The following is a 54,682-nucleotide window of genomic DNA, read 5'->3' on the forward strand; positions in this document are numbered from 1 at the left end:
AAATGCGGACTGATGGGTAAATTGAAGCCGACAGGCTGCGAAGGCGCAGGATTGTAGCGCAGTGGGGCGAGCGCGCCCAAACAATGGGCAATAGGCTAGCCATTCGTAACCGAATTTTTTAGAAGTGCCCCGAATCGGTTCGCGGCTCTATAATGCTCGGCAGTTTTTCGTCCTCCGTACAGGTATCCCCTATGAAACGTCCAAGTGGTCGCGCTGCCGATCAGCTCCGCTCGATCCGCATCACCCGCAACTACACCAAACACGCCGAGGGATCTGTACTGGTCGAGTTTGGCGATACCAAGGTTATCTGCACCGTCAGCGTCGAAAACGGCGTGCCGCGTTTCCTCAAGGGCCAGGGCCAGGGTTGGTTGACTGCCGAGTACGGCATGCTGCCGCGCGCCACCGGCGAGCGTAACCAGCGTGAAGCCAGCCGCGGCAAGCAAGGCGGCCGTACTCTGGAAATCCAGCGTCTGATCGGTCGCTCCCTGCGTGCCGCCCTGGACATGTCCAAGCTGGGCGACGTCACCCTGTACGTCGATTGCGACGTGATCCAGGCTGACGGTGGCACCCGTACCGCGTCCATCACCGGCGCCATGGTGGCCCTGGTCGATGCACTGAAAGTGATCAAGAAGCGCGGCGGCCTTAAGGGCGGCGACCCACTCAAGCAGATGATTGCTGCGGTGTCGGTCGGCATGTACCAGGGCGAGCCTGTGCTGGACCTGGACTACCTGGAAGACTCGGCTGCCGAGACCGACCTGAACGTGGTGATGACCAGCACCGGTGGTTTCATCGAAGTGCAGGGCACCGCCGAAGGCGCGCCATTCCAGCCGGCCGACCTGAACGCCATGCTGGCCCTGGCCCAGAAAGGCATGACCGAAATTTTCGAGCTGCAGAACGCCGCACTGGCTGACTGAGTCGGCTTCAAGGAGAAACGCCATGAATGACAGCCAACTACCCGTGCCTACGCCTTCCTACGAAGTCCGTCAGGGAGCCATGTTGTGTCATTTGGCGGCGTTTCTGGGGTTTGTGTTCCCCTTCGGCAGCGTCGTAGGGCCGCTGATCCTGTGGCAGATGAAAAAGGAAGTGGACCCGTTCATTGATGATCAGGGCAAGGAAGCCTTGAATTTCCAGATCACTGTGGCCATCGCCTGGATGGCTTGCATCGTGCTGGCTTTCGCGGTCATCGGTTTTTTCCTGATGTTTGCGCTGGCAATCGCCACCATCGTGCTGACGATCATCGGTGCGATCAAAGCCAACAAAGGGATCGCCTATCGCTATCCCTTGACCTGGCGCGTGGTCAAATAACGCGGGTTCAGCCGACAGGCATCCACAAAAAAACCGACAGCGATGTCGGTTTTTTTGTGCCTGGGAAAAGACCTCAGATGGTCAGTGTCCAGTCGTAGTCCACGATCAGTGGTGCGTGCTGCGAAAAGCGTGGCTGGCGCGGCAGACGTGCGCTGCGAACAAACCGGCGCAGACCTGGGGTCAGCAACTGGTAGTCGAAACGCCAACCCAGGTTGAGCATCTCAGCCTGTTCGTTATCTGGCCACCAGCTGTACTGGTCGCCTTCACGGCTGACTTCGCGCAGGGCATCAACATAGCCCATGTTGCCGACAATCTCGTCCATCCAGGCACGTTCTGGTGCCAGGAAACCCGGGGATTGCTGGCTGTCGCGCCAATTCTTGATATCCAGCTTCTGTTGCGCCACGTACAGCGAGCCACAGTAAATGTACTCGCGACGTTTGCGTCGCTGTTTATCCAGATAACGGGCGAAATCGTCCATTAGCTTGAACTTCTGGTTCAAGTCTTCATCGCCGTTCTGCCCCGAAGGGAGCAGCAAGGTCGCGATGCTGACCTTGTCGAAATCGGCTTGCAGGTAGCGCCCGTAGCGGTCGGCTGTCTCGAAGCCGAGGCCGCTGATGACCGCCTTGGGTTGCAACCGCGAGTACAAAGCCACACCACCTTGGGTGGGCACTTCGGCATCGCAGGCATAAAGGAAGTAGCCATCCAGTTGGAAGGCTGGGTCGTCCAGTTCAAAGGCGGAGGCGCGGGTGTCCTGCAGGCAGATGACGTCGGCATTCTGTGCTTGCAGCCAACTGAGCAAACCACGCTCGACTGCAGCCTGAATACCATTGACGTTCACACTGATGATCCGCATAAATGGCCCCAAAAATCGCGTGCGTGTATGATACACGCCGTCTACCTAATTAGCTAAATCCGTGGTATCTGAGGCTTTTTTCATGCAGGCGTATCAACGCGATTTCATTCGTTTTGCCATCGATCGCGGCGTTTTGCGCTTCGGTGAGTTCACTCTGAAGTCCGGGCGCACCAGCCCCTACTTCTTCAATGCCGGCTTGTTCAACTCGGGTTCGGCCCTGGCTCAGCTGGGTCGTTTCTACGCGGCGGCCATCGTTGAAAGCGGTATTTCCTTCGACGTATTGTTTGGTCCGGCCTACAAGGGCATCCCGCTGGCGGCCGCGACTGCCGTGGCGTTGGCTGAACATCATGGGCTTGATCTGCCGTGGTGCTTCAACCGCAAAGAGGCCAAGGCCCATGGCGAAGGCGGCAGCCTGGTGGGTGCTCCGCTTAAAGGCGACGTGCTGATTATCGACGACGTGATCACTGCCGGCACCGCGATCCGTGAAGTGATGCAGATCATCGCTTCCCAGGAGGGCGCCAAGGCGGCTGGCGTGCTGATCGCCCTGAATCGCCAGGAGCGCGGCAACGGTGAGTTGTCGGCAATCCAGGAAGTGGAGCGTGATTTCGGCATTCCGGTGGTGAGCATCGTATCGTTGAACCAGGTGTTGCAGTTCCTGGAAGATGACCCGCAGCTCAAGCAGCATTTGCCGGCGGTCAAGGCGTACCGCGAGCAGTTCGGCGTCTGAGACGGCGGCCCATGCAGGCTAGTGTGGGAGCTGGCTTGCCTGCGATAGCATCACCTCGGTACTACTGAATCACCGAGGTGCCTGCATCGCAGGCAAGCCAGCTCCCACAAAAAAGGCCCCGCTCAATCTGATTGAGCGGGGCCTTTTCGTTTGCAGCGTTTAAGGGCGCTTGCGATTGCTGATCAGCGTACCCACACCGGTATCTGTGAAGATTTCCAGCAGGATCGCATTCGGCACCCGGCCATCCAGGATCAGCGAGCTGCCGACGCCGCCTTGCACTGCTTCCAGCGCGCAACGGATCTTCGGCAGCATGCCGCCGTAGATCGTGCCGTCGGCGATCAGCTCGTCCACCTGTTGGGTTGTCAGGCCGGTCAACACCTTGCCTTCCTTGTCCATCAGGCCGGCGATGTTGGTCAGCAGCATCAGCTTTTCAGCTTTCAGCGCCTCGGCCACCTTGCCGGCCACCAGGTCGGCGTTGATGTTGTAGGACTCACCGTTGGCACCCACGCCGATCGGCGCGATCACCGGGATGAAGTCGCCTCTGACCAGCAGGTTCAGCAGGTCGGTGTTGATCCCGATGACTTCGCCTACCTGGCCGATGTCGATGATTTCCGGCTGGGTCATTTCCGGCGTCTGACGGGTAACGGTCAGTTTTTTCGCGCGAATCAGCTCCGCGTCCTTGCCGGTCAGGCCGATGGCGCTGCCGCCATGACGGTTGATCAGGTTGACGATGTCCTTGTTCACCTGGCCGCCGAGGACCATCTCCACCACGTCCATGGTCTGCGCGTCCGTGACGCGCATGCCATCAATGAAGTGACTCTCGATCGACAAGCGCTTGAGCAAATCGCCGATTTGCGGGCCGCCGCCGTGCACAACTACCGGGTTGATCCCGACAGCTTTCATCAACACGATGTCGCGGGCAAAGCCGGTTTTCAGCTCCTCGCTTTCCATGGCATTGCCGCCGTACTTGATCACCAGCGTCTTGCCGACGTAGCGTCGAATGTAAGGCAACGCTTCGGACAGGACCTTGGCAGTATTGGCAGCGGCTTCGCGTTCGAGGGTCATTCAGGGCTCCGGTAAAAAATCAGAACGGTAATTGGAGATCAGGGGCAACACGTTTCAACTGGGCGTGGAACACGTCCTTGATGCGCTGCAACTCAGCCTCGGTATCCGCCTCGAAGCGCAGGACCAGCACCGGTGTGGTGTTGGACGCGCGAACCAGGCCCCAGCCTTTGGCGTAATCGACTCGCACACCATCAATGGTGGTCAGGTTGGCGCCTTCACCCCATTGCGCATCGTGCAGTGCGTCAATGATGCTGAATTTGCTCTCCTCGGTCACATGGATATTGATCTCTGGCGTAGAAATATCATTCGGGAAGGTCTGAAACAGCTCCTGCGCCGTGGATTTTTCCTTGCTGAGGATCTCCAGCAGACGGGCGGCGCTGTAAATGCCGTCGTCAAACCCGAACCAGCGCTCCTTGAAGAACACGTGGCCGCTCATTTCGCCGGCCAATAGCGCACCGGTTTCCTTCATTTTCTTTTTGATCAACGAGTGACCGGTCTTCCACATTAGTGGGCGGCCCCCGTATTTCTTGATCAGCGGGGTGAGGCGGCGGGTGCATTTCACGTCGAAGATGATTTCGGCATTCGGATTGCGCGCCACCACGTCACGGGCGAACAGCATCAGCAGGCGGTCTGCGAAGACGTTCTCGCCGGTGTTGGTCACCACCCCGACGCGATCGCCGTCACCGTCGAAGGCCAGGCCTACGTCGGCACCGGTTTCCTTGACCTTGGCGATCAGGTCCACCAGGTTTTCAGGTTTGCCCGGGTCCGGGTGGTGGTTGGGGAAGTTGCCGTCAACGTCGCAGAACAGCGGGATGATTTCGCAGTTCAGGGCTTCGAGCAGCTGCGGGGCGATCACGCCGGCTGCGCCGTTGCCACAGTCCACTACCACTTTCAGGCGGCGTGCGAGTTTGACGTCGCCGGTGATTTGGTCGGAGTAGCGTTGAAGGATGTCGACTTGGGTAATGCTGCCTTTACCGCTGGTCAGGTCGTTGTTCTTCAGGCGGTTGTGCAGGGCCTGGATCTGTTCGTTGGCCAGGGTGTCGCCGGCGATGACGATCTTGAAGCCGTTGTAGTCCGACGGGTTATGGCTGCCGGTGAGCATCACCCCGGATTTGCCGGCCAGTACGTTGGCGGCGTAGTACAGCGCAGGCGTTGGCACCAGGCCGACGTCGCTGACGTGGCAGCCGCTGTCCGCCAGGCCCTGGATCAGCTGTTCCACCAGCTCCGGGCCGGACAAGCGGCCGTCACGGCCTACCGAAACATTGGGCTCGCCCTGGGCCAGGCTCTGGGAGCCAATGGCGCGACCGATCCAGTAGGCGGTTTCGGCGGTCAGGGTCTTGGGCACCACGCCACGAATGTCGTAGGCGCGAAAGATGCTGTCGGGGAATGTCGGGGCTACTCGGGCTGCGGTACTCATCGCGGGGGGAAACTCCATCTGAAGGGGGCAAGGCTGGCCTTAAAGTGGCTGACCGGCAGGCTCAAACTGAAGGGTAAGACGGCGTTTTCGGCAGAGAGTTCGTGGTGTAAAAGTGCCATCGGAGTGCTGGCTCCGTTTGGTCTGTCGCGTAAACTTTTGATTTTGTTGTAGAAATCTCGCTGAATAAATCCGCGCATTCTTCATCCTGAATAGCCATGCGGTGGCGTCTTGCCGGACAACTGCGTCCGGCAAGATTCAGCTTAGTCAGTGGCTGCCGGAATGCCCAAAACCACCTGCGCCGCGTTGAGTCTCGTCGAACTCCTGTACCAGTTCGAAGTGCGCCTGTACCACCGGCACCAGCACCAATTGGGCGATGCGCTCGCCGACGGCGATGTTGAACGAGGTGTTGCCACGGTTCCAGCACGACACCATCAGTTCGCCCTGGTAATCCGAGTCGATCAGGCCCACAAGGTTGCCCAGCACGATGCCGTGTTTGTGGCCCAGGCCGGAGCGCGGCAGGATCAACGCCGCCAGGCCAGGGTCGCCGACGTAGATCGACAGGCCGGTAGGGATGAGGAGGGTCTGGCCCGGCTCAAGGACCGTGTCCTGCTTGAGCATGGCGCGCAGGTCCAGGCCGGCGGAGCCCGGTGTGGCGTAGGCCGGCAGCGGGAATTCGTTGCCGATGCGTGGGTCGAGGATCTTGGCTTGCAAAGCGTGCATGTAAATTAAACCTGGTTCAGCCGTTGGGCGATAAATGAGATCAGTTGGCGGGCAATCTTGCCTTTGCTGGTCTGGGCGAAAACGGTGGCGTGCAACTCGCGGTCGATCACGCTGATAGCATTTTCCTCACTGTTGAAGCCGATGCTCGGGTTTGCGACATCATTGGCAACGATCAGGTCGAGGTTTTTGTCTTTCAATTTGCGTGCGGCATAGTCGAGCAGGTGCTCGGTCTCGGCCGCGAAGCCGACACTGAATGGCCGGTCCGGGCGGGTGGCGATGGTCGCCAGAATGTCCGGGTTGCGCACCATTTGCAGGAGCAGGCCGTCGCCGCTTGTAGGGTCTTTCTTAAGCTTTTGCGGGGCGACGACTTCCGGGCGGTAGTCTGCAACCGCTGCCGAGGCGATAAACAGGTCGCAGGGAATGGCTGCTTCACAGGCCGCCAACATGTCCCTGGCGCTGACTACGTCGATTCGCGTGACGCGATCGGGGGTTGGCAAGTGCACCGGACCGGTGATGAGGGTGACGCGTGCGCCTGCCTCAACCGCGGCTTCGGCCAAGGCAAAGCCCATTTTTCCTGAGCTATGGTTGGTGATGTAACGCACCGGGTCGATGTTTTCCTGGGTCGGGCCAGCGGTGATCAGTACATGTTTGCCGGTGAGTGCCAGGTGCTGGAAGCACTCTGCGGCGCACTGCGCCAGGTCGGTGGCTTCGAGCATGCGGCCCATGCCCACATCGCCGCAGGCCTGGCTGCCGGAGGCCGGGCCGAACACTTTGAGGCCACGGCTTTGCAGGAGCTGGGTGTTGGCCTGGGTGGCCGGGTCGCGCCACATGGCCTGGTTCATGGCCGGAGCGATGGCGACGGTAGCGTCGGTGGCCAGTACCAGTGTGGTCAGCAGGTCATCGGCAATGCCTTGGGCCAGGCGCGCGATCAGGTCGGCAGTGGCTGGGGCGATCAGCACCAGGTCAGCCCATTTGGCCAGCTCGATATGGCCCATGGCGGCTTCGGCCGCCGGGTCCAGCAGGTCCAGGTGAACCGGGTGGCCGGACAGGGCTTGCATGGTCAGTGGGGTGATGAACTCACTGCCACCGCGTGTCATGACCACGCGCACTTCGGCGCCTTGGTCCAGGAGCCTGCGAACCAGCTCTGCGCTCTTGTAGGCGGCAATGCCGCCGCCGACGCCGAGAACGATGCGTTTCCGATACAGACGCTGCATTGGTTTGCCTTTCCAGTTCAGTGATGCCAGTTCAGTGACGCCTGCGATGCCCCCTCCCCAGGTGAAATCGCACGCAAAAAAGAGGGCTTAAGATAACACAGCGACCGTCGGGCAACAGCGGCGCACATGCACACGGAGGTGGGATGAGTATTCGCGATTGGCCTGTGGCTGAACGTCCACGGGAGAAACTTTTGGAGTGGGGCGCGGCGAGTCTGTCCGATGCCGAGTTGTTGGCAATCTTCCTGCGCACTGGGGTTTCGGGCAGAAGTGCGGTGGATCTGGCGCGCCATCTATTGGCGCAATTCGGTGGCCTTCGACCGTTGTTGGAGGCCAGCCAGACGCTGTTCATCCAGCATTTGGGGTTGGGGCCGGCGAAGTTTGCACAGTTGCAGGCGGTGCTGGAGATGTCCCGGCGCCACCTGGCCGAGCGCCTGCGTAGCGATTCGGTATTGGAGAGTCCGCTGGCCGTGCGTGACTACCTCAAGGCGCTGTTACGTCATGAGCCCCACGAGATCTTCGGCTGCCTGTTTCTCGACTCAAAACATCGTGTGCTGGGCTTCGAGGCGTTGTTTGAGGGCACCATCGACACCGCCATCGTTTACCCCCGCCAGGTGGTCAAGCGTGCGCTTGCATACAACGCGGCAGCGTTGATCCTGTGCCATAACCATCCATCAGGGAGTGTCGAGCCGAGTGCGGCTGATCGAAAATTAACCAAGTTGCTGCAAAAGGCGTTGGAAGTCGTGGATGTGCGGGTGCTGGATCACATCATTGTGGGCGACGGTGACCCGCTGTCGATGGCGGAATATGGGTGGATGTAGCCCCGCCCCATTAGGGCGGGGCAGGTTTTCAAGGCTTGACGCTGACCTTGGAGAAGTCCTGGCGTCCAAACGGGCTCACCTGGTATCCCTCGACATTCTTGCGCGCCAGAGCGAACGCCGTAGGGTGCGCAAGCGGTAGCCATAAAGCCTGCTGCTGGATCTGTGCCTGGGCCTGTTGATACAGCTTGCTGCGCACACCTTGCTCGCTGGTGGTCTTGCCGGCGCTGATCAGTTTGTCCAGGGTTGGGTCGCAGTAGCGGGCGAAGTTGGTGCCGGATTTCACTGCCGCGCAGGAGAATTGCGGGGTCAGGAAGTTATCCGGGTCGCCGTTATCGCCGGCCCAACCCATGAACAGCAGGTCATGCTCACCGGCTTTGGCGCGGCGAATCAGCTCGCCCCACTCGATCACACGGATCTCTGCCTGGATGCCGATTTTGGCGAGGTCCGCCTGCAACAGCTGTGCGCCCAGGTTAGGGTTGGGGTTCAGCAGGCTTCCGGTGGGTCGAGTCCAGAGGGTGGTCTTGAAACCATTCTTGAGGCCGGCCCGGTCCAACAGCGCCTTGGCTTTGGCGATGTCCTGTGGATAACCCGGCAAGTCCTTGGCATAGCTCCAGGTATTTGGTGGGTAAATGCCATTGGCTGCTTCGGCGGTGCCTTCAAATACGGCTTTCAGGTAGCTGTTCTTGTCGAAGGCCAGGTTGATCGCCTGCCGCACTTCGGGCTTGTCCAGCGGCGGGTGCTGGCTATTGATCGCAACGAATGCGGTCATGAAGGCTGGTGTTTTTTCTACTTTGAGCGCGGGATCTTTCTCTGCTTCACCCACATCCAGCGGCTTGGGCGACAGCGCGATCTGGCACTCATCACGGTGCAGTTTCTGCAGGCGCACGTTGGCATCCGGCGTAATGGCGAAGAGCAAGTTATCCACAGCCGGTTTGCCGGCGAAGTAATCCGGGTTGGCTTTGTAACGCACGACAGCATCTTTCTGGAAACGCACAAAAACGAACGGTCCGGTGCCGATCGGTTGGCTGTTGAGCTTTTCGGGCGTACCGGCCTTGAGCAGTTTATCGGCGTACTCGGCCGGGTAGATCGAGGCAAAGCCCATGCTGAGAGCGGCGAGGAAGGTCGAGTCGGCGTGATCGAGGGTGAAGCGCACGGTCAGCGGGTCGAGGGCGTCGATCTTCTTGACCAGCGTCGGCAGTTGCAGAGACTGCGCATGCGGGAAGCCGCTCTGGGCGATCTTGTGCCACGGGTTGGCGGGGTCGAGCATGCGTTCAAAGCTGAAGCGCACGTCTTCGGCGGTCAGGGTGCGGCTCGGGGTGAAATAGTCGGTACGGTGGAATTTAACCCCCGGGTGCAGCTTGAAGGTATAGGTCAGGCCATCCGGCGACACTTCCCAGCTGTCTGCGAGGCTCGGCACCAGCTTGCCGCTGACGGCGTCGTAGTCCACCAGGCGATTCATCAGTACATCGGCCGAGGCATTGGTGGTGGTCAGGGAGTTGTACTGCACCACATCGAACCCTTCGGGGCTGGCCTCGGTGCAAACGCTCAAACTGGTGGCGGCTTGGGCCAGCGGCGCGATAAATAGAGGGGCTAGCAATAGCGGTAGGGCAGCGAGGCGCATATTCGGTTTCCTTTGCAGATCGAAGGCCCATCTGCGAGTGCAGTCTGGAAAAAGCCTACCGTAGTGGTCTGTTTGATAAATGACTAGCCCATTTTTGCCTGTGCTTTTGGCGCAAATGCTGTTTTGATGGCGCCTCAGCGCGTTTCGCCGTGCACTTCATTGTGCCTGCGGGGCGCTGTAAATCATTCTGTGCGACGAGCGGTCGGCTGTTACAGCGGCCCCTCCTGGCAACGGTTCAGGCGTCTGTCGCCAAGATTTATGCCGGTAAAAACACACGGGCTGTTGTTGCACTAGGGTCTTTCTGGTATAAAGCAGCGCTCTTTTCTAGGGGCCCGGTTCCTTCGCTAGTAGGTGTAGCCGGTAAGACCCTAAAGAAACGCGGCGCCTGGCGCCAAATGACTGAGAGATTAAGCGGCCAACCCATGCCGGGTTGGGCATGTGGTTTTAGAGGGCTGAGGCATGTCGAGAGTCTGTCAAGTTACCGGTAAGGGTCCGGTGACTGGGAATAACATTTCCCACGCAAATAACAAAACCCGTCGTCGTTTCCTGCCGAACCTGCAGCATCACCGCTTCTGGGTTGAAGAAGAGAAACGTTTTGTTCGCCTGCGTGTATCTGCCAAAGGCATGCGTATCATCGACAAGCGTGGCATCACTGTCGTGCTGGCCGAAATCCGCGCCGCTGGCAAGATCTAAGGAGCTTTATCATGCGTGAATTGATTCGAATGATCTCTAGCGCCGGTACTGGTCACTTCTACACTACCGACAAGAACAAGCGTACTACCCCGGACAAGCTCGAAAAGAAAATGTTCGACCCGCGCGTTCGCAAGCACGTGATCTACAAAGAAGGCAAAATCAAGTAATTGATTTTCTTCCTTGTGAAAAAAAGCCCGTATCTCACGATGCGGGCTTTTTTTTGCCTGTGATTTCTTGATCAGGCTTTCTGTTCGAACACCACGTAGATCTTGCGGCACGGCTCCAGCACTTCCCAGGTGCCGCTGAACCCGGCGGGGATCACGAAGCGGTCGCCGGCGCGCAAAGTCTTGGCGTTGCCGTCGGCATCCCGCAACACGGAAACACCCTGCACAATCTCGCAGTACTCATGCTCCGTGTAATTGACCTTCCACTGCCCGACTTCACCTTCCCACACGCCCGCGCTCATCTGGCCGCACGGACTGTTGTAGTGGTTGTAGATGGTTTGTTCGGGATCGCCCTTGAGGATTTTCTCGGCGGCCGGACGGTAGCGGTCTGGGGCGGTGTTGGCTTGGCTGAAGTCGACGATGTCCTGGATGCTCATGTGTGTGTCCCGTCTGGCCTGGGGTTGGTGAGCCCAAAGTCTATGTTTATTAAAATGAACATCGCAAGGGCGTTTACCGCCGTTATGTCAAATATATTGAAACATCCCCAGCCGCTGGTTTAGGGTGGCAGCTGCCTTGAGCCGAACAGCAGGCTGGCCGGGCAAGAATTCTTTGAGGCTGCCGGGGGACATCACCTGGCCCTTGTATTCAATAAGAGGAGGACACTCGCATGACCACCCTGACCCGTGCCGACTGGGAACAACGCGCCAAGGACCTGAAAATCGAAGGCCGCGCCTATATCAATGGCGAGTACACCGCCGCTGTTTCCGGTGACACGTTCGAATGCATCAGCCCGGTCGATGGCCGCCTGCTGGCCACCGTTGCGAGCTGTGACGTCGCCGACGCCCAGCGTGCCGTCGAGAATGCCCGCGCCACGTTCAACTCCGGTGTCTGGTCGCGCCTGGCGCCAGCCAAACGCAAATCCACCATGATCCGTTTCGCCGCGTTGCTCAAGGCCAATGCCGAAGAGCTTGCGCTGCTTGAAACCCTGGACATGGGCAAGCCGATCACCGACTCCCTGGAAATTGACGTGCCTGGCGCAGCCAATGCGCTGAGCTGGAGCGGCGAGGCTATCGACAAGATCTACGACGAAGTTGCCGCCACCCCGCATGATCAACTGGGTCTGGTGACCCGCGAGCCGGTCGGTGTTGTCGGCGCGATCGTGCCGTGGAACTTCCCGTTGATGATGGCCTGCTGGAAACTCGGCCCGGCGCTGTCCACCGGTAACTCGGTGATCCTCAAGCCGTCTGAAAAATCCCCGCTGACCGCCATCCGAATCGCGGCTTTGGCCGTTGAGGCCGGTATTCCAAAAGGCGTGCTCAACGTGCTGCCGGGTTACGGCCACACCGTGGGCAACGCGTTGGCGCTGCACATGGACGTCGACACCCTGGTGTTCACCGGTTCCACCAAGATTGCCAAGCAACTGTTGATTCGCTCCGGCGAGTCGAACATGAAGCGCGTGTGGCTGGAAGCCGGCGGCAAGAGCCCGAACATCGTGTTTGCCGATGCGCCGGATTTGCAAGCCGCTGCCGAATCCGCCGCTGGCGCCATCGCCTTCAACCAGGGCGAAGTGTGCACCGCCGGTTCGCGCCTGCTGGTGGAGCGTTCGATCAAGGACACCTTCCTGCCGCTGGTGATTGAGGCCCTCAAGGGCTGGAAGCCGGGCAACCCGCTGGACCCGGCGACCAACGTCGGCGCACTGGTGGACACCCAGCAGATGAACACCGTGCTGTCGTACATCGAAGCCGGCCACGCCGACGGCGCCAAACTGGTCGCGGGCGGCAAGCGCACGCTGGAAGAAACCGGCGGTACCTACGTGGAACCGACGATTTTTGACGGTGTGACCAACGCCATGAAGATCGCTCAGGAAGAGATTTTTGGCCCTGTCCTGTCGGTAATCACCTTCGACAGTGCCGAAGAAGCCATCGCCATCGCCAACGACACCCAATACGGCCTGGCCGCAGCGGTGTGGACGGCGGACATCTCCAAGGCGCACCTGACCGCCAAGGCCCTGCGCGCCGGTAGCGTGTGGGTCAACCAATACGATGGTGGTGACATGACCGCGCCGTTTGGTGGCTTCAAGCAGTCGGGGAACGGTCGCGACAAGTCGCTGCATGCGTTCGACAAGTACACCGAGTTGAAGTCGACCTGGATCAAGCTGTAAGCAACACCGCTGATCCCCTGTAGGAGCAAGCTTTTGAGTGAGCTGGCTGCCTGCGATAGCAGCGCCAAGGTGTGACGGACACACCGAAGCATCGGCTATCGCGGGCAAGCCCGGCTCCCACATAAGCTCGCTCCTACAGTTCGTTTGCAACCTCGGAAATTATCCACAGGAGCGTGGAAATGCGTTGGGCGACTTATTTCGCCGTCCTGGCTTCGGTACTCAGCGTCGGCCTGGCCCTGGGCGTCAGCATGCCGCTGGTGTCCCTGCGCCTCGAAGGCTGGGGCTACGGCAGTTTCGCCATTGGTGTGATGGCAGCCATGCCGGCCTTCGGCGTGCTGCTGGGGGCGAAGGTCTCCAGCCGCATGGCTTCCTGGCTCGGCACCGCCAACCTGATGCGTCTGTGCCTGTGGGCCGGCGCGGTGTCCATCGGGTTGCTGGCGGTCCTGCCCAGCTATTCGGTGTGGCTGGTGCTGCGACTGATGATCGGGGTGATCCTGACCATCGTGTTTATCCTCGGCGAAAGCTGGATCAACCAGTTGGTGGTGGAGCAGTGGCGTGGCCGATTGGTGGCGCTGTATGGCTGCAGCTATGCCTTGAGTCAACTGTCAGGCCCGCTGCTGTTGGGCGTGCTGGGCACCGACCATGACTACGGTTTCTGGGTGGGCGTGGGCCTGCTGATGGTCGCGCCGCTGCTGTTGCTGGGGCGTTCCGGCGCGCCAACGGCTGATTCCTTCAGTGTCACCTTCGGCGATCTATGGCGTTTTTGCCTGAGCCTGCCCGCGATTGCCTGGGCGGTGGCGTTATTCGCTGCGTTCGAGGCGATGATTCTGACGCTGCTGCCGGTGTATTGCCTGCAACAAGGCTTTACCGCCGAGATCGCCTTGGCCATGGTCAGTACGGTGGTGGTTGGCGATGCGCTGCTGCAATTGCCCATCGGCGCGTTGGCTGACTACCTGCCGAGACGCACGCTGTTCTTGAGTTGTGCGGTGCTGTTGCTGGTCTCGAGCCTGGCGATTCCGCTGCTGTTGCACACGCCGCTGATCTGGCCGGTGTGGGTGATCTTCGGCGCCAGCGCCGGCGGGTTGTTCACGTTGTCGCTGATCCTGATTGGCGAGCGCTATCGCGACGACGCGCTGGTGCGCGCCAACGCTCACGTGGCGCAGTTGTGGGGCATCGGTTGCCTGATCGGGCCGCTGGTGGCCGGTGCGGGCAGCCAGTGGATCAGTGGGCATGCATTGCCGTTGTTGATGGCTGCCGGCGCGCTGGGGCTGGTGGTTTTGTTGCTGCGTCAGGGCGCATTTGGCGTTGCGCAGCCCGCCTGATTTTAAACGGGATCAAATGTGTACGGGCTTGCTCGCGAATACGGTGTGTCAGTTAACGGAAATATTGACTGACCCACCGCATTCGCGAGCAAGCCCGCTCCCACACGGGATCTTCATTGTTCCTAGAGCATGCGTTCCAATCCGACTGAGGTGGCGAACCAGGCATTAAACCTCCGCCACCAGCTGCCGGGTTCACGGCTCAGCGTGTGTAATTGGCCATTGTCCTCGGTCACCCATACCACCTGGCCGTCCTGCAATTTCGCCTGGTAGCTCAAGGCTGGCGACATGCCTTGCAGCGCTAGGTTGCGTACGTGCTCCGCCAGCTCGGGGCTGTCCACCAGCACGCCGACCTCGGTGTTCCACAGCACCGAGCGCGGGTCGAAGTTGAACGAGCCAATAAACGACTTCTCCCGATCAAAGATCATCGCCTTGCTGTGCAGGCTCGAGTCCGAGCCGTGGAAGGCGCCCCGGCGAAACAGGTGCGGGCCGCTGCCGCCGCTTGGGTCGCCGGGCTGGCGGCGCAGCTCGTAGAGTTTCACGCCGTGTTCCAGCAAAGCCTTGCGATAAGGCGCGTAGCCGCCATGCACGGCCGGCACGTCCGTGGCCTCCAGAGAATTGGTCAGCAGGCTTACCGACACGCCTGCATCGGCACGGCCGGTGAGGTACACCAGCCCGGGCTGCCCGGGTACGAAATACGCCGAGATCATTATCAGCTCACGGCTGACGCCGTTCAGCTCCGGCGCCAGTTGGGTAGTGAGCAGCAAGCGGGGGTCTGGGTCAGCTTCGGCCAACACCTTGCTCGGCGCATCCCACAATGCCTGGTTCCACGCCCAGATCAGCTCGCGGCGCCAGATGTCCATGCGCGGCTGGGTCTGGTAGGTGCGCAAGCGGTTGTACAGCGCGTGGTTCTGCTGACGAGATTCGGCCAGCGAGTCTTGCAGGCGCACGCGTGCGGCGGCCAGGTCGCCTTTGGACGGGCTGTTTGAAACAAAGTCATCAATCGGTTTGCTCAGCGCGCTGTTCCAGTACTGATCAAAACTGTGTCCGAGCTGCTCAGCCACCGGGCCGACGCTGAGCATGTCGATATCGGTGAAGTTCAGGTTCGGCTCGGCGTCGAAATACTCGTCACCCAGGTTGCGCCCGCCAACAATGGCCACACTGTTATCCGCCAGCCACAGCTTGTTGTGCATGCGCCGGTGTTGGAGCGACAGGTTGAACAACCGCCCCATGGCCCGCGTCACGCCGGTACTGCGGCCAAGGTGCAATGGGTTGAACAGGCGAACCTGGATCTGTGGGTGGGCGGCGAGGGTCGCGATGACGTGGTCGAGGCCGTCGCTGGTGGTGTCGTCCAGCAGGATGCGGATGCGCACGCCACGGTCGGCGGCTTTGAGCAGTTCATCCACCAGCATGCGGGTGCTGATGCCGTCGTGCACGATGTAGTACTGCAGGTCGAGGCTGCTTTGGGCATTGCGGATCAATTCGGCGCGGGCCATGAAGGCTTCGCTGCTATTGGGCAGCAGGCGAAAGCCTGAGCGTCCCTGATATGGCGCGGCCTGGGCCTGGATCGAGCGGCCGAATGACGATTGCGCAGCGGGCAGCGCATCGCTGGGCGTGCGCGGTGCATTGACCGTCGCGCAGCCGCTCAGGGCCACGGCGCCCAGCAGGAAAAACGGTAAAAGCCGTCGAATCATCAAGGGCGCTGCTTCCACGTCAGGGCAATTGTCGGCATATGACGGCTAATTCCTGCGAAAGGTCAGTCTGCAGTCTCGGCGAGCATTTTTATCGCCGCAGCGCCGACCTTGCGCACCGCTTCTTCGATCTGCGGGGTTGGCTTGGCAGCGTAATTCATGCGCAGGCAGTTCCGGTACTTGCCGGAAGCGGAGAAGATACTTCCCACGGCCACCTGTACGCCTTGTTCCACCAGCATGCGATTGAGCTTGAGGGTATCGAAACCTTCAGGCAGCTCGACCCACAGCATGAAACTGCCCTGTGGCCGGCTCGCCCGTGTACCCGCCGGGAAATAGCGACTGACCCAATCGAACATTAAGTCGCGATTGCGCTGGTATTGCGCGCGCATCCGCCGCAAATGCGGTTCGAAGTGGCCGTTTTTGAGGAATTCGGCAATGGCGATCTGCGGCTGTGTCGCCGTGGAGCCAGTGCTGATGTATTTCATGTGCAGCACCCGCTCCAGGTAACGGCCCGGTGCAACCCAACCGATGCGCAAACCGGGCGCCAGGGTTTTCGAGAACGAGCTGCAAAGGAGTACGCGGCCATCTTCGTCAAAGGACTTGATCGTGCGCGGGCGCGGGTAGCTGTAGGCCAGTTCGCCATACACGTCGTCTTCGATGATCGCCACATCAAAGCGTTGGGCCAGGGTCAGCAGCGCGCGTTTGCGGGCTTCCGGCATGATGTAGCCCAAGGGGTTGTTGCAGTTTGGTGTCAGCTGGATGACCTTGATCGGCCACTGTTCCAGGGCCAATTCCAGTGCTTCGAGGCTGATGCCGGTGAGCGGGTCTGTTGGTATTTCCAGGGCCTTCATACCCAGGCCCTTAAGGGTTTGCATGGCACCGTGGAAGCTTGGCGAGTCGACTGCGACGATATCCCCAGGTTCGCAAATGGCATGAATACTGGCGGACAGCGCTTCATGGCAGCCCGTAGTGATGACGATATCTTCGGCGTTGAGTTGGCAGCCGGAATCCAGAGACAGACGGGCAATCTGCTCGCGCAATTCCATACAGCCCAAGATGTTGTCGTAATACAGTCCGGGCATATCCTGGCGACGACTGATCCTTGCAAGGCTGCGCAGCAGGGGTTTCAGGGTAGGCGACAATACATCCGGCATGCCTCTGCCCATCTGTATGACATCTTTGCGGGGGACTGCGCGAATCAGTTCCAGTACCTGGTCCCACTGGGAGATTTCTACCGGTCGCTGCGCCGGGCGACCGACTTCGGGCAGGGCCGGCAGCTCGCGCCCGGCGGGCACAAAGTAGCCGGATTTGGGCTTGGGCATCGCCAGGCCGTTATCTTCCAGCAGGCGATAGGCCTGTTGAACGGTACTCAGGCTGACCCCGTGTTCCACACTCAAGGCCCTTACGGAAGGCAAGCGATCGCCGGGGCGATAGAAGCCCTGCTCTATGCGAGTGCCCAGCACTTCGGCGAGATTGACGTAGAGAGTCATGGCGGTCGCTCCCGTGGGACCATTACAGATACACAGAAAATACAGGATTCAGCCACCTGAAGGCAGCATCTGTATTGATTTAATAAGAGTGGGTTGAATCTGTAATGGTTTTGCTCGCGCGCTCAAGCTAGTCACTCATGGCAACAGGCAAATGAGGGGCAGCAAAATGAGCGGCATGAGCGATGTGCGGTTGGCATTACACGGTCAGGAGTTGGAGGCGGGGCAGGAGCGGGCGATGTCGACGCCCACCTGCGGCCGCTGGAGTCTTTTCTGGCACCGCCGCCACACGCGCAAGGCCTTGCTGAGCCTGACGCACGAGCAACTGCTCGACATAGGGCTCAGCGCCGAGCAGGCGCGCCATGAAGGTTTGAAGCCGTTCTGGCGTGACTGATTACACCCATTCTTTGAATCGGTGCCAAAGCATCCCCAGTGCCAGCAGCGGCGAGCGCAGATGCTTGCCGCCGGGGAAGGTGATGTGCGGCACCTGGGCGAACAAATCGAAACGTCCCTGCTGCTGGCCACTGATGGCTTCAGCCAGCAGCTTGCCGGCCAGGTGCGTGGCGTTGAGGCCGTGCCCCGCGTAGGCCTGGGCGTAATACACGTTGGGTTGATCGGCCAATCGGCCGATCTGCGGCAGACGGTTGGCGCCGATGCCGATCATGCCGCCCCACTGGTAGTCGATCTTTACGTCAGCCAGTTGTGGGAACACCTTGAGCATCTTTGGGCGCATATAGGCGCCGATATCCTGAGGATCGCGTCCGGAATAGTGGCAGGCGCCGCCGAACAACAGGCGGTTGTCGGCACTGAGCCGGAAGTAATCCACCGTCACCCGTTGATCACAGACGGCCATGTTCTGCGGCAGCAGGCTGGCGGCCTGGGCTGCGCTCAACGGTTCGGTGGCAATGATGTAGCTGCCGGCGGGCAGCACTTTGCCGCTTAACTGTGGATTCAGGCCATTGAGGTAGGCATTGCAGGCCAGCACCAGGGTCTTGGCGCGGACGTTGCCAAGGGCTGTGTGCACGTTGACCTGGGGGCCGTAGTCGATGCGTGTCACTTCGGACTGCTCAAACAGCTTCACGCCCAGCTGCTGCGCGGCGGCCGCTTCGCCGAGCGCCAGGTTCAGCGGGTGCAAATGGCCGGAGCCCATGTCGATCATCCCGCCGACATAGCGGTCGGAACCGATCACGCTGCTCATTTCGTTGGCTTGCAGCAGGCGCACCTCATGGCGATAGCCCAGGCTGCGCAGTTCTTCAGCGTCTTCGGCGAAGCCTTGAAGATGGTCAGGTTGGTTGGCCAGGTCGCAGTAACCCCAGGTCAGGTCGCAGGGGATTTGATAGCGCTCGACGCGCTCGCGCACGATCTCCACGGCTTCCAGGCCCATCAGCTTCATCTGGCGCACGCCGTCGGTGCCAATCACGTTGGCGAACTGCTCCAGGCCATGGCCGACGCCGCGAATCAACTGGCCGCCATTGCGGCCGCTGGCGCCCCAGCCGATCTTGCGCGCCTCCAGTAACACCACGCTATACCCGCGCTCGGCCAGCTCCAGCGCCGTGTTAAGCCCTGAATAGCCCCCGCCGATCACGCAGACATCGGCGCACACTTCGCCCGCCAGCGCCGGGTAATCGGGTTGCGGCACGCTGCTGGCTGCGTAGTAGGAAGTGGTGTGCCGGGCGCTGGCAGTCATGGGGAGCATCCCTGTTTGGAAAATTTGACGCAGGATACAGCGGTCGGACGAAGCTGTCTCATCAGGGCTTTTTGCGGCAGAATCCACGCCTATTCGCCGTTCGGTACGTGTTTCGATGAGTTGCAACAGTCAGAAAATCAGCGCGCTGCGCCGACAGATTCCTTCGTTCGAGTGTGTCCCCGGTTGCCACGACTGCTGTGGGCCGGTGACGACCTCCCCCGAGGAAATGTCGCGCCTGCCACGTAAGACTGCTGCCGAGCAGGACGCGGCCATGGACGAGCTGAACTGTGTGCACCTTGGGCCGAATGGCTGCACGGTGTATGACGAGCGTCCGCTGATCTGCCGCCTGTTCGGTACCACAAAGACCTTGCCGTGCCCCAACGGGCGCGGGCCGGTGGAACTGATTCATCCACGGGTCGAAAAGCAGATCCACGACTACATGGCCAGCACCCGGCAAGTGCTGGTCTAGCGGATGTACTCGGTCAAAAATGACTGAGTCGGGTCCGTTAATCCGGGATCGGCAAGTTAAGGCTCTCTTTCACTTCTTCCATCACGATATAGCTCTTGGATTCGCGCACGTGGGGCAGTTTGAGCAGGATATCGCCAAGCAGTTTGCGGTACGACGCCATCTCGGAAATCCGTGCCTTCACCAGGTAGTCAAAGTCGCCTGAGACCAGGTGGCACTCCAGCACATGGGGCAGTTTCAGAACGGCGCGGCGGAACTCTTCAAAGGTGTCGCCGGACTTGTAATCGAGGCTGATCTCGACAAATACCAGCAAACTTCCCTTCAAATGCTGCGGGTTCAGCCGCGCGTTGTACCCCATGATGATTCCTTCACGCTCCAGGCGGCGAACCCGCTCAGTGCACGGCGTGGTCGACAGCCCGACCTTTTCCCCCAGCTCGGTGAACGAAATGCGCCCGTCGGTTTGCAGGATGCGCAGGATATTGCGGTCGATCTTGTCCAGCTCCCGTTTGGTCTGGGTGTTGGTACGCATAGGGGATACGCCTCTGTGAAAAGGGTTTTTGCCGAGAATTGTCGCCAAATATAGGCATTTATATAGTGAAATGCACTGGTGATTGCTTTTTATACTGCGCCCATCATTGCTCGAATAACACACGTCAGCGGCTAAGCCCGTGATGAGGATATAAAAATGCGCGTTCTGGTCTTGGGTAGCGGCGTCATTGGTGTGACCAGTGCGTACTATTTGGCGCGGGCCGGCTTCGAAGTCGTTGTGGTCGACCGTCAGCCCGCCGCTGCCATGGAAACCAGTTTCGCCAACGCCGGCCAGGTATCCCCGGGTTATGCCTCGCCATGGGCCGCACCGGGCGTGCCGCTCAAGGCGATCAAATGGCTGCTGCAACGCCACGCACCGTTGGCGATCAAAGCCACTGCCGATATCGATCAATACCTGTGGATGGCGCAGATGCTGCGCAACTGCACCACCAGCCGCTATGCCGTGAACAAGGAGCGCATGGTTCGCCTGTCCGAGTACAGCCGCGACTGCCTCGACGAGCTGCGCGCCGAGACCGGCATCGCCTATGAAGGCCGCAGCCTCGGTACGACCCAGCTGTTCCGCACCCAGCCCCAACTCGATGGTGCGGCCAAGGACATCGCCGTATTGAAAGAGTCCGGTGTGCCGTTCGAACTGCTTGACCGCGCCGGTATCGCCCGCGTTGAGCCGGCCCTGGCCAGCGTTACCGACATCCTCGCCGGTGCCCTGCGCCTGCCGAACGACCAGACTGGCGACTGCCAGATGTTCACCACGCGCCTGGTGGACATGTGCAAGCAGTTGGGCGTGGAGTTTCGCTTTGAACAGGACATCCAGCGCCTGGACTACGCGGGTGACCGCGTCAACGGCGTGTGGATCGACGGCAAGCTTGAAACCGCCGACCGCTACGTACTGGCCCTCGGCAGTTATTCGCCGAAGTTACTCAAGCCGCTGGGGATCAAGGCACCGGTGTACCCGCTCAAGGGTTACTCGCTGACCGTGCCGATCACCAACCCGGCGATGGCGCCGACGTCGACCATTCTCGACGAGACCTACAAGGTCGCGATCACCCGTTTCGACAACCGCATCCGCGTCGGCGGCATGGCTGAGATAGCCGGTTTTGACCTGTCGCTGAACCCACGTCGACGCGAAACCCTGGAGATGATCGTCAACGACCTTTATCCTCAGGGCGGTGATTTGACCGAAGCCACTTTCTGGACCGGCCTGCGCCCGACCACACCCGATGGCACGCCGATTGTCGGTGCAACCCCGTTCAAGAACCTGTTCCTGAATACCGGCCACGGCACCCTCGGCTGGACCATGGCCTGTGGCTCTGGTCGTTTGCTGGCCGATCTGATGGCAAAGAAAACGCCGCAGATCAGCGCCGAAGGCCTCGATATTTCCCGTTACGGCAACCATCAGGAGTCCGCAAAACATGTCCATCCAGCGCCAGCTCACCAATGAGCGCATGAGCCACATCGTTGTTCACAGCGGTACCGTGTATCTGGCAGGGCAAGTCGGCGACGACATGAGTGCCGGGATTGAACAGCAGACCCGTGAAACCCTGGCCAATATCGAGCGGTTGCTGGACTTGGCCGGCACCGACAAAACCAAGCTGCTGTCGGTGACGATTTACCTGAAAGACATCGACGCCGACTTCGCCGGCATGAACGCGGTGTGGGACAAATGGCTGCCCAAAGGCGTCGCCCCAGCCCGTGCCACGGTTGAAGCCAAGCTGTGTGAACCGGAAATTTTGGTAGAGCTGTCTGTCGTCGCTGCGCTGCCTTAAACCAACATCCCTCTCCCGGCACCGACGCTGTTGGTCGGTGCCGGTTTTTTCTTCACTCTGCCGCCTAGAAGCCTGCCGCCATGCGTCCTGCCCGTGCCCTGATTGACCTCCAAGCCCTGCGCCATAACTATCAACTGGCCCGTGAAGTCACGGGGGCCAAAGCCCTCGCCGTGGTCAAGGCCGATGCCTATGGCCATGGTGCCGTGCGCGTGGCCCAGGCGCTGGAGGCCGAGGCCGACGGTTTCGCTGTGGCGTGTATCGAGGAAGGGCTGGAGCTGCGTGCCGCTGGCATTCGTGCGCCGGTATTGCTGCTGGAAGGTTTTTTCGAGGCTGACGAGCTGCCGTTGATCATTGAGCACGATTTTTGGTGCGTGGTGCATTCGCTGTGGCAGTTGGAAGCGATCGAGCAAGCCCGGTTGAGCAAGCCGCTGACCATCTGGCTCAAGCTGGATTCGGGCATGCACCGTGTTGGCCTGCATCCCAAGGATTATCACGAGGCCTACCAACGCCTGCTGGCCAGCGGCAAAGTGGCGAAAATCGTACTGATGAGCCATTTCGCCCGTGCCGATGAACTCGATTGTGTACGCAGCGATGAACAGGTGGAGGTGTTTGAAGCGGCACGCCAAGGCCTGTCGGCCGAAGTCAGCCTGCGCAATTCGCCGTCGGTGATGGGGTGGGCGAACGTGGCCAGCGACTGGGTACGCCCAGGCATCATGCTCTACGGCGCCACGCCGTTTGGTGAAGAGCAGGCCATCGCCGCGCGCTTGCAGCCGGTAATGACCCTGGAATCGAAAGTCATCTGCGTGCGCGAACTGCCGGCTGGCGAACCGGTGGGCTACGGCGCCAAGTTCATCACGTCGAAGCCGATGCGCATTGGCGTGGTTGCCATGGGTTATGCCGACGGCTACCCGCGTCACGCGCCGACCGGCACGCCGGTGCTGGTGGCGGGGCAACGCAGCCAATTGCTGGGCCGCGTGTCCATGGACATGCTGTGTGTCGACCTTACCGACGTGCCTCAGGCCGGCCTCGGCTCCACCGTAGAGCTGTGGGGTAAGAATATCCTCGCCAGCGACGTTGCGGGCGCCGCCGAGACCATCCCCTACCAGATCTTCTGCAACCTGCGCCGCGTGCCAAGGCTCTATTCCGGGGCTTGAACGCCGCCTACGAGTAGAGCTGGCCGGGATTTAGGCCCAAGTGTTGTAAATACTGAACGCTGTCGCCATGATAACGCTCAATTACAACAAAGCCTGAATCCTAGGAGGCTCCTGCATTGGACGTCGGCGAACGACTGCAATCCATCCGTAAACTGAAGGGTCTTTCCCAGCGCGAGCTCGCCAAGCGCGCGGGTGTCACCAACAGCACCATTTCGATGATCGAAAAAAACAGTGTCAGCCCTTCGATCAGCTCCTTGCGCAAGGTGCTGGGCGGCATCCCCATGTCCATGGTCGAGTTCTTTTCCGAGGAGATCCTCCAGGAAATACCGACCCAGATCGTCTATAAAGCCAATGAGCTGATCGACATCTCTGACGGCGCCGTCACCATGAAACTCGTCGGCCGTGCGCACCCGAGCCGAGCGATTGCGTTTCTCAACGAAATCTACCCCCCGGGTGCCGATACAGGCGAAGAAATGCTCACCCACGAAGGTGAGGAAACCGGGATTCTGGTGGAAGGCCGCCTGGAATTGGTGGTCGGTCTTGAAACTTTTGTGCTCGAAGCTGGCGATAGCTACTACTTTGAAAGCACCAAGCCTCATCGTTTTCGCAACCCGTTCGATGTGCCGGCGCGACTAATCAGCGCAGCCACACCCGCGAACTTCTGACAGAAGAGGCGTCCTGCCAGCGTTGCAGAGACACCCGTAGCTGTATCCGCGAAGCTGAATCTCCCTTTATTTAATAGGGTTGTTTCAGCCAGGCGGGCTAACCGTTATACTTTCGCCGCCTGCGAAACCGTGGCCGCAGGCGTGAATAGCCACCATTGAGGGTGAACGCGTGAACCTAATTATGAAAATGCTGGCTGCACCAGCAACCGTACTGGCCCTATGGGCTGTCAGCGCTCAAGCTGCGACCAATGATGAAATTGCCAAGCGCCTGGAGCCTGTCGGCCAAGTCTGTGTTCAGGGCCAGGAATGCAAAGGGATGGAAGTGGCGGTGGCAGTGGGCGGCGGTGGCGGTGCGAAAACGCCGGACGACGTGATCGCCAAGCATTGCAATGCGTGCCATGGCACCGGGTTGCTGGGCGCGCCGAAAATCGGTGACACCGCAGCCTGGAAAGACCGCGCCGACCACCAGGGCGGCCTCGACGGCCTGCTGGCCAAGGCGATCACCGGTTTGAACGCCATGCCGCCAAAAGGCACATGCGCCGATTGCTCGGATGACGAGCTTAAAGGTGCAATCGAGAAGATGTCTGGATTGAAGTAAAAAGTTAAGCATTTACAAAAGGTTAGCCCGCAAAGTGGGCTAACCTTTGGATAACAAGAGCGCTGTCGCATATTTTAAAGTACCAGGGTCGCCAGTAGCCCTACGGCTCCAAGAATGAATCCGATGAGTGCCCCGCGCCCCGGTAGTTCCTTTAGCATCGTATAAATGACGATGGGTTCTAATATAAGCAGCAGTGTGAGTGACGCCACTGTCACGATCCATATATTCCCTGTGCCTTGGTAACCTAACCAATAAGCGAATATCAGGCTTATGCCGGCAATGCATATGAGTAAAATAGGTTTTATAAAAAGTTCAGGGTTTTCTATAACTCGTCCAGAAAGTTTTGAGGCATACACTTCACTATAGATAGTTAGGATTTCGCCAAACACCATGAGCACCATGGAGGCTATTAAATAGTGACTGTTTTTCATTTTTTATCTCTAGTTAGGATGTCTAGTATTTCACTCGCGGCAGCGTCCGCATAATCACTATTGCCTAGAAGAAAGTGTGGCCCGTCATGATCGAGCAAGAAGGTATTTCTGTAAGGGGTACTTTCAAGTTGAATAATACGGTTTAAGGTTTTTTCAATCAGCTCTAGACAAGATGAGTGGTTGTTTCTTAATAATTTTATAGCGTTTGCGAAATGGGTTGCTTCGTCGGCGATTAAGTTACCAATCCATGTGTCGAAGCCCGAGTGCCCAAACTGATTATAGAACGTATCTTTCTTGTATGTTTTAACTGAAATGTATTCATCGTACGCAAACACAGTAAGTAAGCTTAATTCGTTTGATAAAATTTCTTCAAAGGGTTTAAAGTCGCTGTTTCTTGATTTTAAATTGTCCAAGAGAGTTTCTTCGTCTGTATTAAATATCAAACGATTCAGTTCTATAAAGCCGTCGGCATGATTTTTTTCATCTAAAAACCATAAGTCTAAATATTGCACGAAGTAGGGGGAAAACTCAGAGCGTCTCGGATAAAGGTAGTGGTACAGGTTTATCGCGTCGTACTCAGAGACTAAGTCGGCCAAAAAGAAATCCTCGTATTTTGGGTCAATACCGGGATTGACCCAATCGCTATTGGCGATTTCTTTGAATAGCGCTCTAGAGCTCCAATGACGCTTATTGAGGAAGGGAGGTTTCATTTTTTTGCTCCGTTTGATGTGTGAGTGTCATGGCTCAATTTTTTGATGATGGTTGGGATTATTGATTCTTGTATTTCTTTTTTAGTGATTGGATAATCAAGCGTGTTGTGGTCTAACACGAAGGTTCCTGTATATTCTGTTTTTTCAAAATCTAATGTGAAAAGCTCTTTAAGTATGGACGGGGCTTCTTGAAGCCTATTCGGGAATAGCTGTTTAGCTTGTTCTATGAAAAAGAAAAAATGCTTAGCTTCATCTCTTTTGATTTTTCTGATCCAGACTGACAATTGCGAGGAACTAAAGGTGTCGTAATTTTTTATGCTGCGCTGATAGACGTGTGTCGTGATTATCTCGTCATACGCAAGCAAGATGAGAAGTTTAAGTGGGTCCTGCATAAAGGGGGTTAGGCTGTTGAAGTCGGATTGTCTTGTTTCAACTTCCATTGCTACAACGTCAAGCGGAATTCCTGTATAGGATGAATAAATCAGAGAGAAGCCATACGCGTGATCGATTTCATCTCTAAGCCAAGGCTTTAAGATATTTGCCGATTCAGAGATGCAAGCTGGATTCTGATCAGCGATATGCCAATAAAGCCTCCTTGCATCGTATTCGGTAATTATTGAGTCGAAGAAAATTTCTTTCCAGGTAGCCTTCTCTGCCTTGCTAAGCGTTACCGGAGGAAAGCAAAAATCCTTGAGAATTGAAGACGCATTGCTTGATTTTTTCGGCGTATTAGAGGTGCTCTGCATGTTATTCATGATAGCGGCCTTTTGGTAAAGTTATTTTTCAGGTAGACGGCTTCATACTAAAAAGTTACTGAAAGACAGCGTGTGGTCGACATCCGATGGTTTCCAGTCAGTCTGTTGACTGACGATGGGTTCCCAATAGTTAACAGTGATATCGTATACGTAACGCCAATCCAAGTTTTCGGATTCTATGACGCCAGCGTTTGGAAAGTATTCTGCCCATTTCATGCCGCCAATTATGCTGGAGGCAACTTGTAAGCTTGTCGCACTGTTGTAGTTGGCCATTTTCCTGGCTTTACCAATTGATAGATTTGACCCTAACCAGAAGGCGCGGAACTTTTTGCTGATTAGGAAAACGCCAAGCTCATCTATTCCCGAAATAATTTCGTCTTTCAAAATCGTTTTTTTGATTTTTTCTGATTGCTCACTCTGACCCAAAAGTTGCATTGAATCGAGTGTCTGATCACAAGGTTCATACGCATAGTAAACAGTTGGGCGGTAGGTAGGATTCTCGGGGTCGCCTAAAGTCAAATATTCAGCAATTGACAGTGCTTCGTTGTGGGTTAGTAAATAGGCAGAAAATTCCAAATAGTTAGGTGACCAGCTTTTAACTCTAACGTTACACCCTTGCTCTAGCATTTCTAGTGCATATCCATTTTTTCTTGCGCCGTAAGGAATTTCTGTTTCGTGTGTGCCCCAGCCCAATTCTGCTGCTTGCAGGCATTCGGTAATAAGACCGTCCACAGACCATGTGGAGACGAAGTTTAGGGGGGCGCGGGCTGATGCACTGACTTGCGAGTCATGCTCGGAGATTTGTATAACTTGTATTTCAAGGATGTTGGCAAGCGCTGCCCATTCAATCTGGTTTTTCGGTTCTGCTACTATGTTGTTTGCTGCGGCCATTTCTACTAAAGCTTTCTTTAATAAAATTGAGATGAAGCCAGGATTTGCGCCATGGGCGACAACAGCGGTTGGGCCAGTCGTTTTCTGTTGATACGTTTTCATTACCTCGCGAAGCTGATAGTTTGTGGTTAGCGTCTGGTATTTTTCGTCTTTGTAGGCCCACGGCTCTATACAGGTGTCTAGATAAAGTGAGTCATACTTTTGAGCCAGCTCTAAAAGCTCCAGGCTTGAGACAGATACTGCGAGGTTCACTAAAAAAGTATTTCCGTTTAAGTACGGTGAGAGTATAGGTTTGAAGTTTTCAGCGGTTATGACTTTTTCTTTCAGGGTGGCTGAAAATTCGGTGGTGATTTCGATAAGGCTCTCGTTTAGGTGTTTCTCAAAAATTGTCACGTTCACTCCATTGTAATGCCTTGATAATAGTGGGAGCAGGCCTTGTGCGACGCTTCCGAAACCGATAATTATTATATGGTTAATGTTTTTCATTGCGCTTCCTTGGGTATTTGTATTCGTTAGGTGTATAGCCTTTTGAAGATGGCTTCATACTGAAATCGATATTAGTGCGTGGATATAATTTGTGTTTTGATCTTGTCCTAAATGAACGTAGGGCTTTTATTCAATGAGTCGTAAGGCTTTTCTTTGGTCGTGATCTCGGGTTAAACCTTTATGATATGTTTCTGTTTTAATTAGGCTTTTATTTGGCAGTTTCTTCATGCGCACAGGGATGGGCTTATCAAATTGATTGCTGTTCATTGCAGCAAAGACCCGGCAAGCTCGGTCCAACCCCTAATCATGGAATGTCAGGAGGGTCGGATGGTGCAGTTGTGTTCAATCGAGCAAGCAGTTGACGACGTACTGGCGCGTTTGCCGGCGCATATCCACATGGGCATGCCCTTGGGCCTGGGCAAGCCGAATCTGTTCGTCAATGCGCTGTACCGGCGCGTCGCCAAGTTGCCGGAGCGGGCGCTGACCATCTACACCGCGCTGGCCTTGGGTCGACCAACGATGGGCGATGGCTTGCAAAAACGCTTTCTCGAGCCTTTTATCGAGCGGGTGTTCGGCGATTACCCCGAGCTGGATTTCCTCGCCGACCTGCACAAGGACAGCTTGCCGGCCAATATCCGCGTGCAGCAGTTCTTCATGCAGCCCGGCAGCCTGCTCCACAGTGCATCGGCGCAGCAGGATTATGTCAGCAGCAATTACAGCCACGCGGCACGAGATATCAACGCTGCCGGCCTGAATCTGGTGGCGCAGCTGGTGGCCAGCAGCACCGAGCATCCGGATCGCCTGAGTTTGAGCTGCAACCCCGATATCACGCTCGACCTGTTGCCCATGATCGAGAAGCGCCGCGAGGCAGGGGAAACCATTCTGATCGTTGGCCAAGTGCACAGCGACTTACCCTACATGCCCGGCGACGCCGAATGGGGCATGGGCGAATTCGACTACCTGATCGACGAAAAGGACAGCACTACGCTGTTCTCCACTCCGAATATGCCTGTGGGCTTCCAGGACCATTTTATCGGCCTGCACGCCAGCACTCTGGTGCGCGATGGCGGCACCTTGCAGATCGGTATCGGCTCCATGGGTGATGCGCTGACCGCCGCCTTGCTGGCGCGCCAAGCCGATAACGAAGCCTATCGGCTGCTGCTGACCGACCTCGATGTGTACCAGTGGGCGCCCTTGATCAGCCACGAAGGCGGCGTTGCGCCCTTTGCCCGTGGCCTTTATGGCTGCAGCGAAATGTTCGTCAACGGCCTGCTGGTACTGGCCGATGCCGGCATTATCCGGCGCAAGGTCTACCCGGATGTGGCGACGCAGCAGCAAGCCAACGCCGGCACCCTGGATGACGCAGCCCAACCTGACGGCATTTCGATCCATGGCGGCTTCTTCCTCGGGCCGCGCAGTTTTTACCAGCGCTTGCAGGAAATGACTCACGCCAAGCGCCTCGAATTCAACATGACCCGTATCAGTTACATCAACGAGCTCTACGGCCAGGAAGAACTCAAGCGCCTGCAGCGCCTGGATGCGCGGTTTATCAACAGCGCAATCATGGTGACGTTGCTTGGGGCAGGTGTAGCGGACCAGTTGGAGGACGGCCGTGTACTCAGCGGCGTCGGCGGGCAGTACAACTTTGTTGCCCAGGGCCATGCGTTGGAAGGTGCACGTTCGATATTGATCCTGCGCAGCTGGCGCGAGTCGGCGGGGGAGGTCAGTTCCAACATTGTTTGGGAGTACGGCCACTGCACCATTCCTCGACACCTGCGCGATATCGTCATCACCGAGTACGGGATTGCCGATTTGCGTGGGCAGACAGATGCCAAAGTGATCGAGGCGCTGCTGAATATCACCGACTCGCGCTTTCAGGATGACTTGATCGAACAGGCGCAGAAGGCCGGCAAGTTACCCAAGGACTTCCAGCTGGACCCGCGCTTTGCCGACAATACACCGGAGCGCCTCAAGGGCATTCAGGCACGGCATCGCCGGTTGTTTCCGGAGTACCCGCTGGGCACTGACTTCACGGATGAGGAAAAGGATCTGTTGCGGGCGTTGAACTGGCTCAAGAGCAAATTCAAGCTGACGGAGATTCTGGAGTTGGGCAAAGCGGCGCTGGATGCACCGGAGCCGGAGGCATTTCCCAAGCATCTGGAGCGGATGCAGTTGGATAAGCCGGTAGGGCTGAAAGAGGACCTCTATCAGCGTTTATTGCTCGCCGGCCTACAGGCCACCGCGCACTGACAGCCCAACGCAAAACCCAATGTGGGAGCGGGCTTGCTCGCGAAAGCGGTGTATCAGTCGACTTATACATTGACTGTCACACCGCATTCGCGAGCAAGCCCGCTCCCACATGTTTAACCGCGTTCAGGCAGCGATTATTCGATAAAGGTCACAACGCCACCCGCCAGCGACTTCACACGCGCCAGCGACTCAACTCGATAACCCTGCGCATCCAGTTCCGCACGGCCACCCTGGAACGACTTCTCGATCACAATCCCCAAGCCCGCAACGGTTGCGCCCGCTTGCTTGATGATCGAAATCAGCGCCTGGGATGCCTTGCCATTGGCCAGGAAATCATCGATGACCAGCACGCGGTCGCTGCTGGTCAGGTGGCGCGGGGAGATCGCGACAGTGCTTTCCACCTTCTTGGTGAAGGAGTACACGGTCGCCGACAGCAGGTTTTCCGTCAGGGTCAGGGATTGCTGCTTGCGGGCGAAAATCACCGGCACACCGAGGTTCAGGCCAGTCATGATCGCCGGTGCGATGCCCGAGGCTTCGATGGTGACAATCTTGGTGATGCCCGAATCCTTGAAGCGCGCGGCGAATTCGTCGCCGATGAGCTTCATCAGCGCCGGGTCGATCTGGTGGTTCAGAAAGGCGTCGACCTTGAGTACCTGATCGGAAAGCACGATGCCTTCTTCGCGAATTTTCTTGTGCAGTGCTTCCACGGAAAGCTTCCTCTAATGGCGCGGTGTGCGCCGAAAGTAGATTAAAAAGTAGTCGATTTTAGCGCTTTAACATCGCGCGTATATCCGCCAAGGCGGTGTTGCCGCGAACGGCCTTCACCTCGGTCGGGGTGTCGTCATTGCCTTCCCAGGCCAGGTCATCCGGCGGTAGCTCGTCAAGGAACCGGCTGGGGGCACAATCGATGATTTCGCCGTACTGCTTGCGCTTGGCGGCAAACGTGAAGGCCAGGGTCTGACGCGCGCGGGTAATGCCCACGTAGGCCAGGCGCCGTTCTTCTTCGATAGTGTCGGCTTCGATACTGGAGCGGTGCGGGAGGATTTCCTCTTCCATGCCCATGATGAACACGTAGGGGAATTCCAGGCCCTTGGACGCATGCAAGGTCATCATCTGCACGCCTTCGGCACCGTCTTCCTCTTCTTGCTGGCGTTCGAGCATGTCGCGCAACACCAGTTTGCCGATGGCGTCTTCGACGGTCATCTCGCCGTCTTCGTCTTTTTCCAGGGTGTTCTTCAGCGCTTCGATCAGGAACCAGACGTTGCCCATGCGGTAATCCGCAGCCTTGTCGCTGGAACTGTTGGTGCGCAGCCAGTTTTCATAGTCGATGTCCATGACCATGCTGCGCAAGGCACTGATCGGGTCTTCGCCGGCGCACTGTTCGCGCACCTTGTCCATGAAGCGCTTGAAGCGTGACAGGCGATCGGTGAAGCGCGTATCCAGGTGCTCGCCCAGGCCGATTTCGTCGGTAGCGGCGTACATCGAGATCTTGCGTTCGGTGGCGTAGTTGCCGAGCTTTTCCAGGGTGGTGGAGCCGATTTCACGGCGCGGCACGTTGATCACCCGCAGGAAGGCGTTGTCGTCATCCGGGTTCACGATCAAGCGGAAGTAGGCCATCAGGTCTTTTACTTCCTGGCGTCCGAAAAAGCTGTTGCCACCAGAAAGCCGATAGGGAATCTGGTGATGCTGCAGCTTCAGCTCGATCAGCTTGGCCTGGTAGTTGCCGCGATACAGGATCGCAAAGTCGCTGTAGGGCCGATCGGTACGCAGGTGCAGTGTCAGCAATTCGACCGCTACGCGCTCGGCTTCGGCGTCTTCGTTGCGGCAACGGATCACGCGAATCTCGTCGCCATGGCCCATCTCGCTCCACAGTTGCTTTTCAAACTCGTGGGGGTTGTTGGAGATGAGTACGTTGGCGCAACGCAGGATGCGGCTGGTGGAGCGATAGTTCTGCTCCAGCATCACCACTTTCAGGGACGGGTAGTCGTCCTTGAGCAACATCAGGTTTTCCGGCCGCGCGCCGCGCCAGGCGTAGATCGACTGGTCATCGTCGCCTACCACGGTGAATTGGTTGCGCTTGCCGATCAGCATTTTCACCAGCAGGTACTGGCTGGCGTTGGTGTCCTGGTATTCGTCCACCAGCAGGTAGCGAACTTTGTTCTGCCATTTTTCGAGGATGTCGGCGTGTTCCTCGAACAGCTTTACCGGCAGCAGGATCAGGTCGTCAAAGTCCACCGCGTTGAACGCCTTGAGCGTGCGCTGGTAGTGGGTGTAGACGATGGCGGCGGTCTGTTCCTTGGGGTTGCGCGCGTTTTCCAGGGCCTGGGGCGGCAGGATCAGGTCGTTTTTCCAGGCGCCGATCATGTTCTTGATCTCATCCACGCCGTCGTCGCCTGCATATTCCTTTTGCATGATATCGGTCATCAGCGACTTCACATCGGTTTCGTCGAAGATCGAGAAACCTGGCTTGTAGCCCAGCCGCGCATGCTCCTTGCGGATGATGTTCAGCCCCAGGTTGTGGAAGGTACACACCGTGAGGCCGCGGCCTTCGCCGCCCTTGAGCAGCGTGCCGACACGCTCCTTCATTTCGCGCGCCGCCTTGTTGGTAAAGGTCATGGCGACGATGTACTGGGCACGGATGCCGCAGTTCTGGATCAGGTGCGCGATCTTGCGGGTGATCACGCTGGTCTTGCCGGAACCGGCACCGGCGAGCACCAATAGAGGGCCGCCGACGTAGTTCACGGCTTCTTGCTGCCGGGGATTGAGTCGGGACATACAGAATTCAGGGAGTCGTTGTTCAAAAGGGCGGGCATTTTAACAGGCTCGCAGGATTCTGCTCTGACAGAACGACAGTGTGACGTACCACTCGATCTAAATTTGCCGGTTTTGATACTTTGCCGCAGGATGTGGAGGCTTTTACGGCTAAGGTTGCGGCTTAACCTTACAGCCAGCGCATTTGATAACCCTTATCATTGGTGATTATCAGGCAGCGCGTCATAATGCCCGCCGCCAACACACTTTTGCAGAGTCTAGGGAGCTAGCTTGTCTACGCCTGTCGAACCCTTGCGTTTGCTGCTACTGGCCGATGAGCCAGCGTGGGCAGCGTTGTTGCGCGAGTGCCTGGTGCCGATGGGCGATGGGGCTGTGCTGATCAGTGCGCCCAACTGGGACTCGGTGAGCCGTCTATTCGATGACGACCACACCGCCGTGCTGTTGACCACGCCCCACTTGCAACCCGGTGCCGGGCGCTGCAACTTGCCGTGCGTGTTGTTGTTGGAGCAGGAGCCGCTGGTTGCGCCGCTGGGTGTCAGCGATTGGCTGATCCGTAGTGTCCTGGATTCCGATACATTGCGCCGGTGCTTGCGCCACGTGCGTGAGCGGGGCGTGCTGGAAAACACCTTGCAGCGCCTAGCCGAGCAGGACCCGCTCACCGGCATCGCCAATCGACAGGGTTTCCAGACCTTGCTGGCGGCGCGATTGGTTGAGAACGAAGGCCGCGGTTTGGCCCTTGGCCACCTCGACCTCGACAACTTCCGTCACGCCAACGACGCCTTGGGCCATCAGGCGGGCGATCGGTTGATCCTGCAGGTGGTCTCGCGGCTCAAGAGCCAACTCGAAGCCGGTGACCAACTGGCGCGGCTGGGCAGCGACGAATTTGCCCTGCTGATTGATACTCGCCGCGCGCCTCAGCGCGCCGAATGGATGGCCGAACGTATTACCGAAGCCATGGCCGAGCCCTACTGGGTAGACGGCGAAAGCCTGTTGATCGGTTGCAGCCTGGGTGTGGCACATGCCCGCGCGCGCGCCGGTGCCGACCCGTTGATGTGGCACGCGCACATCGCCATGCAGCAAGCCAAAAGCACTCAAGGCTGCACCTTTCATATCTTCAACGAACGCATCAACCGCAATGCACGCAGCCTGGCTGACCTGGAAAGTGAACTGCGCCGCGCGCTGCGCCGTGACGAACTGGAACTGCACTACCAGCCGCGCCTGGACCTGGACGACGGGCACATCGTCGGCCTTGAAGCGCTGGTGCGCTGGCGCCACGGCGAACGAGGCCTGTTGCCGCCCAGCGAATTTGTCCCCTTGGCTGAACAGAGCGGTCTGATCGTACCGCTGGGTTACTGGGTCATCTCCCGAGCCTTGCGCGACATGCAAGACCTGCGCGAGCGCGGCCTGCCGCCGCTGCACATGGCGGTCAACCTGTCGTTTCGTCAATTCCAGGACAGCCAATTGCTCTCGACCCTTAGCCGGCTCATTGCCGAGCGTGGTGTGGAAGCGCAGTGGCTGGAGTTTGAGCTCACCGAAACCGCCGTGATGCGCCGCAGTGATCTGGTCAAGCAGACCATGGATGCCCTCGGCCGCCTTGGCGTGAGGTTTTCCCTGGATGACTTCGGCACCGGTTTTTCGTCGTTCGTGCACCTCAACAGCCTGCCGATTGCCTTGTTGAAGATCGACAAGAGCTTTGTCGGCGGTATGGAAGAGCGTGAAGAAAACCGCAAGCTGGTGCACGCCATGATTAACCTGGCCCACAACCTCAACCTGGAAGTGGTGGCCGAAGGCGTGGAAACGCCCGAGCAGCTTGCGCTGTTGAGGTTGTTCGGCTGCGACCAGGCCCAGGGTTACCTGATCAGCAAGCCGTTACCGTTGCCGAAGTTGGTGGAATACCTGACGTTCGGCAAGGGTGAGCAGGCGCTTTTGGGCTGAGTATTCGAGTGTTGTAAACCCAATCAAATGTGGGAGCTGGCTTGCCTGCGGTGGCATCATCTGGTTATGCCTGACACACCGAGGTGCCTGTATCGCAGGCAAGCCTGCTCCCACATTGACCGAGCACATCCTCTAGTCGGGTTGCATAGCCTGGAATTGCGTATCTATTTGCGGCTCCCGACGAATCATCCTCTCCATCTTCGCTTCAAACGCCCAAGTCAGGCTGATGGCCGCGCAGGCAAGGCCCAGTGCCAGGCCCCACCACACGCCAGTCGGCCCCCAGCCCAGGGTGAACGCCATCAGCCATGCCGATGGAGCGCCGATCAGCCAATAGCAGCCCAAGCCCACCAGGAAGGTGGTCTTGGCGTCTTTCAGCCCACGGATGCAGCCCATGGCGATGGTCTGCACGCCGTCGAACAATTCGAACCAGGCCGCTACGGCCAGCAGGCTGACAGCGAGGACGATCACGTCGTGGAAGGCCGGGTCGTTATGGTCGAGGAATAGCCCGATAAGCGGATCGGAAAACAGCCACAGTACCGCCGCAAATCCCAACATCACCGCCGCGCCAAATCCGATGCCGACCCTCCCGGCCATGCGCGCATTCAGCAACTGCCCGGCGCCGTAATGCTGGCCGATACGCATGGTGATCGCGTACGACATGCCCGCCGGCACCATGAACGCTACCGAGACAATTTGGAGGGCAATCTGATGCGCCGCCAATTGCGTACTGCCCATGGTGCCCATGCACAGTGCCGCGAACGCAAACAGCCCGACTTCCACCGCATAGGTGCCGCCAATCGGCAATCCCAGGCGCCACAGCTCGCGCAAATACTGGGTGTTGAGGCGCAGCAGGCCGGTGCCGAGCGGGTAGGCCGCGTACGTCCGATTGCTGCGGATGTACCACATCAGCGCCAGGGCCATGCTGTTGGCAACGATGGCCGTGACCAAGCCGATGCCCATCAAGCCCAATTTTGGCAGGCCGAACATGCCTTCTATCAGCGCGTGGTTGAGGAAGTAGTTAAGCACCGTGCCGCACAGGCTGATCACCATCACCGGGGTGGCCTTGCCGATGGCGCTGGTGAAACCACGCAAGGCCATGAAGCTCAGGTAGCCGGGCAGGGCGAACGGCAGGATGGTCAGGAATTGCCCCGCCGCGTGCACGTTGGTTTCGGTCTGGCCAAACATCAACAATACGGGCTTGAGGTTCCACAGGAGTAAGCCAGCTACCAAGGCCATCAGCCAGGCCAGCCATAGCCCGGCCTGGGTCAGGCGAGTAGCGCCTTCGATGTCGCCCGCACCATGACGAATAGCGACAAGGGTGCCCACGGCGGCGATAACGCCGATGCAAAAAATCGCCACGAACGAATAGCTCGCGGCGCCGAGGCCACCACCGGCCAAGGCTTCGGGGCTAAGGCGGGCCATCATCAGGGTGTCGGTCAGCACCATCAGCATGTGTGCCAACTGTGAGGCAATCAACGGCCCCGACAGCCGCAGAATGGCCCAGAGTTCGGTACGTACCGGATGCTGCATGATCATCACGCTCAAAAAGTCGGAGGGTTGAGGAAGGGTTGATTCTCGGCGCTTTGAGCGCATTGCACAAAACGATAAATGCGATCGTTTGCATGATTAAAACTCATGCTTGAGTGATTCTGGTAGGGTTTCGATATTGCGCTGTCGGAGCTTTCCCAATGTCTCGTCGCCTTCCTCCGCTTTATGCCCTGCGGGCCTTTGAAGCCGCGTCCCGGCATAACTCGTTCACCCGTGCGGCGCAGGAGCTGTCGATCACGCAAAGTGCCGTCAGCCGACATATCCGCACGCTCGAAGAGCATTTCGCCTGCCGCCTGTTCCAGCGCAGCGGCCGAAACCTGCAACTCACCGAAGCGGCGCGCCTGCTGCTGCCCGGAGTACGTGAGGGCTTCGCTGCGCTGGAGCGGGCTTGCCATACCCTGAATGCCGAAGACGACATCCTGCGCATGAAAGCGCCGTCCACCTTGACCATGCGCTGGCTGCTGGCGCGGCTCAGCCGCTTTCGTGCGTTGCAGCCCGGCAACGAAGTGCAGCTCACGAGTGCGTGGATGAGCGTGGATGAAGTGGACTTCAACCAAGAGCCTTTCGATTGCGCGGTCCTGTTGAGCTACGGGCATTTCCCGGCAGACTGGGATGCCTGTTACCTGTTCCCTGAACTGCTGATCCCGGTGGGCGCACCCAACCTGCTGGCCGATGGGCCTTGGGATGTTAATCGCTTGGCGTCCGCTGAGCTGCTGCACCCTACGCCCGACCGCCGCGACTGGCGCAACTGGCTGGAGCGCATGGGGCTGTCGTCGCAGGTGTCGCTCAAGGGTGGGCAAGTGTTCGACACCCTCGAACTGGGCATGATTGCAGCGGCGCGAGGGTACGGGGTGTCGATGGGCGATCTGCTGATGGTGGCTGAAGACGTCGCCCAAGGGCGATTGAGCCTGCCGTGGCCGACCGCCGTGGCCAGTGGGGAAAATTACTACCTGGTGTGGCCGAAAACCCGTCCCGGTGGTGAGCGCTTGCGCCGTTTGGCGGAGTTTCTACAAGGGGAAGTCAACGCCATGGAGTTGCCCCGGGTTGAACGTCTGGATTGACGCGCTATCGAGCGTCCGTGCAATCGTTTGCGCGTTACCCCGGTGAATCGCTCAAGTATTACCCGCGCCCGCCGAAGTAGGGGTGTTGGAACCTTCGTGCACCAACGTTTCCCACCAGATAATTTGCCGAGCAGCGCTATGAGATCAGGATGATCCTGGCCTCGGCCAGGAGCTGTCATGTCTCAACCTCGCGCTCGGATCGCCTCTCAGTTAGGCCTCGCCTTGGCCGTAATTTTGGCTGTCGTTATTAGCGGCAGTACTGTTTTCGCCTTGCGTTCCCTCGACTCCGCCAACCTTGACACGCGCGAGGAACACCTGGCCAGCGAGGCGCGCCTGCTCGCTGACCAACTCAACACCTTCCACAGCACCTTGCGCGAGAGTACCCAGCGTTTGAGCGGGCTGTTTGAAAAGCGCTTTGGCGCGGGGTTGAGTGTGCGTGGCGAACAGCCGGTAGCAGTGGCCGGTGTGCAGACCCCGAGCCTGTTCCTGGGCAGCGACCTGTTGAACAACGATTTCGATGAGGTCGATGAGTTCAAGGACACTTCCGGCGGCGTGGCCACGGTGTTTGTGCGCAGCGGCGAAGACTTTATCCGCGTCAGCACCTCCCTGACCAAACAGGATGGCAGCCGCGCCATCGGTACGGCCCTTGACCACCAGCATCCGGCCTATCAACGCCTGCTGGCCGGGCAGAGTTATGTCGGCCGGGCTGTGTTGTTCGACCGCTCCTACATGACCCAGTACACGCCGGTGCGGGATGCGGCTGGCAAGGTGATCGCCGTGCTGTTTGTCGGCTTCGACTACACCGACGCCCAGAACGCCCAGTTCGACAACCTCAAGCGCTTCCGTATCGGCCAGACGGGTTCCCTGGCCTTATTGGACGAACAGAAACACTGGCTGGTGCCGCCGGCAGGTGTGCAGGCGCTGGACCAGGCGATCCCGGTGATGCTCGACCTGGCCAAAAAGCCAGGCAAAGGCCTCTTCTGGAGTGACAAAAACGAAGACTTCTACAGCGTCTCGGTGCCGTTTGAAGGCGGCCCGTGGGCGGTGGTGGCGAGCATGCCGAAGTCCGAAATCCGCGCGGTGACCTGGGCGGTGGGCATTCGGCTAGTGATTGGCAGTGTGCTGGCAATGTTGTTTGCAGTGGGCGCTGCGGTCTGGCTGCTGCGCAGTAAATTGCAGCCCCTGAGCGACCTGGTGCGCCAAGCCGAAGCCCTCGGTGCGGGTGATTTGAGCGCGCGCCTCAATGTGTCCAGCCATGACGAAATCGGCCAACTGGCCCGCAGCTTCAACCAGATGGGCGAAGCGCTGTCGACCATGGTTTCGCATATTCGCAAGGCGGCCGAGGAGGTCAACAGCCGAGCCCAGGCGTTGTCTGGCCTGTCTGGCGGTGCCTATGAAGGCATGGAGCAGCAGTCTGGCGAGATCACCAGTATGGCCGGCGCAGTGGAGGAGTTCAGCGCGACCTCGCTGAACATCGCAGACAACATGGGCAACACCGAGCGACTGGCCCAGGAAAACGCCCAACAGACGCGTATCGGCCGCACCTCGATGCAAGAGGCGTCGTCGTCCCTGGAGCATATCGCTGCGGCGCTGAACAGCACGGCCACCGTAATCAATACCCTTGGCCAGCGCTCCCAGGAAATTGGCGGGATCGTCGGCGTCATCACCTCGATCGCCGAGCAAACCAACCTGCTGGCGCTCAACGCCGCCATCGAAGCCGCGCGTGCCGGTGAGCAAGGCCGAGGTTTTGCCGTGGTTGCCGACGAAGTGCGCAACCTGGCTTCGCGCACCCGTCAGGCCACCGACGAAATTTCCGGCATGATCCAAAGCATCCAGCAGGAAACCGGTAACGCCATCAGTACCATGGAGCACGGCAACGTGTTGATGCAGGAAGGCCTGTCGCGCAATGCTGACGTGGCGTCGGCCCTGGCGCGGATCGACGAGCAAAGCCGCTCGGCGGGCCAGCAGTTTGCCGCGATCACCACCGCGACCCAGGAGCAGAGCAGCACGGCAAACGTGCTCAGCAGCAACCTGCAAAGCATTGCGCTGGCCAACAGCGAGCAGCGTGAAGTGGTGTCGAACCTGGCCATTACCGCCAGGGAACTGGAAACCCTGGCGGCTGGCTTGCGGCATGAGGTGGATCGGTTTCGTTGAGGCCTAGCGGTCGCCGAGGCCCGGGTCCACACGCTTGCCGATATCCTTGAGGCGCGCGAGCTGATCGACCATCCCCGGCGCCTCGTCCAGGCTGCTGACGAAGGTCCACAGGTAAGTCATGACCGCGTACACGTGGCCGGCCTTGACCGCAGGCGACAGGGCCAGCTGGCTGATCGCGACGACAAATAGCAGGGCGGCCAGCGTACCGATAAACAGGAACGCGGCCGCCTCGCGGTCTGACAGCCAGATCCGCAGGCGCGACAGCACGTGATAGTGGCGCTGCAAGGTTTGCACGCCGACCTTTTCCACCAAACCGATTTCCTTCTCCAGGCGGTCATTCAAGCGCTCATGCAGCTGCTGATTGCGCCGGGCGAAGCGTGGCAGCAAGGTGGTGCACAACAGCAGTGCGCCCAGACACGCCAGGCCGATCCACGGTTCGATCACCAGCAACATCACTGCCGCACCGACGATGGACACCAGCGCCGTCGCGATGATCGGCACGTGTTTTTCGAAGAAGTCGACAAAGTCCCGTGCCAACACCACCCGCGCCGCTGCCCTTGAAGTGCTGTGGTTTTGCAGGCGCTGGTTGAGAATGACCGGCACCGCGAGGTCAGCGTAGATCCGCGTGAAGGTGCGGGTGTCCAACGCGCGCCGCGCCGCCCCGACCACCCAAAACATCAAGACCACGGCGGCGTAAAACAACGCACTGCCGGCATCGCCGCGGATGATCGAGTCCACTGCAAACCCGGCAAACAGCGGGTAGGCCAGCAGTAGCGCGTTCTCAAGTGCAACCAGCGATAGCGTGCAAAACAACTTGCCAGGGTAGGCCCGGGCAATAGCTTTGAGGGTCTGGCTGGCGGACTGTTGGCCAATTTTCTTGCTTTCTTCGATCAGAATTTGCGGAGTGACGGATGACATAGGTGCACCAATGGGGTGATAGACGCTATTATTGAGCGACTGCTCAAGTATCCTTGAGCGATCGCTCAAAAAGCAAGCGCCACTCATCTACCGGCGCCCGAAGGAATTGCCCATGTCGCGTATCGACCGTAAAGACCAGATCATCGCCGCCGCCCTGGAGCTGTTTCGCAGCAAGGGGTTTGCCGATGTGTCCACCCGCGACCTGGCCGAGCATGCCGGCCTGTCCCGCAGCCACGTCTACCACTACTTCAGCGACTGGAATGAGCTGCGCCGCGAAGCCTTTGTGCGTTTTGCCAATGAACAATTGGATGAGGTCCGCGCCCCGCTGGCGGGCGTGCCGCCGCTTGAGGCGCTGGTCGGGTTCTTGCGCGATTGCCTGCCGTGCACCGCCGACGCTGGCTGGGCGCTGTGGCTGGATGCGTGGGACGAGGCGATGCATGACCCGCAGATGGCTCAGGCCTATCTGGTGATCAATGCTCAATGGCAAGGCATGCTTGCCGAAGTGATCGAGCAAGGTGTCGCTGAAGGCGTTTTTCGCTGTGATTCGCCCCAACGCGCTGCCCGGCAGATCTTTGCCTTGGCGATGGGCTATGCCGATGACCTGATGCTTAAGCCGTCTACCGAGTCGGCCGAAGCGGTGCTGGATGAGGTGATGGAAGTGGCGAGGCTGCTATTGGATTTCCCCAAGGCGCATTAGCCAACTGCCGCAGGGCGGTACTGCAGCGCCTCCGCCAAATGATGGCGGGCGATGTGCTCTACCTGTTCAAGGTCGGCCAGGGTCCGCGCCACCTTAAGCAACCGATGAGCTGCGCGCAGGGACAATGTCAGCCGTTCGCAGGCGCTTTCCAGCCAGCTCTCATCGGCTTTCGCCAGTCGACAGTGCTTGCGTAACCCTGGCAGGTCCAGAAAAGCATTGGCGCAGCCTTGACGTCGTTGCTGGCGCTCGCGGGCCTCGGCAACCTCTGCTGACGCCTTCGCCGTGTTATCGCCGTCCTGTTGGGTGGGGTTCAGCGCGGTCGTTTCCCGGGCGACGGTTACGTGCAAGTCGATGCGGTCCAGCAATGGCCCGGAGAGTTTGTTGCGATAGCGCTGGATCTGCTCCGGCGTACAGCGGCAACGCCCGCTGGGGTCGCCCAGATAGCCGCAAGGGCAGGGGTTCATGGCGGCCACCAATTGAAAACGCGCGGGGAAACTCACCCGGTCACGGGCGCGGGAAATCACAATATGCCCCGACTCCAGTGGCTCGCGCAGCACCTCCAGCACTTTGCGATCAAACTCCGGCAACTCATCCAGAAACAGCACGCCATGGTGGGCGAGGGTGATTTCCCCGGGTTGTGGTTTTGAACCCCCGCCGACCAGCGCCGGCCCGGAAGCGGAGTGGTGCGGCTGGCGAAACGGGCGGTGCGGCCAATGGCTCAGCGGCGCCGGGCTGACCACTGACTGAATTGCGGCGACTTCCAGGGCTTCCTGCTCACTCAGTGGCGGCAGCAGCCCAGGCAGCCGACTGGCGAGCAATGTCTTGCCGGTGCCGGGTGGCCCGCTGAATAGCAGGTTATGCGCGCCCGCCGCCGCGATCAGCAAAGCGCGCTTGGCTGCCAGTTGCCCCTGCACTTCGCTCAGGTCCGGATAGGGTTTGTTCAGGTACAGCAGCCCGTCGGACTTATAGGGCTCAATCGGCACATGCCCGTTCAGGTGCGCCACCACCTGCAGCAGGTGGTCTACCGCAATCACCTTCAACCCCGACGCCAGGCACGCTTCCTCGGCATTGGCCCGAGGCACTATCACGGTGCGCCCGGCCTTGCGCGCCGCCAGCGCGGCGGGCAGCACGCCTTTGACCGCGCGCACCTCACCGGACAGCGCCAACTCACCCAGGCACTCCACGTCGTCCAGCATCAACGCCGGCACTTGCATGCTGGCCGCCAGAATCCCCAGGGCAATCGCCAAATCAAAACGCCCGCCGTCCTTGGGCAGGTCGGCAGGCGCGAGGTTGAGGGTGATGCGGCGGGCCGGGTATTGCAGCGCTGAGTTAAGGATGGCGCTGCGCACGCGGTCCTTGCTTTCCTTGACGGCAGTTTCCGGCAGGCCTACCAGCGTCAGGGAGGGCAGGCCGTTGGCCATATGCACTTCAACGCTGACGGCAGGGGCTTCGACGCCAATCTGGGCGCGGCTGTGGACGATGGCGAGGGACATGCTCGTTCCTTGAAGAGAGGGCCGCTTCCTGCGGTTTTTCAAGGGTAGACGAGGGGGTGGAGAGCGAGGCGGGAGAGGTTTTACAGAACGTATCCAGCGTCGGTCGCAGCGCTTTATGTGGGAGCTGGCTTGCCTGCGATAGCATCACCTCAGTGCAACTGATACACCGAGGCGCCTGCATCGCAGGCAAGCCAGCTCCCACACTGACCGCGTTTACTCAGTGGGCGGCGTCAACCTGGCTTCCAACTCCGCCACCTTCGCCTCCAGGCTCTCCAACCGCGCACGTGTGCGGGCCAGTACGACCATCTGGCTGTCAAACTCTTCCCGGCTCACCAGGTCGAGCTTGCTGAAGCCGCTTTGCAGCAACGCTTTGAACTGGCTTTCGATTTCGTTGCGGGGCAGCGGGGTGTCGCCGCTGAACAGGCGAGAGGCGTGGCCGCTCAGGGCGTCGAGGAGGTCTTTGGGCGCGAGCATGGGAAATATTCCGGAAAACTGTTGGCGGGCAGTGTATCACGCAGCGTCTATAGTCCTTTCACGGCCACAGACGCACGCTTTTCGCGCAGGGGGCCGGGCGGCTACGCACTGTTTTTGTGCGCATTGGCGTCGCCATACAGCCCCGCAGGTGGGCATAAGTGGGCAACGGACTGATTTCAGTGGTTTTTACGGAGCTGGCAAGCTTTCTGCTTAGACGATCATGACCCATGCACTGATGCAGTCGCTGTGACGAATGCAGTGCGCCGACGGATCAGGGGTACAGGTTTCGTCACCAGTGGTTCGCTGGCGTCGCAACGGCAAATGCCGAGGCGACGACGCGTTACAAAGCCAGGCACTGCGCTTAGACTTGAGACGGGTTTGTTTTCCTGGGGCAAGTCCACCAATTCGGGAGAGAGTTTTCATGAAGCTAGTCACTGCCATCATCAAGCCGTTCAAGTTGGACGATGTACGCGAGTCGTTGTCCGAGATCGGCGTGCAGGGCATTACCGTTACTGAGGTCAAGGGCTTCGGTCGGCAGAAGGGTCATACCGAGCTGTATCGTGGCGCGGAATACGTGGTCGATTTTCTGCCGAAGGTGAAGATTGATGTCGCCATTGACGACAAGGATCTTGACCGTGTTATCGAGGCGATAACCAAGGCGGCCAACACCGGCAAGATCGGTGACGGCAAGATCTTCGTGGTCAATCTGGAACAGGCTATTCGCATCCGTACCGGCGAAACCGATACCGACGCAATCTAAGCCGCCAAACCCCCAACGCCCCAGGAGAAAACAATATGACTCTGCGTAAATTCGCAGGGCTAGGAGCCCTGTTGTCCCTCGTAATGCCGGCCTTGGCATTGGCGGCGGACCCAGTCCCTGCTCCAGTCCTCAATTCCGGCGACACGGCGTGGATGCTTACGTCCACCGCGCTGGTGCTGTTCATGACCATTCCAGGCCTGGCGCTGTTCTACGGCGGCATGGTTCGCTCCAAAAACATTCTTTCCGTGATGATGCAGTGCTTCGCCATCACCGGTTTGATCACTATCTTGTGGTTCGTTTACGGCTACAGCATGGCGTTCGACACCACCGGTATGGAAGCAGGCGTCGTCAACCTCAACTCGTTCGTGGGCGGCCTGTCCAAACTGTTCCTGTCGGGTGTGACTCCGGCGAGCATTACCGGCCCTGCGGCGCTGTTCCCTGAGGCGGTGTTCGTCACCTTCCAGATGACGTTCGCCATCATTACGCCTGCGCTGATCGTCGGTGCTTTCGCTGAGCGTATGAAGTTCTCCGCGATGCTGATTTTCATGGGTGTCTGGTTCACCCTGGTCTACGCACCGATCGCCCACATGGTGTGGGGCGGTCCGGGTTCGTTGCTGGGCGACTGGGGCGTGCTGGACTTCGCGGGCGGCACCGTGGTGCACATCAACGCCGGTGTGGCTGGCTTGGTGGCGTGCCTGGTACTCGGCAAGCGTAAAGGCTTCCCGACCACGCCAATGGCACCTCACAACCTCGGTTACACCCTGGTCGGTGCAGCCATGTTGTGGGTTGGCTGGTTCGGCTTCAACGCAGGTTCTGCCGCTGCGGCCAACGGCACTGCCGGTATGGCGATGCTGGTCACCCAGATTGCTACCGCGGCTGCGGCGCTGGGCTGGATGTTCGCCGAGTGGGTCACCCACGGTAAGCCAAGTGCACTGGGCATCGCCTCGGGTGTAGTGGCCGGCCTGGTTGCAATCACCCCGGCTGCCGGCACCGTGGGCCCGATGGGCGCCCTGGTCATCGGCCTGGCGGCAGGCGTGGTGTGCTTCTTCTGCGCCACTACCCTGAAACGCAAACTGGGCTACGACGACTCCCTGGACGCCTTCGGCGTGCACGGTATCGGCGGTATCCTCGGCGCGATCCTGACCGGCGTATTCGCTGCCCCTTCGCTGGGCGGCTTCAACGCGGCGACCACTGACATCGCGGCGCAAGTCTGGATCCAGTGCAAAGGCGTCGGCTTCACCGTGATCTACACGGCCATCGTGACCTTCATTATCCTCAAGGTACTGGATGCGGTCATGGGCCTGCGGGTCACCGACGAAGAAGAGGCTGTCGGCCTCGATCTGGCGCAACACAACGAACGCGGTTACAACTTGTAAGTACGCGAAAAAAAGATGCCCGGCTTGCCGGGCATTTTTTTGCCTGGGGTTTGTCAGTGATAGGAAGCTGTACCGGTTTTTGCGCAGAGTTTGTGATGGGGCGCACACGGTACTTTTCACCGTGCAAAAGTCTTACATGCATGTAGGCGTATTCGGCACTTTGTTTTTTCCCTGAGCGCGCTAGAATGCGCGCCGATGGGCGGAGAACTGTATGTGGCAACAGACCCTGATTACCCTCCGGGCCAAGCCCAGGGGCTTTCACCTGGTAACGGATGAGTTGCTTGCCGGCTTGCCTGAATTGAAGGCTTGTCGCGTAGGCCTGTTGCATCTGTGGCTGCAGCACACCTCGGCCTCGTTGACCATCAACGAGAATGCCGACCCGGCGGTTCGCCGTGACTTCGAACGTTTTTTCAACTCGCTGGTGCCGCAAGGGCGTGCAGGGTTCGAACACAACGACGAAGGTCCGGATGATCTGCCGGCGCACTTCAAGGCCAGTCTCCTGGGCTGCCAGCTGAGTTTGCCAGTCAAGGCCGGCCGCTTGGCAATGGGGACCTGGCAAGGTGTTTATCTGGGCGAGCACCGTGATCATGGCGGTGCTCGTAAAGTCCTCGCCACGTTGCACGGTGATGGGGCATAAGCCACTGGTGATCCGGTGGATGTTGATTTTTTCCGGCGAACTCGACAGCGAGTGAGGCTGGGCTATAACTAATCTGCTTTTCGCAAGTCATGAGGTAGAACATGAGCGACGATGATCTGGAAAACGACGACCTTGAAGTAGGTGACGACGACGAGACCGAAGAAGGTCTTGAAGCGGCAGCTGAAGACGTTGCTGACGACGACGGTGGCGATGATGCACCTGCCCCGGCGGCCAAGGGCAAAGCCAAGGCAGCTGTTTCGGTAGACGAACTGCCGAGCGTTGAAGCCAAGAACAAAGAGCGCGATGCGCTGGCCCGTGCGATGGAAGAATTCCTCGCTAAAGGCGGCAAAGTGCAGGAAGTCGAGGCCAACGTGGTGGCAGATCCACCGAAAAAGCCGGATAACAAGTACGGCAGTCGACCTATCTGAGGTCACTCACCTGCTTGTAAGAAAAAGCCCGCCGTCGCTGCGGGCTTTTTCATGCCTGTAATAAATCCTGCAGGTCACCACAAAACATAAGTGGGAGCGGGCTTGCTCGCGAAAGCAGTCTGTCAGTTGCTGATGGGCTGACTGATACACCGCATTCGCGAGCAGGCCCGCTCCCACATTTTGATTCTCAGTGTTGCCGCTATAGCGTTACTGCCAACTGCGAAGCAACGGCGGCAACTCGTTTAAGCTACGAATTTCCGCATCCGGGCGCTTATCCGCTTCCCACGCCTTGCCCGTCGGGTTGAACCACACGGCACGAAGCCCCGCCTGCTGCGCCCCGGCGATGTCATCGCCAGGATGATCGCCAATATGTACTGCTTGATGGGCGTCCACGCCGCCGCGTTGCAGCGCCTCTTGAAACAGGCGCGCATCAGGCTTTGCGATACCGATATCTTCGGCGCGCAGGGCAAAGTGAAAGTAATCCGCCAGGCCTACACGCTGCACGTCGGCATTGCCGTTGGTGATAACCCCCAGCAGGAAGTGCTGGCGCAGGGCTTGCAACATGGGTTCGGCTTCGGGAAACACCGTGAGCTGGTGGCGTGCGTGAATGAATGCTTCAAAGCACACGTCGGCCATCTGCGTGGCTTCAGGCTGTGGATAACCGGCTTCTTCAAAGGCGTGCATCAGCACCCGATGGCGCAGCACGCTGATCCGATTTTTGAGTTCAGGATGGCGCTCCAGTACCTGCTGGCGAAGGCTCGCGAAGTGCTCGAGTGGCAAATCGCCGACCTTGGAAGCATGGGTCGCCAACCATTCACGCATCGACGCTTCGGCGCTGATGATGACGGGTACGTTGTCCCAGAGCGTGTCGTCCAGGTCGAAGGTGATCAGCTTGATACTCATGAGTCGCCGCCCTTGATGCGTTTGGCCCGTGGATGGGCACTGTCGTACACCGTAGCCAGGTGCTGGAAGTCGAGGTGGGTGTAGATCTGCGTGGTCTTGATGTCGGAGTGGCCCAGCAGTTCCTGCACAGCGCGCAAGTCCTGGGACGACTCCAGCATATGGCTGGCAAAGGAATGCCGCAGCATGTGTGGGTGCAGGTTTTGCCCCAGCTCACGCTCGCCGGCTGCCTTGACCCGCAATTGAATTGCCCGTGGCCCCAGGCGGCGGCCTTGTTGGCTGACAAACACGGCATCGTCCGCCGGGTGGGTCAGAAGGCGCAGCGGTAGCCACAGCTGCAAGGCTTCGCGGGCCTTCCTGCCCACCGGCAGTACACGGGTTTTGCTGCCTTTGCCGAGCACCTGCACCAGGCCGTCCGCCAAGTCCAACTGATCGAGGTTCAGGCCGGTCAGCTCCGACAGGCGCAAGCCTGAGGAATAGAACAGCTCAAGGATCGCCTGATCGCGGTGGGCGAGGAAGTCATCTTCCACCGCCCCATCGAGCAATTGCAGCGCGCGGTCGGTGTCCAGGGTCTTGGGCAGGCGCCGCTCACCCTTGGGCGGGGCCAGGCCATTGGCCGGGTCGTGGTCGCACAGGCCTTCGCGGTTGAGGTAATGATAGAGGCCGCGCACCGCCGACAGCAGGCGGGACAGGCTGCGCGAGGATTGGCCTTGCTGGTGCAGGCGCGCGATCAGGCTGCGCAGGCTCTGGATATCCAGGGCCTTCCAGCTGGCGATCTGTTGCTTTTCGCAGTACGCCAGGACCTTGTTCAAGTCCCGTCGGTAGGCTTCCAGGGTATGGGGCGACACCTGGCGCTCGTTGCGCAGGTGAGCGCAGTAAGCGTCCAGTTGCCTGTCCATGGCTAGCGCACCGCGCGCAAGGCAGTGGTAAAGCGCGGCAGGACCCGGCCCAGCACTTCAGCGATGTAGGTCAGAAACAGCGTGCCCACCGAGCTTTTGTAGTGCTGAGGATCACGACTGGCGATGGCCAATACACCGTGCAGGCCTTGATGGCTGAGAGCAACCACGGCAGTGGAGCCGATCTGCTTGCGCTGTTCAGCGCCAAACAGGAAATCCAGTTCGTGCTCGCGCAGGGTGCCGCTGATGGTCTTGCCTTCGGAGAGCAGGCCGCCGATAGCCGTCTGTGCTTCGCCGCCGCTGACCCAGCGACCCACCGGCATCGGGTTGTCGCTGAACAGAATCAGGCTGACAAACGGCACCTGGAAGTCCTGGCGCAGGCTGTCTTCCACGGCAATGACCGTTTCTTCGAGGCTGGTGGCATCCATCAGGGTAAGAATCAGGCGACGGGTCTTGTCGAAAAGACGGTCGTTGTCGCGGGCCACGTCCATCAGGTGCGAGAGCTTGTGGCGCATTTCGATATTGCGCTCGCGCAGGATCTTCATCTGCCGCTCCACCAGCGACACGGTATCGCCGCGCTGGTGGGGAATGCGCAGGGCGGGCAGCAGTTCTTCGTGTTCGACGAAGAAGTCCGGATTAGCCTCAAGGTACGCCGCGACAGCAGCGGCCTCCAGACTTTCGCTCGGGGACGTTTCGGCGGGTACTTGAGGCTTATCGGTCATTAGCTTGGCTCACTCATAGACGGACCTGTCCTTCGTATACGCGCGAGGCCGGCCCGGTCATCATCACCGGGTGGCCAGGGCCTGCCCATTCGATGGACAAGCGTCCGCCGGGCAGGTCGATCAGCAGTGGCGAATCCATCCACCCCTGGCTGATCGCGGCGACGGCGGCGGCGCAAGCACCGGTGCCGCACGCCTGGGTTTCGCCGGCACCGCGTTCCCATACACGCAGTTGCGCGCGGGAACGGTCGATCACCTGCAGAAAGCCCACATTGACCCGTGCCGGAAAGCGCGGGTGATGCTCGATCTTCGGCCCCAGTTCATGCACTGGGGCGTTATTGATGTCGTTGACCCGCAGTACCGCGTGGGGGTTGCCCATCGACACGGCAGCGATATCCACCGTCTTGCCATCAACGTCCAGCGCGTAACGCGTGGCCTGCTCGGTGGCCTGAAACGGTATATCCGCCGGCACCAGGCGTGGTTCACCCATGTTGACGCTGATCTGGCCGTCGCTGCGAATATCCAGCTCGATCACACCGCTCTTGGTCTCGACGCGAATCTGCCGCTTGGCGGTCAGGCGTTTGTCCAGCACAAAGCGGGCGAAGCAGCGCGCGCCGTTGCCGCACTGTTCCACTTCGGAACCGTCGGAGTTGAAGATCCGGTAACGGAAATCCACCTCCGGGTTGCTTGGCGCCTCAACGATCAGCAATTGGTCGAAGCCGATACCGGTGTGACGGTCGCCCCATTGTTTAGCGTGCTTGGGCAGGATATGCGCGTGCTGGCTGACCAGGTCGAGAACCATGAAATCATTGCCCAGCCCGTGCATCTTGGTAAAACGCAGCAGCATGGCTTACTCCGGCAGCAGGCTTTCGCCAGCATACAACTCGGCTACCGTCTCGCGGCGACGCACTTCAAACGCTTGATCACCGTCCACCAGCACCTCGGCGGCACGGCCGCGAGTGTTGTAGTTGGAGCTCATGACAAACCCGTAGGCACCGGCCGAATGCACAGCCAGCAGGTCGCCTTCTTCCAGGGCCAGTTGACGATCCTTGGCCAGGAAGTCGCCGGTCTCGCAGATCGGGCCGACGATGTCGTAGTTGCGACCTTCGCCAGTACGTGGCTTGACCGCAGTCACATCCATCCAGGCCTGATAGAGCGCCGGGCGAATAAGGTCGTTCATCGCCGCGTCGACGATGGCGAAATCCTTGTACTCGGTGTGCTTGAGGTATTCGACCTGGGTCAGCAGTACGCTGGCATTGGCGACGATATAACGGCCCGGCTCGAACATCAGGGTCAGGCCGCGGCCTTCGGTGCGCTCGCGCACGGCCTGGATGTAGTCGGCGATCTGTGGTGGCTCTTCATCGCGATAACGCACGCCTACACCACCACCAAGGTCGATGTGTTGCAGGTAGATGCCGCACTCGCCAAGGCGCTCGGTCAGCGCCAGCAGGCGGTCGAGGGCGTCCAGGAACGGTGGCAGGGTGGTCAGTTGCGAGCCGATATGGCAGTCGACGCCCAGCACTTCCAGGTTCGGCAATTGCGCGGCACGGATGTACACGTCCTCGGCGTCGGCAATGGCGATGCCGAACTTGTTCTCTTTGAGACCGGTGGAAATGTACGGGTGAGTGCCGGCATCGACGTCCGGGTTGACGCGCAGGGAGATCGGCGCGCGAACGCCCATCTCGGCAGCGACGACCTGCAGGCGCTCCAGCTCGTCGGTGGACTCGACGTTGAAGCAATGCACGCCGACTTCGAGGGCGCGGCGCATGTCTTCGCGGCTTTTGCCGACGCCGGAAAACACGATCTTGTCCGGCGTGCCACCGGCAGCCAGTACCCGTTCCAGCTCACCACGGGAGACGATGTCGAAACCAGCGCCCAAGCGCGCCAGGACATTCAGTACGCCCAGGTTGGAGTTGGCCTTGACGGCGTAGCACACCAGGCTCGGCGTGCCTTCCAGAGCGTCGGTAAAGCTACGGTATTGGGCTTCGATGTGCGCACGGGAGTACACATAGGTCGGGGTGCCAAAGCGCTCGGCAATCGCGGACAGCGCCACGCCTTCCGCGAACAGCTCGCCGTCCCGGTAGTTAAAAGCGTCCATGAGTTTCCCTTAATAGGTGTCGTGCTTGTGCGCTTTGGACTGCGACGTTTGCGCCTGGTCATTTGGGTCTTTGCTGTCATCGGGCAGGTACAGCGGACCTTTTTGACCACAGGCACTAACGAGGCAAGCGACCGCGACGAGCGCAGCAAGGGAAGAGATCAGGCGCTTCATGGCGAAATCCTTGAATATGCATTAATTGCGCCCGAGTATACCGACCACCCGCCAGCTTGCCTATGCGCCGGAATACCCGTCCGGCGGGGGTTTGCCGAGATAGTTGGGAAGCAGGCTACGATGGTCGCGGATATTTCATACTGTCATCGGTAATGAACTCGGTATCCTTTGCAATCAGCGGGGCTCGCCCGTATCGTGCGGCGCTTGAGCAAAACCAGACACTTTTGAGGTTGCCACAATGAGTTTGACCGAAGCCCGTTTTCACGACCTGGTGGATTCGACCCAGCAGGCGCTGGAAGATATTTTCGACGACAGCGGCCTGGACGTGGACCTGGAAAACTCGGCCGGCGTGCTGACGGTCAAGTTTGAAAACGGCACCCAACTGATCTTCAGTCGCCAGGAACCGCTGCGCCAGTTGTGGCTGGCAGCCCGCTCGGGTGGTTTTCACTTCGACTACGATGAAGAGGAAAATCGCTGGGCGCACGACACCACTGACGAGCTGCTGAGCGAAATGCTTGCTCGCCTCACGAAAGAACAGTCCGGCGCCGACTTGGACTTCGACGAGATTTGATCGTGACCCAGCCTGCACCTGTACGCCCGCCCAAGCCGCTGTTCAGCAATGTCAGCCCGGCGGTGCCGTCACCTTGTATCAGTTTGTGTCGCCTGGACGAGCAAAAAGTCTGCCTCGGCTGCTTCCGCCATGTGGAAGACATCCGTGAATGGCGCTCTGCCGACGACGCCCGGCGCCGCGTGATCTGTGCCGAGGCCGAGCAGCGCCGGGAGCGCGCTTGAGGCCGTCTTGTTTATTTGTGACGCTGTGGTAGTGTCCGGCTACACCTCAAATCATCGAGGTCCGTGAGAACCCCGCCTTTTCCTGGCGGGGTTTTGCTTTTTTGTGCAGAAAAAAGGAGTCTGCCTGAATCATGACCACCGCACCTTCCATCATCCTCACCCGTCTTGACGTGCAGCGTCTGGAGCAACTGATCGACCGCTTGGGCGATGAGTTTCCCGGCGTCGAAGCGTTGCAAGCCGAACTCGACCGCGCAGAAACAGTCGGCCACGATGAAGTGTCGGGAGACGTCGTGACTATGAACTCCCGTGTCCATTGCCGTGAAGAAAGCAGTGGCAAGGAGCGTCACCTGACCTTGGTTTATCCCAAGGATGCGAATGCCGACGAAGGCAAGATTTCGATTCTGGCTCCGGTCGGCAGCGCCTTGCTGGGCCTGCAGGTCGGTCAGCACATCGACTGGCCAGCACCCGGTGGCAAGACCCTCAAGCTTGAATTGCTCAGCGTTGAAGGCCAGCCCAAAGATGGCGGCGCCTTCCCTCTCTAAACCTGGTTCAACGCCTTGTTGAGCGACAGCTCCAGCTCGGCCTTGTAGCGCAGATACAAGTTGCTCGGGCTTTGCACATCACCGAGCAGGCCCGACAGGTCCAGGTCGGTGATGTAGCAGCGGTAGCGCTCGGTCTCCCGACGCTGCCCGACGATTTGCTGGGCGACCACCGCAAACAACTGGTCGCCAAACTCCAGTTCGCAAAACTCCCGCTGATTGCAGTACAGGGTGATACCCACCTGGCCGTGCGCCGCTTTGCCGATAATCGCCTGCACGTCATAAAACGGCTTATTGGCCGGGTTTTGAGGGGCTGGCCGCGGCTCGATGCTGCGGGCGCGATTGCTGCCGGACGGCAACAGTTGGTAATACAGAGTTTGCACTTCACCCAGCGTCTGTTGCGTATCCAGCGGCGATAGCGCTTCACGGCGGTAGATGATCGATTGCAGAAAGCGCTGCAACGGCGCCAGCAGGCTTTGTTCGTCATGAAATGGCAGGCGCTGCTGCCACAGCGCGTTGAACTCATCCAGCACATACAACTCGGCGAAGCCTTCATTGACGCGGTAGAACACCTGTACACAATTGGCCTGGCCCATGGGCAACAGCAGCGCCAGATCGTGGTCTTCCAGGGCCATGGCGTCCAGGTGCAGCGGGCTGTAGCTGGCCAGTTCTTCGCTGAGGTACGCGATCAGCGCGTCCTGGGTCGGCAGCGACACATGAGTGGCCTGGCCCGGGGTCAGCTCCATCACGTGATAGTGCTGCTGCACTTGCAGGAGGTAGCGGTGATTGGACTGACCCAGCAGGAGGCTCTGCGCCGTATCGAAGATTTCTTCCACGCGCTGGGCAATGAACTGCGCACGGTTGTGACAGAAGCAGCGCACCCGCAGCCGTGGCAAATGGTCCGGCGGCAGTTGGTTGAGGTAGTCACGCAAGCAGTCGAGCAACGCGTGGGGGCCGTCATAGCGGCTGACCATCACCTCGTTCCAACTGTTGAGCGTCACCTGATCCAGGGTCAGTACCAGGTTGTCGCGCACGCCGGCATAGCTCAAGGAGTCGGTACGCTCGGTGGTCATCAGGATATTCAGGTCGCGATGATGCTTGAGCGGGTCAACGCCGACGTTGATCAGCAACAACACGTCTTCGGGCACGGCCGAGCGCAACAGGCGATCTTCATCGACGCTGGTCAACGGCAGGCCGATGGTCTGTTGCAGGCTGCCCAACAGGTTGAACAGCTCGAATTCGGTCATGTCACTGACGCCCGGGTGCAGCGCCAGGCGCGTGCTGCTGTCGATCACGCCGTTGCGGTGGCACCAGGTGAGCATTTCCAGCAGGTCGCGGCTGCGCTTGATCGGCGCGAAGTGCTCCCATTCCAGTGCCGTAAGGTTGCCGTTGTACAGGCCCCAGTGGTGCTGGCCGGGCTCCTTGCGGTTGGGCGATTGCACCAGGGTCAGGGTGTCTTCGGCCAGGTCCGGGGCGATGCCGGGGTTGATGAACTCGACCTTGCCGGCCTTGCGCTCAAACGCCGCATACAAGCGCCGGCCCAGCACGTTGAGGTCGCGCTTGTTAATCAGGCTGACGGTCTGCTCGGTGCGAGCGAACTGGGTGAGAAAGCGGTAGCTGTAATTCAGCTCATTGACCAGCGCACGGCGTTCGGAGGCGACCTGGCGCACTTTCCACTGGCTGCGACTGTCCAGCAGAGACAGTTGGCGCTGGTCCCAACCCCATTCATGGGCCAGGCGTTCCATTAATAGGCGCTGCCAACTGGTGCTGCGTTGGCCGGCGCTGAGCTTGCGGTTGACCTTCAGGTACAGCGCGCGTCTTACCAACTCCAGGCGTTCGGGCTCGTTACGCACCTTGAGGTGTTCCTCGATGCGGCGGTAGACCACGATATACGGGTCCAACTCATCCAGATCCATCTGATTGGCGAATACCGAGCGTTTGAAGCGCAGGCTCAGGCAATGCACGTTCGGGTGTTCGTTGGCGTAAACCTCAGTCAGCAGTAACTTGAGCACCGATTTGTAGGGCGACTCGATGCCTTTGAACAGTTGCCACAGCCCGGCGCCAATGAATTCGCCGGGGGGGATGTGGGCCAGGTGACCGAGGTCGAGGGTTTCATCGGCGCGGATAAAGCGCTTGGAAATCAGTGCGTGAGTGAACTCGGCGTAGCGACGTTCTTCGTAGACCGGCACCAGCCACCAGATGGGTGTGCGCCCGGCGAGCCAGATGGCGGTGCGGTAGAACTCATCCAGCAGCAGGTAATGCTGAGTGGTGCCGCAATCATCGGAGCTCAGTTGTGTGTCGCGTTCACCCAGCACAAAGCGCGTCGGCTCGATCAGGAAAAAATGCGCCTCTGCCCCCATGGTCAAGGCCCAGGCTTCCAGCAACTGGCACTTTTTGCGCAGCTCAGCCAGCTCGTTTTCGCCCAGGTCGGGCGCGTGGCATACCCACACGTCCATATCGCTTTGGTCTGCCTGAGCCAGGGTGCCGAGGCTGCCCATCAGAAACAGGCCGTGGATCGGCCGCGGCGGGTTGCCGTGGCGTGCCTTGTAAGAGAACGAGCGGGTCAGGCGCTGGGCTTCGGCGAGCGCTTGGGCGTCAGGTTCGAAGTTCGACAGCCCGGCCGGCGTGCTGCCCGAGACATAACCGGGCAGCAG

At 59.3% G+C, this 54,682-nt stretch carries 54 protein-coding genes and 1 pseudogene (1 of these 55 cut by a window edge); 27 read left to right on the plus strand and 28 right to left on the minus strand.

The window, feature by feature from the left end; genetic code table 11:
* Window positions 1–191: 191 nt before the first annotated feature.
* Together rph and ACDZ94_RS09315 are read left to right on the plus strand one after the other, a co-directional pair.
* Window positions 192–914: a ribonuclease PH gene (gene rph / locus ACDZ94_RS09310; RefSeq protein WP_003213280.1), complete on the plus strand. Its 723-nt coding sequence runs from the start codon at window positions 192–194 to the stop codon at window positions 912–914.
* A 22-nt stretch (window positions 915–936) separates the two neighbouring features.
* Entirely contained in the window at window positions 937–1,305 is a 369-nt protein-coding gene (locus ACDZ94_RS09315; protein ID WP_064454724.1) for a DUF4870 domain-containing protein, read from the plus strand.
* A gap of 73 nt (window positions 1,306–1,378) precedes the next feature.
* Here the strand turns inward: ACDZ94_RS09315 and ACDZ94_RS09320 are convergent, their stop codons facing one another.
* Complete coding sequence (locus ACDZ94_RS09320; protein ID WP_003195493.1) at window positions 1,379–2,158, minus strand: exodeoxyribonuclease III; 780 nt, start codon at window positions 2,156–2,158, stop codon at window positions 1,379–1,381.
* Between the two features lie 82 nt (window positions 2,159–2,240).
* Here ACDZ94_RS09320 and pyrE point away from each other — a divergent pair, with 82 nt between their 5' ends.
* Window positions 2,241–2,885: an orotate phosphoribosyltransferase gene (gene pyrE, locus ACDZ94_RS09325; RefSeq protein WP_053258663.1), complete on the plus strand. Its 645-nt coding sequence runs from the start codon at window positions 2,241–2,243 to the stop codon at window positions 2,883–2,885.
* 159 nt (window positions 2,886–3,044) lie between these two features.
* Here the strand turns inward: pyrE and argB are convergent, their stop codons facing one another.
* The 4 genes and pseudogenes from argB to coaBC form a co-directional block, all read right to left on the minus strand.
* Window positions 3,045–3,950, minus strand: a complete 906-nt coding sequence (argB, locus tag ACDZ94_RS09330) for an acetylglutamate kinase (protein WP_064454723.1) — start codon at window positions 3,948–3,950, stop codon at window positions 3,045–3,047.
* Between the two features lie 19 nt (window positions 3,951–3,969).
* A pseudogene (locus tag ACDZ94_RS09335) lies at window positions 3,970–5,391 on the minus strand (phosphomannomutase/phosphoglucomutase); the annotation flags it as partial.
* A 240-nt stretch (window positions 5,392–5,631) separates the two neighbouring features.
* Window positions 5,632–6,087, minus strand: coding sequence for a dUTP diphosphatase (dut, locus tag ACDZ94_RS09340; RefSeq protein WP_221295900.1), 456 nt, complete (start codon window positions 6,085–6,087; stop codon window positions 5,632–5,634).
* Between the two features lie 5 nt (window positions 6,088–6,092).
* Window positions 6,093–7,301: a bifunctional phosphopantothenoylcysteine decarboxylase/phosphopantothenate--cysteine ligase CoaBC gene (gene coaBC / locus ACDZ94_RS09345; protein WP_064454720.1), complete on the minus strand. Its 1,209-nt coding sequence runs from the start codon at window positions 7,299–7,301 to the stop codon at window positions 6,093–6,095.
* Window positions 7,302–7,444: 143 nt separating this feature from the next.
* Between coaBC and radC the strand changes: the two genes are divergently transcribed.
* Window positions 7,445–8,119 carry a RadC family protein gene (gene radC / locus ACDZ94_RS09350; protein WP_064454719.1) on the plus strand — a complete coding sequence of 225 codons (675 nt, stop codon included), beginning with the start codon at window positions 7,445–7,447 and terminating at the stop codon, window positions 8,117–8,119.
* 28 nt (window positions 8,120–8,147) lie between these two features.
* Here the strand turns inward: radC and ACDZ94_RS09355 are convergent, their stop codons facing one another.
* Complete coding sequence (locus tag ACDZ94_RS09355; RefSeq protein ID WP_432751370.1) at window positions 8,148–9,740, minus strand: ABC transporter substrate-binding protein; 1,593 nt, start codon at window positions 9,738–9,740, stop codon at window positions 8,148–8,150.
* A 459-nt stretch (window positions 9,741–10,199) separates the two neighbouring features.
* Here ACDZ94_RS09355 and rpmB point away from each other — a divergent pair, with 459 nt between their 5' ends.
* Both rpmB and rpmG read left to right on the plus strand, forming a co-directional pair.
* Window positions 10,200–10,433 (plus strand): 50S ribosomal protein L28, encoded by a 234-nt coding sequence (gene rpmB / locus ACDZ94_RS09360; RefSeq protein WP_003176907.1) that lies wholly within the window; start codon window positions 10,200–10,202, stop codon window positions 10,431–10,433.
* Window positions 10,434–10,444: 11 nt separating this feature from the next.
* On the plus strand, window positions 10,445–10,600 hold the full coding sequence (rpmG, locus tag ACDZ94_RS09365; RefSeq protein ID WP_003176906.1) for a 50S ribosomal protein L33: 156 nt from the start codon (window positions 10,445–10,447) through the stop codon (window positions 10,598–10,600).
* A 71-nt stretch (window positions 10,601–10,671) separates the two neighbouring features.
* Here the strand turns inward: rpmG and ACDZ94_RS09370 are convergent, their stop codons facing one another.
* Window positions 10,672–11,034 carry a cupin domain-containing protein gene (locus ACDZ94_RS09370; RefSeq protein WP_110620468.1) on the minus strand — a complete coding sequence of 121 codons (363 nt, stop codon included), beginning with the start codon at window positions 11,032–11,034 and terminating at the stop codon, window positions 10,672–10,674.
* A 230-nt stretch (window positions 11,035–11,264) separates the two neighbouring features.
* Between ACDZ94_RS09370 and ACDZ94_RS09375 the strand changes: the two genes are divergently transcribed.
* Both ACDZ94_RS09375 and ACDZ94_RS09380 read left to right on the plus strand, forming a co-directional pair.
* On the plus strand, window positions 11,265–12,758 hold the full coding sequence (locus tag ACDZ94_RS09375; RefSeq protein ID WP_064454716.1) for an aldehyde dehydrogenase: 1,494 nt from the start codon (window positions 11,265–11,267) through the stop codon (window positions 12,756–12,758).
* A 179-nt stretch (window positions 12,759–12,937) separates the two neighbouring features.
* Entirely contained in the window at window positions 12,938–14,080 is a 1,143-nt protein-coding gene (locus ACDZ94_RS09380) for an MFS transporter (RefSeq protein ID WP_432751371.1), read from the plus strand.
* Between the two features lie 122 nt (window positions 14,081–14,202).
* Here the strand turns inward: ACDZ94_RS09380 and ACDZ94_RS09385 are convergent, their stop codons facing one another.
* Complete coding sequence (locus ACDZ94_RS09385) at window positions 14,203–15,771, minus strand: phospholipase D family protein (protein WP_407016388.1); 1,569 nt, start codon at window positions 15,769–15,771, stop codon at window positions 14,203–14,205.
* A gap of 62 nt (window positions 15,772–15,833) precedes the next feature.
* Window positions 15,834–17,258 (minus strand): PLP-dependent aminotransferase family protein, encoded by a 1,425-nt coding sequence (locus tag ACDZ94_RS09390; protein ID WP_432751372.1) that lies wholly within the window; start codon window positions 17,256–17,258, stop codon window positions 15,834–15,836.
* 166 nt (window positions 17,259–17,424) lie between these two features.
* Between ACDZ94_RS09390 and ACDZ94_RS09395 the strand changes: the two genes are divergently transcribed.
* Window positions 17,425–17,649, plus strand: coding sequence for a DUF1127 domain-containing protein (locus ACDZ94_RS09395; protein WP_064454713.1), 225 nt, complete (start codon window positions 17,425–17,427; stop codon window positions 17,647–17,649).
* On the opposite strand, the gene ACDZ94_RS09400 is transcribed toward ACDZ94_RS09395, so the two are convergent.
* Window positions 17,650–18,942, minus strand: coding sequence for an NAD(P)/FAD-dependent oxidoreductase (locus tag ACDZ94_RS09400; protein WP_064454712.1), 1,293 nt, complete (start codon window positions 18,940–18,942; stop codon window positions 17,650–17,652).
* Window positions 18,943–19,057: 115 nt separating this feature from the next.
* On the opposite strand from ACDZ94_RS09400, the gene ACDZ94_RS09405 reads away from it, so the two are divergent.
* Entirely contained in the window at window positions 19,058–19,411 is a 354-nt protein-coding gene (locus tag ACDZ94_RS09405) for a YkgJ family cysteine cluster protein (RefSeq protein WP_053258651.1), read from the plus strand.
* A 37-nt stretch (window positions 19,412–19,448) separates the two neighbouring features.
* On the opposite strand, the gene ACDZ94_RS09410 is transcribed toward ACDZ94_RS09405, so the two are convergent.
* Complete coding sequence (locus tag ACDZ94_RS09410; RefSeq protein WP_003176896.1) at window positions 19,449–19,937, minus strand: Lrp/AsnC ligand binding domain-containing protein; 489 nt, start codon at window positions 19,935–19,937, stop codon at window positions 19,449–19,451.
* A 156-nt stretch (window positions 19,938–20,093) separates the two neighbouring features.
* On the opposite strand from ACDZ94_RS09410, the gene dadA reads away from it, so the two are divergent.
* The 5 genes from dadA (at window position 20,094) to ACDZ94_RS09435 (ending at window position 24,137) form a co-directional block, all read left to right on the plus strand.
* On the plus strand, window positions 20,094–21,395 hold the full coding sequence (gene dadA, locus ACDZ94_RS09415; protein WP_432751373.1) for a D-amino acid dehydrogenase: 1,302 nt from the start codon (window positions 20,094–20,096) through the stop codon (window positions 21,393–21,395).
* Window positions 21,367–21,720, plus strand: a complete 354-nt coding sequence (locus ACDZ94_RS09420) for a RidA family protein (RefSeq protein ID WP_064454710.1) — start codon at window positions 21,367–21,369, stop codon at window positions 21,718–21,720. Before dadA ends, ACDZ94_RS09420 begins: the two co-directional genes overlap by 29 nt.
* An 80-nt stretch (window positions 21,721–21,800) precedes the next feature.
* Window positions 21,801–22,874: an alanine racemase gene (gene alr, locus ACDZ94_RS09425; protein WP_432751374.1), complete on the plus strand. Its 1,074-nt coding sequence runs from the start codon at window positions 21,801–21,803 to the stop codon at window positions 22,872–22,874.
* A 116-nt stretch (window positions 22,875–22,990) separates the two neighbouring features.
* Window positions 22,991–23,539 (plus strand): cupin domain-containing protein, encoded by a 549-nt coding sequence (locus ACDZ94_RS09430; RefSeq protein WP_003176893.1) that lies wholly within the window; start codon window positions 22,991–22,993, stop codon window positions 23,537–23,539.
* A gap of 181 nt (window positions 23,540–23,720) precedes the next feature.
* A complete protein-coding gene (locus ACDZ94_RS09435; protein WP_064454708.1) occupies window positions 23,721–24,137 on the plus strand; it encodes a c-type cytochrome in 417 nt (138 codons plus the stop codon).
* 74 nt (window positions 24,138–24,211) lie between these two features.
* Here ACDZ94_RS09435 and ACDZ94_RS09440 read toward each other — a convergent pair whose 3' ends face one another.
* Genes ACDZ94_RS09440 through ACDZ94_RS09455 form a run of 4 tightly spaced genes read right to left on the minus strand, consistent with a single transcriptional unit; the run spans window position 24,212 to window position 27,410 of the window.
* Window positions 24,212–24,568 carry a hypothetical protein gene (locus ACDZ94_RS09440; protein ID WP_432751375.1) on the minus strand — a complete coding sequence of 119 codons (357 nt, stop codon included), beginning with the start codon at window positions 24,566–24,568 and terminating at the stop codon, window positions 24,212–24,214.
* Window positions 24,565–25,278 (minus strand): hypothetical protein, encoded by a 714-nt coding sequence (locus ACDZ94_RS09445; protein WP_237140871.1) that lies wholly within the window; start codon window positions 25,276–25,278, stop codon window positions 24,565–24,567. The genes ACDZ94_RS09440 and ACDZ94_RS09445 overlap by 4 nt, the downstream gene beginning before the upstream one ends.
* Window positions 25,275–26,033 carry a ferritin-like domain-containing protein gene (locus tag ACDZ94_RS09450; protein ID WP_432751376.1) on the minus strand — a complete coding sequence of 253 codons (759 nt, stop codon included), beginning with the start codon at window positions 26,031–26,033 and terminating at the stop codon, window positions 25,275–25,277. The genes ACDZ94_RS09445 and ACDZ94_RS09450 overlap by 4 nt, the downstream gene beginning before the upstream one ends.
* Window positions 26,034–26,075: 42 nt before the next feature.
* Entirely contained in the window at window positions 26,076–27,410 is a 1,335-nt protein-coding gene (locus tag ACDZ94_RS09455; protein ID WP_128589647.1) for a saccharopine dehydrogenase C-terminal domain-containing protein, read from the minus strand.
* 327 nt (window positions 27,411–27,737) lie between these two features.
* Between ACDZ94_RS09455 and ACDZ94_RS09460 the strand changes: the two genes are divergently transcribed.
* Window positions 27,738–29,660 carry an acetyl-CoA hydrolase/transferase C-terminal domain-containing protein gene (locus ACDZ94_RS09460; RefSeq protein WP_262666552.1) on the plus strand — a complete coding sequence of 641 codons (1,923 nt, stop codon included), beginning with the start codon at window positions 27,738–27,740 and terminating at the stop codon, window positions 29,658–29,660.
* Between the two features lie 134 nt (window positions 29,661–29,794).
* On the opposite strand, the gene ACDZ94_RS09465 is transcribed toward ACDZ94_RS09460, so the two are convergent.
* Window positions 29,795–30,367, minus strand: coding sequence for a xanthine phosphoribosyltransferase (locus ACDZ94_RS09465; protein ID WP_053258645.1), 573 nt, complete (start codon window positions 30,365–30,367; stop codon window positions 29,795–29,797).
* Window positions 30,368–30,425: 58 nt separating this feature from the next.
* Window positions 30,426–32,435 carry a DNA helicase Rep gene (gene rep / locus ACDZ94_RS09470; RefSeq protein ID WP_017737724.1) on the minus strand — a complete coding sequence of 670 codons (2,010 nt, stop codon included), beginning with the start codon at window positions 32,433–32,435 and terminating at the stop codon, window positions 30,426–30,428.
* A gap of 267 nt (window positions 32,436–32,702) precedes the next feature.
* On the opposite strand from rep, the gene ACDZ94_RS09475 reads away from it, so the two are divergent.
* On the plus strand, window positions 32,703–34,367 hold the full coding sequence (locus ACDZ94_RS09475; protein WP_432751377.1) for a putative bifunctional diguanylate cyclase/phosphodiesterase: 1,665 nt from the start codon (window positions 32,703–32,705) through the stop codon (window positions 34,365–34,367).
* Window positions 34,368–34,499: 132 nt separating this feature from the next.
* On the opposite strand, the gene ACDZ94_RS09480 is transcribed toward ACDZ94_RS09475, so the two are convergent.
* The gene (locus ACDZ94_RS09480; protein WP_432751378.1) at window positions 34,500–35,903 is read right to left on the minus strand and encodes a NorM family multidrug efflux MATE transporter; all 1,404 of its coding nucleotides are present in this window, start codon (window positions 35,901–35,903) and stop codon (window positions 34,500–34,502) included.
* Window positions 35,904–36,055: 152 nt separating this feature from the next.
* On the opposite strand from ACDZ94_RS09480, the gene ACDZ94_RS09485 reads away from it, so the two are divergent.
* Both ACDZ94_RS09485 and ACDZ94_RS09490 read left to right on the plus strand, forming a co-directional pair.
* Window positions 36,056–36,976 carry a LysR substrate-binding domain-containing protein gene (locus tag ACDZ94_RS09485; protein WP_432751379.1) on the plus strand — a complete coding sequence of 307 codons (921 nt, stop codon included), beginning with the start codon at window positions 36,056–36,058 and terminating at the stop codon, window positions 36,974–36,976.
* A gap of 177 nt (window positions 36,977–37,153) precedes the next feature.
* Complete coding sequence (locus tag ACDZ94_RS09490) at window positions 37,154–39,130, plus strand: methyl-accepting chemotaxis protein (RefSeq protein ID WP_064454702.1); 1,977 nt, start codon at window positions 37,154–37,156, stop codon at window positions 39,128–39,130.
* Window positions 39,131–39,133: 3 nt separating this feature from the next.
* On the opposite strand, the gene ACDZ94_RS09495 is transcribed toward ACDZ94_RS09490, so the two are convergent.
* Window positions 39,134–40,048, minus strand: a complete 915-nt coding sequence (locus tag ACDZ94_RS09495) for an ABC transporter six-transmembrane domain-containing protein (RefSeq protein ID WP_432751380.1) — start codon at window positions 40,046–40,048, stop codon at window positions 39,134–39,136.
* A gap of 112 nt (window positions 40,049–40,160) precedes the next feature.
* On the opposite strand from ACDZ94_RS09495, the gene ACDZ94_RS09500 reads away from it, so the two are divergent.
* Entirely contained in the window at window positions 40,161–40,745 is a 585-nt protein-coding gene (locus tag ACDZ94_RS09500) for a TetR/AcrR family transcriptional regulator (protein ID WP_432751381.1), read from the plus strand.
* Here ACDZ94_RS09500 and ACDZ94_RS09505 read toward each other — a convergent pair.
* Together ACDZ94_RS09505 and ACDZ94_RS09510 are read right to left on the minus strand one after the other, a co-directional pair.
* Window positions 40,742–42,238: a YifB family Mg chelatase-like AAA ATPase gene (locus ACDZ94_RS09505; RefSeq protein ID WP_432751382.1), complete on the minus strand. Its 1,497-nt coding sequence runs from the start codon at window positions 42,236–42,238 to the stop codon at window positions 40,742–40,744. The genes ACDZ94_RS09500 and ACDZ94_RS09505 overlap by 4 nt on opposite strands.
* A gap of 213 nt (window positions 42,239–42,451) precedes the next feature.
* The gene (locus ACDZ94_RS09510) at window positions 42,452–42,712 is read right to left on the minus strand and encodes an accessory factor UbiK family protein (RefSeq protein ID WP_025856328.1); all 261 of its coding nucleotides are present in this window, start codon (window positions 42,710–42,712) and stop codon (window positions 42,452–42,454) included.
* A gap of 421 nt (window positions 42,713–43,133) precedes the next feature.
* Between ACDZ94_RS09510 and glnK the strand changes: the two genes are divergently transcribed.
* The 4 genes from glnK to sutA all read left to right on the plus strand — a co-directional run bounded on the left by glnK (window position 43,134) and on the right by sutA (window position 45,913).
* Complete coding sequence (gene glnK / locus ACDZ94_RS09515; RefSeq protein WP_002555808.1) at window positions 43,134–43,472, plus strand: P-II family nitrogen regulator; 339 nt, start codon at window positions 43,134–43,136, stop codon at window positions 43,470–43,472.
* Between the two features lie 35 nt (window positions 43,473–43,507).
* Complete coding sequence (locus ACDZ94_RS09520; protein WP_064454698.1) at window positions 43,508–44,848, plus strand: ammonium transporter; 1,341 nt, start codon at window positions 43,508–43,510, stop codon at window positions 44,846–44,848.
* 211 nt (window positions 44,849–45,059) lie between these two features.
* Window positions 45,060–45,485: a secondary thiamine-phosphate synthase enzyme YjbQ gene (locus ACDZ94_RS09525; protein WP_017845176.1), complete on the plus strand. Its 426-nt coding sequence runs from the start codon at window positions 45,060–45,062 to the stop codon at window positions 45,483–45,485.
* Between the two features lie 101 nt (window positions 45,486–45,586).
* Window positions 45,587–45,913 (plus strand): transcriptional regulator SutA, encoded by a 327-nt coding sequence (gene sutA / locus ACDZ94_RS09530; RefSeq protein WP_064454697.1) that lies wholly within the window; start codon window positions 45,587–45,589, stop codon window positions 45,911–45,913.
* Window positions 45,914–46,120: 207 nt separating this feature from the next.
* Here sutA and ACDZ94_RS09535 read toward each other — a convergent pair whose 3' ends face one another.
* Genes ACDZ94_RS09535 through lptM form a run of 6 tightly spaced genes read right to left on the minus strand, consistent with a single transcriptional unit; the run spans window position 46,121 to window position 50,697 of the window.
* Window positions 46,121–46,816 (minus strand): HAD family hydrolase, encoded by a 696-nt coding sequence (locus ACDZ94_RS09535; protein WP_064454696.1) that lies wholly within the window; start codon window positions 46,814–46,816, stop codon window positions 46,121–46,123.
* On the minus strand, window positions 46,813–47,712 hold the full coding sequence (gene xerC, locus ACDZ94_RS09540; RefSeq protein WP_064454695.1) for a tyrosine recombinase XerC: 900 nt from the start codon (window positions 47,710–47,712) through the stop codon (window positions 46,813–46,815). The genes ACDZ94_RS09535 and xerC overlap by 4 nt, the downstream gene beginning before the upstream one ends.
* Window positions 47,713–47,714: 2 nt before the next feature.
* Window positions 47,715–48,431: a DUF484 family protein gene (locus ACDZ94_RS09545; RefSeq protein ID WP_064454694.1), complete on the minus strand. Its 717-nt coding sequence runs from the start codon at window positions 48,429–48,431 to the stop codon at window positions 47,715–47,717.
* 13 nt (window positions 48,432–48,444) lie between these two features.
* Window positions 48,445–49,275 carry a diaminopimelate epimerase gene (gene dapF, locus ACDZ94_RS09550; RefSeq protein WP_064454693.1) on the minus strand — a complete coding sequence of 277 codons (831 nt, stop codon included), beginning with the start codon at window positions 49,273–49,275 and terminating at the stop codon, window positions 48,445–48,447.
* A 3-nt stretch (window positions 49,276–49,278) separates the two neighbouring features.
* On the minus strand, window positions 49,279–50,526 hold the full coding sequence (gene lysA, locus ACDZ94_RS09555) for a diaminopimelate decarboxylase (RefSeq protein ID WP_064454692.1): 1,248 nt from the start codon (window positions 50,524–50,526) through the stop codon (window positions 49,279–49,281).
* Between the two features lie 9 nt (window positions 50,527–50,535).
* The gene (gene lptM, locus ACDZ94_RS09560; RefSeq protein WP_074851643.1) at window positions 50,536–50,697 is read right to left on the minus strand and encodes an LPS translocon maturation chaperone LptM; all 162 of its coding nucleotides are present in this window, start codon (window positions 50,695–50,697) and stop codon (window positions 50,536–50,538) included.
* A 238-nt stretch (window positions 50,698–50,935) separates the two neighbouring features.
* On the opposite strand from lptM, the gene cyaY reads away from it, so the two are divergent.
* The 3 genes from cyaY to rnk all read left to right on the plus strand — a co-directional run bounded on the left by cyaY (window position 50,936) and on the right by rnk (window position 52,031).
* Window positions 50,936–51,268 (plus strand): iron donor protein CyaY, encoded by a 333-nt coding sequence (gene cyaY, locus ACDZ94_RS09565; RefSeq protein WP_064454691.1) that lies wholly within the window; start codon window positions 50,936–50,938, stop codon window positions 51,266–51,268.
* Between the two features lie 2 nt (window positions 51,269–51,270).
* Window positions 51,271–51,489, plus strand: a complete 219-nt coding sequence (locus tag ACDZ94_RS09570) for a DUF1289 domain-containing protein (protein ID WP_064455025.1) — start codon at window positions 51,271–51,273, stop codon at window positions 51,487–51,489.
* Between the two features lie 131 nt (window positions 51,490–51,620).
* A complete protein-coding gene (gene rnk / locus ACDZ94_RS09575; protein ID WP_053258626.1) occupies window positions 51,621–52,031 on the plus strand; it encodes a nucleoside diphosphate kinase regulator in 411 nt (136 codons plus the stop codon).
* Here rnk and ACDZ94_RS09580 read toward each other — a convergent pair.
* Window positions 52,028–54,682, minus strand: the 3' portion of a protein-coding gene (locus ACDZ94_RS09580) for a class I adenylate cyclase (RefSeq protein WP_432751383.1). Its footprint extends 186 nt past the window's final position; 2,655 of the gene's 2,841 nt are visible here — the last part of the coding sequence; the start codon falls outside the window, past its right edge; its stop codon occupies window positions 52,028–52,030. The genes rnk and ACDZ94_RS09580 overlap by 4 nt on opposite strands.

The sequence above is a fragment of the Pseudomonas sp. UBT genome (assembly GCF_050915955.1).
GTDB classification, from domain to species: Bacteria; Pseudomonadota; Gammaproteobacteria; order Pseudomonadales; family Pseudomonadaceae; genus Aquipseudomonas; species Aquipseudomonas antarctica_A.

What these genes read in the sequence shown, in the direction of transcription:
- rph (WP_003213280.1), top strand. Translation starts at nt 192, where the DNA reads ATGAAACGTCCAAGTGGTCGCGCTGCCGATCAGCTCCGCTCGATCCGC.
- ACDZ94_RS09315 (WP_064454724.1), top strand. Translation starts at nt 937, where the DNA reads ATGAATGACAGCCAACTACCCGTGCCTACGCCTTCCTACGAAGTCCGT.
- ACDZ94_RS09320 (WP_003195493.1), bottom strand. Translation starts at nt 2,158, where the DNA reads ATGCGGATCATCAGTGTGAACGTCAATGGTATTCAGGCTGCAGTCGAG.
- pyrE (WP_053258663.1), top strand. Translation starts at nt 2,241, where the DNA reads ATGCAGGCGTATCAACGCGATTTCATTCGTTTTGCCATCGATCGCGGC.
- argB (WP_064454723.1), bottom strand. Translation starts at nt 3,950, where the DNA reads ATGACCCTCGAACGCGAAGCCGCTGCCAATACTGCCAAGGTCCTGTCC.
- dut (WP_221295900.1), bottom strand. Translation starts at nt 6,087, where the DNA reads ATGCACGCTTTGCAAGCCAAGATCCTCGACCCACGCATCGGCAACGAA.
- coaBC (WP_064454720.1), bottom strand. Translation starts at nt 7,301, where the DNA reads ATGCAGCGTCTGTATCGGAAACGCATCGTTCTCGGCGTCGGCGGCGGC.
- radC (WP_064454719.1), top strand. Translation starts at nt 7,445, where the DNA reads ATGAGTATTCGCGATTGGCCTGTGGCTGAACGTCCACGGGAGAAACTT.
- ACDZ94_RS09355 (WP_432751370.1), bottom strand. Translation starts at nt 9,740, where the DNA reads ATGCGCCTCGCTGCCCTACCGCTATTGCTAGCCCCTCTATTTATCGCG.
- rpmB (WP_003176907.1), top strand. Translation starts at nt 10,200, where the DNA reads ATGTCGAGAGTCTGTCAAGTTACCGGTAAGGGTCCGGTGACTGGGAAT.
- rpmG (WP_003176906.1), top strand. Translation starts at nt 10,445, where the DNA reads ATGCGTGAATTGATTCGAATGATCTCTAGCGCCGGTACTGGTCACTTC.
- ACDZ94_RS09370 (WP_110620468.1), bottom strand. Translation starts at nt 11,034, where the DNA reads ATGAGCATCCAGGACATCGTCGACTTCAGCCAAGCCAACACCGCCCCA.
- ACDZ94_RS09375 (WP_064454716.1), top strand. Translation starts at nt 11,265, where the DNA reads ATGACCACCCTGACCCGTGCCGACTGGGAACAACGCGCCAAGGACCTG.
- ACDZ94_RS09380 (WP_432751371.1), top strand. Translation starts at nt 12,938, where the DNA reads ATGCGTTGGGCGACTTATTTCGCCGTCCTGGCTTCGGTACTCAGCGTC.
- ACDZ94_RS09385 (WP_407016388.1), bottom strand. Translation starts at nt 15,771, where the DNA reads ATGATTCGACGGCTTTTACCGTTTTTCCTGCTGGGCGCCGTGGCCCTG.
- ACDZ94_RS09390 (WP_432751372.1), bottom strand. Translation starts at nt 17,258, where the DNA reads ATGACTCTCTACGTCAATCTCGCCGAAGTGCTGGGCACTCGCATAGAG.
- ACDZ94_RS09395 (WP_064454713.1), top strand. Translation starts at nt 17,425, where the DNA reads ATGAGCGGCATGAGCGATGTGCGGTTGGCATTACACGGTCAGGAGTTG.
- ACDZ94_RS09400 (WP_064454712.1), bottom strand. Translation starts at nt 18,942, where the DNA reads ATGACTGCCAGCGCCCGGCACACCACTTCCTACTACGCAGCCAGCAGC.
- ACDZ94_RS09405 (WP_053258651.1), top strand. Translation starts at nt 19,058, where the DNA reads ATGAGTTGCAACAGTCAGAAAATCAGCGCGCTGCGCCGACAGATTCCT.
- ACDZ94_RS09410 (WP_003176896.1), bottom strand. Translation starts at nt 19,937, where the DNA reads ATGCGTACCAACACCCAGACCAAACGGGAGCTGGACAAGATCGACCGC.
- dadA (WP_432751373.1), top strand. Translation starts at nt 20,094, where the DNA reads ATGCGCGTTCTGGTCTTGGGTAGCGGCGTCATTGGTGTGACCAGTGCG.
- ACDZ94_RS09420 (WP_064454710.1), top strand. Translation starts at nt 21,367, where the DNA reads ATGTCCATCCAGCGCCAGCTCACCAATGAGCGCATGAGCCACATCGTT.
- alr (WP_432751374.1), top strand. Translation starts at nt 21,801, where the DNA reads ATGCGTCCTGCCCGTGCCCTGATTGACCTCCAAGCCCTGCGCCATAAC.
- ACDZ94_RS09435 (WP_064454708.1), top strand. Translation starts at nt 23,721, where the DNA reads ATGAAAATGCTGGCTGCACCAGCAACCGTACTGGCCCTATGGGCTGTC.
- ACDZ94_RS09440 (WP_432751375.1), bottom strand. Translation starts at nt 24,568, where the DNA reads ATGAAAAACAGTCACTATTTAATAGCCTCCATGGTGCTCATGGTGTTT.
- ACDZ94_RS09445 (WP_237140871.1), bottom strand. Translation starts at nt 25,278, where the DNA reads ATGAAACCTCCCTTCCTCAATAAGCGTCATTGGAGCTCTAGAGCGCTA.
- ACDZ94_RS09450 (WP_432751376.1), bottom strand. Translation starts at nt 26,033, where the DNA reads ATGAATAACATGCAGAGCACCTCTAATACGCCGAAAAAATCAAGCAAT.
- ACDZ94_RS09455 (WP_128589647.1), bottom strand. Translation starts at nt 27,410, where the DNA reads ATGAAAAACATTAACCATATAATAATTATCGGTTTCGGAAGCGTCGCA.
- ACDZ94_RS09460 (WP_262666552.1), top strand. Translation starts at nt 27,738, where the DNA reads ATGGTGCAGTTGTGTTCAATCGAGCAAGCAGTTGACGACGTACTGGCG.
- rep (WP_017737724.1), bottom strand. Translation starts at nt 32,435, where the DNA reads ATGTCCCGACTCAATCCCCGGCAGCAAGAAGCCGTGAACTACGTCGGC.
- ACDZ94_RS09480 (WP_432751378.1), bottom strand. Translation starts at nt 35,903, where the DNA reads ATGATCATGCAGCATCCGGTACGTACCGAACTCTGGGCCATTCTGCGG.
- ACDZ94_RS09485 (WP_432751379.1), top strand. Translation starts at nt 36,056, where the DNA reads ATGTCTCGTCGCCTTCCTCCGCTTTATGCCCTGCGGGCCTTTGAAGCC.
- ACDZ94_RS09490 (WP_064454702.1), top strand. Translation starts at nt 37,154, where the DNA reads ATGTCTCAACCTCGCGCTCGGATCGCCTCTCAGTTAGGCCTCGCCTTG.
- ACDZ94_RS09495 (WP_432751380.1), bottom strand. Translation starts at nt 40,048, where the DNA reads ATGTCATCCGTCACTCCGCAAATTCTGATCGAAGAAAGCAAGAAAATT.
- ACDZ94_RS09500 (WP_432751381.1), top strand. Translation starts at nt 40,161, where the DNA reads ATGTCGCGTATCGACCGTAAAGACCAGATCATCGCCGCCGCCCTGGAG.
- ACDZ94_RS09505 (WP_432751382.1), bottom strand. Translation starts at nt 42,238, where the DNA reads ATGTCCCTCGCCATCGTCCACAGCCGCGCCCAGATTGGCGTCGAAGCC.
- ACDZ94_RS09510 (WP_025856328.1), bottom strand. Translation starts at nt 42,712, where the DNA reads ATGCTCGCGCCCAAAGACCTCCTCGACGCCCTGAGCGGCCACGCCTCT.
- glnK (WP_002555808.1), top strand. Translation starts at nt 43,134, where the DNA reads ATGAAGCTAGTCACTGCCATCATCAAGCCGTTCAAGTTGGACGATGTA.
- ACDZ94_RS09520 (WP_064454698.1), top strand. Translation starts at nt 43,508, where the DNA reads ATGACTCTGCGTAAATTCGCAGGGCTAGGAGCCCTGTTGTCCCTCGTA.
- ACDZ94_RS09525 (WP_017845176.1), top strand. Translation starts at nt 45,060, where the DNA reads ATGTGGCAACAGACCCTGATTACCCTCCGGGCCAAGCCCAGGGGCTTT.
- sutA (WP_064454697.1), top strand. Translation starts at nt 45,587, where the DNA reads ATGAGCGACGATGATCTGGAAAACGACGACCTTGAAGTAGGTGACGAC.
- ACDZ94_RS09535 (WP_064454696.1), bottom strand. Translation starts at nt 46,816, where the DNA reads ATGAGTATCAAGCTGATCACCTTCGACCTGGACGACACGCTCTGGGAC.
- xerC (WP_064454695.1), bottom strand. Translation starts at nt 47,712, where the DNA reads ATGGACAGGCAACTGGACGCTTACTGCGCTCACCTGCGCAACGAGCGC.
- ACDZ94_RS09545 (WP_064454694.1), bottom strand. Translation starts at nt 48,431, where the DNA reads ATGACCGATAAGCCTCAAGTACCCGCCGAAACGTCCCCGAGCGAAAGT.
- dapF (WP_064454693.1), bottom strand. Translation starts at nt 49,275, where the DNA reads ATGCTGCTGCGTTTTACCAAGATGCACGGGCTGGGCAATGATTTCATG.
- lysA (WP_064454692.1), bottom strand. Translation starts at nt 50,526, where the DNA reads ATGGACGCTTTTAACTACCGGGACGGCGAGCTGTTCGCGGAAGGCGTG.
- lptM (WP_074851643.1), bottom strand. Translation starts at nt 50,697, where the DNA reads ATGAAGCGCCTGATCTCTTCCCTTGCTGCGCTCGTCGCGGTCGCTTGC.
- cyaY (WP_064454691.1), top strand. Translation starts at nt 50,936, where the DNA reads ATGAGTTTGACCGAAGCCCGTTTTCACGACCTGGTGGATTCGACCCAG.
- rnk (WP_053258626.1), top strand. Translation starts at nt 51,621, where the DNA reads ATGACCACCGCACCTTCCATCATCCTCACCCGTCTTGACGTGCAGCGT.